Origin of the sequence: Paenibacillus cookii (assembly GCF_018333375.1) — a bacterium.
Lineage (GTDB): Bacteria > Bacillota > Bacilli > Paenibacillales > Paenibacillaceae > Paenibacillus_AQ > Paenibacillus_AQ cookii.
Genome location: NZ_BORW01000008.1, coordinates 1 through 57,671, shown reverse-complemented (window position 1 = coordinate 57,671; position 57,671 = coordinate 1). Strand labels below are relative to the sequence as shown.

The 57,671-nt window shown below is 54.0% G+C and carries 48 protein-coding genes and 1 pseudogene (1 of these 49 running past the window's edge); 23 read left to right on the top strand and 26 right to left on the bottom strand.

What is annotated here, in order from left to right:
- Positions 1-1,487, bottom strand: the 5' portion of a protein-coding gene (gene zwf / locus KI367_RS10180) for a glucose-6-phosphate dehydrogenase (protein WP_212949399.1). Its footprint begins 16 nt before the window's first position; the window shows 1,487 of its 1,503 coding nt (coding positions 1-1,487); the start codon lies at positions 1,485-1,487; its stop codon lies beyond the left edge, outside the window.
- Between the two features lie 338 nt (positions 1,488-1,825).
- Between zwf and KI367_RS10175 the strand changes: the two genes are divergently transcribed.
- Positions 1,826-2,143 (top strand): winged helix-turn-helix transcriptional regulator, encoded by a 318-nt coding sequence (locus KI367_RS10175; protein WP_036713341.1) that lies wholly within the window; start codon positions 1,826-1,828, stop codon positions 2,141-2,143.
- Positions 2,144-2,276: 133 nt separating this feature from the next.
- Here KI367_RS10175 and KI367_RS10170 read toward each other — a convergent pair whose 3' ends face one another.
- Positions 2,277-2,615 (bottom strand): DsrE family protein, encoded by a 339-nt coding sequence (locus tag KI367_RS10170; RefSeq protein WP_212949397.1) that lies wholly within the window; start codon positions 2,613-2,615, stop codon positions 2,277-2,279.
- Between the two features lie 103 nt (positions 2,616-2,718).
- Complete coding sequence (locus tag KI367_RS10165) at positions 2,719-3,648, bottom strand: DMT family transporter (protein ID WP_212949395.1); 930 nt, start codon at positions 3,646-3,648, stop codon at positions 2,719-2,721.
- A gap of 161 nt (positions 3,649-3,809) precedes the next feature.
- On the opposite strand from KI367_RS10165, the gene KI367_RS10160 reads away from it, so the two are divergent.
- From KI367_RS10160 to KI367_RS10115, 10 genes are all read left to right on the top strand, one after another.
- Positions 3,810-4,697: a LysR family transcriptional regulator gene (locus KI367_RS10160; protein WP_212949393.1), complete on the top strand. Its 888-nt coding sequence runs from the start codon at positions 3,810-3,812 to the stop codon at positions 4,695-4,697.
- Positions 4,698-4,762: 65 nt separating this feature from the next.
- Positions 4,763-5,398 carry a uridine kinase gene (udk, locus tag KI367_RS10155; protein ID WP_212949391.1) on the top strand — a complete coding sequence of 212 codons (636 nt, stop codon included), beginning with the start codon at positions 4,763-4,765 and terminating at the stop codon, positions 5,396-5,398.
- Between the two features lie 347 nt (positions 5,399-5,745).
- Entirely contained in the window at positions 5,746-7,071 is a 1,326-nt protein-coding gene (locus KI367_RS10150) for an ABC transporter substrate-binding protein (RefSeq protein ID WP_212949389.1), read from the top strand.
- A 144-nt stretch (positions 7,072-7,215) separates the two neighbouring features.
- Positions 7,216-8,109, top strand: a complete 894-nt coding sequence (locus KI367_RS10145; protein ID WP_212949387.1) for a carbohydrate ABC transporter permease — start codon at positions 7,216-7,218, stop codon at positions 8,107-8,109.
- Positions 8,109-8,942 (top strand): carbohydrate ABC transporter permease, encoded by an 834-nt coding sequence (locus KI367_RS10140; protein WP_052147203.1) that lies wholly within the window; start codon positions 8,109-8,111, stop codon positions 8,940-8,942. Before KI367_RS10145 ends, KI367_RS10140 begins: the two co-directional genes overlap by 1 nt.
- 26 nt (positions 8,943-8,968) lie before the next feature.
- Positions 8,969-10,774, top strand: coding sequence for a cache domain-containing sensor histidine kinase (locus KI367_RS10135; protein WP_212949385.1), 1,806 nt, complete (start codon positions 8,969-8,971; stop codon positions 10,772-10,774).
- A 36-nt stretch (positions 10,775-10,810) separates the two neighbouring features.
- On the top strand, positions 10,811-12,328 hold the full coding sequence (locus KI367_RS10130) for a response regulator (protein WP_212949383.1): 1,518 nt from the start codon (positions 10,811-10,813) through the stop codon (positions 12,326-12,328).
- 305 nt (positions 12,329-12,633) lie between these two features.
- Positions 12,634-13,578, top strand: coding sequence for a glycoside hydrolase family 113 (locus tag KI367_RS10125; protein ID WP_373316223.1), 945 nt, complete (start codon positions 12,634-12,636; stop codon positions 13,576-13,578).
- A 4-nt stretch (positions 13,579-13,582) separates the two neighbouring features.
- Positions 13,583-14,818, top strand: coding sequence for an AGE family epimerase/isomerase (locus KI367_RS10120; protein WP_212949533.1), 1,236 nt, complete (start codon positions 13,583-13,585; stop codon positions 14,816-14,818).
- On the top strand, positions 14,815-16,002 hold the full coding sequence (locus tag KI367_RS10115) for a glycoside hydrolase family 130 protein (protein WP_281422501.1): 1,188 nt from the start codon (positions 14,815-14,817) through the stop codon (positions 16,000-16,002). Before KI367_RS10120 ends, KI367_RS10115 begins: the two co-directional genes overlap by 4 nt.
- Positions 16,003-16,274: 272 nt before the next feature.
- On the opposite strand, the gene KI367_RS10110 is transcribed toward KI367_RS10115, so the two are convergent.
- The 6 genes from KI367_RS10110 to KI367_RS10085 form a co-directional block, all read right to left on the bottom strand.
- Positions 16,275-17,336: a LacI family DNA-binding transcriptional regulator gene (locus KI367_RS10110; protein WP_246536826.1), complete on the bottom strand. Its 1,062-nt coding sequence runs from the start codon at positions 17,334-17,336 to the stop codon at positions 16,275-16,277.
- Between the two features lie 89 nt (positions 17,337-17,425).
- Entirely contained in the window at positions 17,426-18,448 is a 1,023-nt protein-coding gene (locus tag KI367_RS10105) for a Gfo/Idh/MocA family protein (protein ID WP_212949379.1), read from the bottom strand.
- Positions 18,449-18,798: 350 nt separating this feature from the next.
- Positions 18,799-19,110 carry a hypothetical protein gene (locus KI367_RS10100; protein ID WP_212949377.1) on the bottom strand — a complete coding sequence of 104 codons (312 nt, stop codon included), beginning with the start codon at positions 19,108-19,110 and terminating at the stop codon, positions 18,799-18,801.
- Positions 19,111-19,127: 17 nt separating this feature from the next.
- A complete protein-coding gene (locus KI367_RS10095; protein WP_036713352.1) occupies positions 19,128-19,457 on the bottom strand; it encodes a type II toxin-antitoxin system RelE/ParE family toxin in 330 nt (109 codons plus the stop codon).
- Positions 19,441-19,713 carry a type II toxin-antitoxin system Phd/YefM family antitoxin gene (locus KI367_RS10090; protein WP_036713353.1) on the bottom strand — a complete coding sequence of 91 codons (273 nt, stop codon included), beginning with the start codon at positions 19,711-19,713 and terminating at the stop codon, positions 19,441-19,443. The genes KI367_RS10095 and KI367_RS10090 overlap by 17 nt, the downstream gene beginning before the upstream one ends.
- 459 nt (positions 19,714-20,172) lie before the next feature.
- Positions 20,173-22,512: an AraC family transcriptional regulator gene (locus KI367_RS10085; RefSeq protein WP_246536823.1), complete on the bottom strand. Its 2,340-nt coding sequence runs from the start codon at positions 22,510-22,512 to the stop codon at positions 20,173-20,175.
- A 385-nt stretch (positions 22,513-22,897) separates the two neighbouring features.
- On the opposite strand from KI367_RS10085, the gene KI367_RS10080 reads away from it, so the two are divergent.
- From KI367_RS10080 to KI367_RS10070, 3 genes are read left to right on the top strand one after another with little or no spacing between them, the layout of a single operon-like run.
- Positions 22,898-23,848, top strand: coding sequence for an ABC transporter permease (locus tag KI367_RS10080; protein WP_212949376.1), 951 nt, complete (start codon positions 22,898-22,900; stop codon positions 23,846-23,848).
- Positions 23,849-23,882: 34 nt separating this feature from the next.
- Positions 23,883-24,773 (top strand): carbohydrate ABC transporter permease, encoded by an 891-nt coding sequence (locus KI367_RS10075; protein WP_373316222.1) that lies wholly within the window; start codon positions 23,883-23,885, stop codon positions 24,771-24,773.
- Between the two features lie 36 nt (positions 24,774-24,809).
- On the top strand, positions 24,810-26,339 hold the full coding sequence (locus KI367_RS10070) for an extracellular solute-binding protein (protein WP_212949374.1): 1,530 nt from the start codon (positions 24,810-24,812) through the stop codon (positions 26,337-26,339).
- Positions 26,340-26,453: 114 nt separating this feature from the next.
- Here the strand turns inward: KI367_RS10070 and KI367_RS10065 are convergent, their stop codons facing one another.
- A complete protein-coding gene (locus KI367_RS10065) occupies positions 26,454-27,638 on the bottom strand; it encodes a DUF4272 domain-containing protein (RefSeq protein WP_212949372.1) in 1,185 nt (394 codons plus the stop codon).
- Between the two features lie 574 nt (positions 27,639-28,212).
- On the opposite strand from KI367_RS10065, the gene KI367_RS10060 reads away from it, so the two are divergent.
- The gene (locus KI367_RS10060; protein WP_212949370.1) at positions 28,213-28,674 is read left to right on the top strand and encodes a KGG domain-containing protein; all 462 of its coding nucleotides are present in this window, start codon (positions 28,213-28,215) and stop codon (positions 28,672-28,674) included.
- A 220-nt stretch (positions 28,675-28,894) separates the two neighbouring features.
- Here the strand turns inward: KI367_RS10060 and KI367_RS10055 are convergent, their stop codons facing one another.
- Positions 28,895-29,746: an SPOR domain-containing protein gene (locus KI367_RS10055; RefSeq protein ID WP_212949368.1), complete on the bottom strand. Its 852-nt coding sequence runs from the start codon at positions 29,744-29,746 to the stop codon at positions 28,895-28,897.
- Positions 29,743-30,267, bottom strand: coding sequence for a sigma-70 family RNA polymerase sigma factor (locus KI367_RS10050; protein ID WP_373316221.1), 525 nt, complete (start codon positions 30,265-30,267; stop codon positions 29,743-29,745). Before KI367_RS10050 ends, KI367_RS10055 begins: the two co-directional genes overlap by 4 nt.
- A 260-nt stretch (positions 30,268-30,527) precedes the next feature.
- Between KI367_RS10050 and KI367_RS10045 the strand changes: the two genes are divergently transcribed.
- Both KI367_RS10045 and KI367_RS10040 read left to right on the top strand, forming a co-directional pair.
- The gene (locus tag KI367_RS10045) at positions 30,528-30,830 is read left to right on the top strand and encodes a hypothetical protein (RefSeq protein ID WP_212949366.1); all 303 of its coding nucleotides are present in this window, start codon (positions 30,528-30,530) and stop codon (positions 30,828-30,830) included.
- Between the two features lie 64 nt (positions 30,831-30,894).
- A complete protein-coding gene (locus KI367_RS10040; protein WP_281422500.1) occupies positions 30,895-31,581 on the top strand; it encodes a succinylglutamate desuccinylase/aspartoacylase family protein in 687 nt (228 codons plus the stop codon).
- A gap of 54 nt (positions 31,582-31,635) precedes the next feature.
- Here KI367_RS10040 and KI367_RS10035 read toward each other — a convergent pair whose 3' ends face one another.
- Positions 31,636-38,481, bottom strand: a complete 6,846-nt coding sequence (locus KI367_RS10035) for an alpha-amylase family glycosyl hydrolase (RefSeq protein ID WP_212949363.1) — start codon at positions 38,479-38,481, stop codon at positions 31,636-31,638.
- A gap of 249 nt (positions 38,482-38,730) precedes the next feature.
- Here KI367_RS10035 and KI367_RS10030 point away from each other — a divergent pair, with 249 nt between their 5' ends.
- Entirely contained in the window at positions 38,731-38,910 is a 180-nt protein-coding gene (locus tag KI367_RS10030; RefSeq protein ID WP_212949361.1) for a hypothetical protein, read from the top strand.
- Between the two features lie 14 nt (positions 38,911-38,924).
- Here KI367_RS10030 and KI367_RS10025 read toward each other — a convergent pair whose 3' ends face one another.
- Together KI367_RS10025 and KI367_RS10020 are read right to left on the bottom strand one after the other, a co-directional pair.
- Positions 38,925-39,539 (bottom strand): DUF2812 domain-containing protein, encoded by a 615-nt coding sequence (locus KI367_RS10025; protein WP_212949359.1) that lies wholly within the window; start codon positions 39,537-39,539, stop codon positions 38,925-38,927.
- 16 nt (positions 39,540-39,555) lie between these two features.
- Positions 39,556-39,870, bottom strand: coding sequence for a PadR family transcriptional regulator (locus tag KI367_RS10020; protein WP_036715499.1), 315 nt, complete (start codon positions 39,868-39,870; stop codon positions 39,556-39,558).
- 266 nt (positions 39,871-40,136) lie between these two features.
- Here KI367_RS10020 and KI367_RS10015 point away from each other — a divergent pair, with 266 nt between their 5' ends.
- Entirely contained in the window at positions 40,137-42,218 is a 2,082-nt protein-coding gene (locus KI367_RS10015; RefSeq protein WP_212949357.1) for an endo-beta-N-acetylglucosaminidase, read from the top strand.
- Positions 42,219-42,443: 225 nt separating this feature from the next.
- The gene (locus KI367_RS10010; protein ID WP_212949356.1) at positions 42,444-43,517 is read left to right on the top strand and encodes an LCP family protein; all 1,074 of its coding nucleotides are present in this window, start codon (positions 42,444-42,446) and stop codon (positions 43,515-43,517) included.
- 155 nt (positions 43,518-43,672) lie between these two features.
- Here the strand turns inward: KI367_RS10010 and KI367_RS10005 are convergent, their stop codons facing one another.
- The 6 genes from KI367_RS10005 to KI367_RS09980 all read right to left on the bottom strand — a co-directional run bounded on the left by KI367_RS10005 (position 43,673) and on the right by KI367_RS09980 (position 49,453).
- A complete protein-coding gene (locus KI367_RS10005; protein ID WP_212949354.1) occupies positions 43,673-43,927 on the bottom strand; it encodes a hypothetical protein in 255 nt (84 codons plus the stop codon).
- A gap of 155 nt (positions 43,928-44,082) precedes the next feature.
- Positions 44,083-44,904 carry a phosphonoacetaldehyde hydrolase gene (gene phnX / locus KI367_RS10000; protein WP_212949352.1) on the bottom strand — a complete coding sequence of 274 codons (822 nt, stop codon included), beginning with the start codon at positions 44,902-44,904 and terminating at the stop codon, positions 44,083-44,085.
- On the bottom strand, positions 44,901-45,995 hold the full coding sequence (gene phnW / locus KI367_RS09995; protein WP_212949350.1) for a 2-aminoethylphosphonate--pyruvate transaminase: 1,095 nt from the start codon (positions 45,993-45,995) through the stop codon (positions 44,901-44,903). Before phnW ends, phnX begins: the two co-directional genes overlap by 4 nt.
- Positions 45,996-46,043: 48 nt before the next feature.
- The gene (locus KI367_RS09990; RefSeq protein ID WP_212949348.1) at positions 46,044-47,036 is read right to left on the bottom strand and encodes an extracellular solute-binding protein; all 993 of its coding nucleotides are present in this window, start codon (positions 47,034-47,036) and stop codon (positions 46,044-46,046) included.
- Between the two features lie 55 nt (positions 47,037-47,091).
- Positions 47,092-48,708: an ABC transporter permease subunit gene (locus KI367_RS09985; RefSeq protein ID WP_036715506.1), complete on the bottom strand. Its 1,617-nt coding sequence runs from the start codon at positions 48,706-48,708 to the stop codon at positions 47,092-47,094.
- Positions 48,701-49,453 carry an ABC transporter ATP-binding protein gene (locus KI367_RS09980; RefSeq protein WP_212949347.1) on the bottom strand — a complete coding sequence of 251 codons (753 nt, stop codon included), beginning with the start codon at positions 49,451-49,453 and terminating at the stop codon, positions 48,701-48,703. The genes KI367_RS09985 and KI367_RS09980 overlap by 8 nt, the downstream gene beginning before the upstream one ends.
- 241 nt (positions 49,454-49,694) lie before the next feature.
- Here KI367_RS09980 and KI367_RS09975 point away from each other — a divergent pair, with 241 nt between their 5' ends.
- A complete protein-coding gene (locus tag KI367_RS09975; protein WP_212949345.1) occupies positions 49,695-50,453 on the top strand; it encodes a DeoR/GlpR family DNA-binding transcription regulator in 759 nt (252 codons plus the stop codon).
- 200 nt (positions 50,454-50,653) lie between these two features.
- Here KI367_RS09975 and KI367_RS09970 read toward each other — a convergent pair whose 3' ends face one another.
- On the bottom strand, positions 50,654-51,418 hold the full coding sequence (locus KI367_RS09970) for an SDR family oxidoreductase (protein ID WP_212949343.1): 765 nt from the start codon (positions 51,416-51,418) through the stop codon (positions 50,654-50,656).
- A gap of 124 nt (positions 51,419-51,542) precedes the next feature.
- On the bottom strand, positions 51,543-52,355 hold the full coding sequence (locus tag KI367_RS09965; RefSeq protein ID WP_281422503.1) for a MerR family transcriptional regulator: 813 nt from the start codon (positions 52,353-52,355) through the stop codon (positions 51,543-51,545).
- Positions 52,356-52,801: 446 nt separating this feature from the next.
- Here KI367_RS09965 and KI367_RS09960 point away from each other — a divergent pair, with 446 nt between their 5' ends.
- Both KI367_RS09960 and KI367_RS09955 read left to right on the top strand, forming a co-directional pair.
- Positions 52,802-53,884, top strand: a complete 1,083-nt coding sequence (locus KI367_RS09960) for a hypothetical protein (RefSeq protein WP_036711143.1) — start codon at positions 52,802-52,804, stop codon at positions 53,882-53,884.
- Between the two features lie 44 nt (positions 53,885-53,928).
- A pseudogene (locus KI367_RS09955) lies at positions 53,929-54,132 on the top strand (DapH/DapD/GlmU-related protein); the annotation flags it as partial.
- A gap of 141 nt (positions 54,133-54,273) precedes the next feature.
- Here the strand turns inward: KI367_RS09955 and vanT are convergent.
- From vanT to vanG, 3 genes are read right to left on the bottom strand one after another with little or no spacing between them, the layout of a single operon-like run.
- A complete protein-coding gene (vanT, locus tag KI367_RS09950; protein ID WP_246536819.1) occupies positions 54,274-55,470 on the bottom strand; it encodes a serine racemase VanT catalytic subunit in 1,197 nt (398 codons plus the stop codon).
- Positions 55,467-56,330: a D-alanyl-D-alanine carboxypeptidase family protein gene (locus KI367_RS09945; protein ID WP_212949340.1), complete on the bottom strand. Its 864-nt coding sequence runs from the start codon at positions 56,328-56,330 to the stop codon at positions 55,467-55,469. Before KI367_RS09945 ends, vanT begins: the two co-directional genes overlap by 4 nt.
- Entirely contained in the window at positions 56,327-57,400 is a 1,074-nt protein-coding gene (vanG, locus tag KI367_RS09940) for a D-alanine--D-serine ligase VanG (RefSeq protein WP_212949338.1), read from the bottom strand. Before vanG ends, KI367_RS09945 begins: the two co-directional genes overlap by 4 nt.
- Positions 57,401-57,671 lie beyond the last annotated feature (271 nt).

Here is a 57,671-nt window from a genome sequence, read left to right as displayed (position 1 = left end):
AGTTCTTTTTCTTCGGCTTTTTCGCCTTCGACGGGTTTATCCAGCCACCATTTGAATCCGTCCGCCGCAACCAACTGATCGGATGCTTCCGGTCCGTTGGAGCCCGCAGGATAATAAGACAGAGGAATCAGGTCTTGTTCGAACGCGTCCAAAATCGGCTGCACGTACTGCCAGGACAGCTCCACCTCGTCCCAATGCGCAAAGAACGTGGAATCCCCGCGAACCGCATCGTGGATCAAGTTTTCGTAAGCTTCCGGCAAATCGTTGCCGCATTCGTAGAAGTTGATCCGCATCGGTTCCAGCTTTTCGTTGTCCAGCGGATCTTTTTTGTTCAATTGAATAAAGATGCCTTCGTTCGGATTAATTTCGATTACCAGCAGATTAGGGTCATTGTTGGTATTCTGTCCTTTTAGCGGCTCTTTAAATTCAATGACGATGCGCGTAGATTTTTCCTTCATGCGTTTGCCCGTACGGATGTAGAATGGGACTTCGCTCCAGAAATAGTTGTCGATCCACAAGCGGAGCGCGATGAAGGTATCGTTTTTCGATCCGGCCGGAACGCCTGGTTCGTCGATGTAGGCCGGAACGGGTTTGCCGTTGATCTCCCCGGCCGCATACTGGCCGCGAACGACGTTTTGGGCGATGGTTTCCTTATTAAGCGGACGCAGCGATTCCATGACGTTTCTTTTCTTCATGCGGACTTCGCTTGCATCTCCTTTGCGCGGAAGGCGCATGCTAATCATCATCAGCAGCTGAAGCATATGGTTTTGCACCATGTCGCGGATCGCTCCGGAATGATCGTAATACCCTGCTCTTTCTTCAACGCCGACGGTTTCGCTGGCCGTAATTTGGACGTTGGCGATATGGTGATTGGACCAAAGCGCCTTGAGAATCGGGTTCGAAGATTCGAGGATTTCGAGATTTTGGACCATCGGTTTGCCGAGGTAGTGGTCGATGCGGTAAATTTCGCTTTCGTCGAAAGCTTTGCTGAGCTGCGCGTTCAGATGACGCGCCGATTGCAGATCCCGTCCGAACGGTTTTTCGATGACCAGTCGCTTCCAGCCGGTGGTGGAGCCCAGACCGCTGTCCTTGATGTTAAAGGCGATCGTTTCGAAAAACTCGGGCGCTACCGACAGATAGAACAACCGGTTGTCCGGAATGTTCAATTCTTGTTCGCGTTGTTCCACGAGGGTACGCAGCTTGTTGAAATCCTCCAGGTTGCCGGCATCCAGCGCCGCATAACGGACGGTTTCAAGAAAAGCCTTCAACTGCGCCTCGTCGCTTGCCGCTCTTCTCGAAAAAGTCTCCAGCGATTTCGCCACGACTTGTTGAAACTCGGCATGGGTCGTCTCTTTTCTGCCCAACGCGATGATCGAAAACGTTTCTGGCATTTTTTTATCTATATACAAATTAAATAAGGCCGGATAGATTTTACGCTTCGCTAAATCTCCCGTCCCGCCAAACAAGACAAATGTCATATTGTCCATTATTCGATTCCTCCATTCCACCCAAATACTTTGCTACCAGCAGCTCTCTCTTTTTTCTCCGTGCATAGTACAGTATGGTTACTTTTAATAACCCGTTTACTTTAACATCGCCCATATTAAACCTATTTTGTCGAACTGTCAAACTTTTTTTGTCGAAATTATGAACGGCACCCTTACCCCTTTAATGATAGCGCTTTCCGTGATATCATGGTGTTAATTGTCAAGTCGCCATCGTATTTGCAGCACGCTGTGATGTTTGTCATATCCCTGCAAAATGTGTAACCTGATAATATTTAGTAACCATGGTTGGATCTATGGGGCGAAGGAGCGAGCGGAGGATGAACGATGAAAAATACGAAACTTTATGCCAAAAAATCGAAATGGCGCACCAAATCACGGGGAAAAAGTGGGTTAATCTTATTGTTCATACGTTAATGGAAGAGCCCAAGCGTTTCAGCGAAATTCACGCCTATATTCCGGACCTCAGCAAACGCATGCTTAACGAACGGATCAAGGAACTGGAGGATAACGGGATCGTCATTCGCAACGTCATTTCGGACCGGCCCGTGCGGATTGAGTATTCCTTGACGAGAAAAGGAACCGAACTGGGGAGGGCGCTGCAGGCGGTAGAGAAATGGGCCGAAAAGTGGTTGTAGCGATCGGCATGTTTCTTGCAGCGGATTTGACAGCGGTTACAACATCGAACAAGCGCAAATTAACGATATAAACCGAACCTACGCGGTGAAAAAAAAGCTCTGCGCCAACGCCGGCACAGAGCTTTTCGTTTGCTTAAGCCAGGGTCATCACTTCGTAGGCTTCCGCCAGTTCCATAAAATGCCCCATGCTGGAAATCTCCCCGGCCATAAGCTGTTCACGCACGCCGTAATAGTCGACGCAGGTGGCGCAAGCCAGCACCGGAACCCCCCGATCCGTAAGCTCCTTCAAATGAACGGAGGCCAGCGATCGTTCGGTTAAGGCCAGCACGCCCCGGTTGGCGCAAAAAACGGCCGCAGGCAGCTGCTCCCGCTGCTTCAGAAGCGTGAAGAATGTCTCCAAAATTTGCGATCCCAGCTCGCGTTCCCCGTTGCCCAGGCTGTCGGTCGTCAGAAAAATCACTTTATTTTTCATCCAAAGTCCATCCCTTCGGTACTTGAAATCATTTCCTATTCCAACGATAGCCTACGGGCATGAAAAGAGCAACTTCCATGGGAACGGCACGGAAAAGGCGGTTTTACCCGGCAGGGCATTGCCGCTTTTCCGCCCCCGCTCCGCTGCCTTCTACCGCCGCTTGAACCGCTTTTGCGGGCCTTGGCTTGTTGACGAGAAAAATGCCGATCCCCGTGCAAACGGCTCCGGCCAGCACGTACGCATGAAGGGGTTCGCCGAGCAAGAGCCATCCGGAACATAAGCCAAACAGCGGAATCAGGAACAGATACACGTTCGCTTTCCCCGGGTCGCTATTCATCAGGACATAATACCAGGCCACGAATTGGGCGATGGAGCTCATCAGAATCATCCACCCAAGAACGAACAGCTCTTTGCCGAGATGATCCGGATCCCAGGTAAAATGCGGCTGCTCCAATAACGGACCGACAGCCAGCAAAAGCACTCCCCCGATCAGCATTTGATACGCGGCCATCACCCACGTGTCGTATGCCTTGCCCCAGCGGGAAGTAAGGAGCGTTGCCAGCCCCCAAGCCATGCCCGCCCCGATCGCATACCAGAAGCCGCTTTCCAGCTGCACGGTAAAACCCTGCGCGACGGCAACGCCGGCGAAACCGATGAGCACGCCCGCCCATTGCACGGCCCGGTAACGAACACGGTACAACAAGAAGCTGAAAATAATAAACCAGATCGGATTCGTGGAAGATAAAATCGAGGAGCTTCCCGAAGAGATCGTCTTCATGCTCAAATAGATGCCCGCCATCACCAGCGCGGACTGCAGAAGGCCGATGACGGCAATTTTAAGCCAGTCGGCCGCCCGGCGGGGATGCGGGCGCTTCGCAATAAACGGCAGCATCAGCAGGCCCGCGGCAATGAACCGGATCGCCAGCAGCACGAACGGGGAACCGAAAGCCAAAGCCATTTTGCCGACGGGAAAATTGAGGCCGGAAACCAGCATCGCAAACACGGTCAACAGCATGATGCGCAAGTTTCGCATTCGTACGCCACCTTCTTTTCTTTAAGGATTATGTACAGTGTATTTCAGGGCATGTTATCATGTAAAATGATTAAAACCGATGCATTTCATCACTGGAAATGATGATAAGATAAACAACCCTGCTTTGAATGTTGACACTGTGGAAGGAAGGTGGCTAACGCATGGAAAGCGCCGATTTGAAAATATTCCAAGCCGTAGCAAGGGAAGGCAGCATCACGAAAGCGGCGGCCCGGCTCGGATACGTGCAGTCCAACGTCACGGCCCGCATCAGGCATCTCGAGGCGGAGCTGAACACCTCGCTGCTGCACCGGCAAAGCCGCGGCGTATCGCTCACGCCGGCCGGCGAAAATTTGCTGAAATATGCCGACAAAATCGTGTATTTGCTGGATGAGGCGGTCAAGTCCACCCGGAACTCGGAGACGCCGAGCGGCACGCTGCGCATCGGATCGCTTGAAACGACCGCCGCGGTCCAGCTTCCCGTGATGATGCTGGAGTATCACCGGAGTTACCCCGACGTCCAGTTATCGCTGTCCACCGGGCATACCTCGGACCTGGTCAAAAGCGTGCTGGAGTATGAGCTTGACGCCGCATTCGTCAACGGGCCGCAACATCATCCCGATCTGGAGGAGCTGTATGCGTTCGAGGAAGAGATGGTCCTGATCGCGGAACCCGGCGAAACATCGCTGCAATCGGCGCTTGCCAAACCGCAGCTGTTTTTCGGCAAAGGCTGTTATCACCGCAAAACATTGGAACGATGGCTGCAGGAAGAGCATCAGCAGTCGCTGAACAGCATGGAGTTCGGGACGCTGGAGGCAATTTTGGGTGGCGTGTCGGCCGGTCTGGGCGTATCGCTGGTCACCCGTTCCTCCGTTAAAACCTGGGAAGAGGCAGGCAAAATCAGCGTCCTCCCCATTCCGGAAAAATACCGGCGCTCCGTGGTCAGCTTCGTGTTCCGGCGCGATTTGTTCCGCACCAGCGCGTTTAATGCATTCGTCGAATTGATGTCGCGATTTTCGGCGCAAGGCGCCGCAAATGTGATTTTGGGGTGAAAAAAGGGCCGGGCTATGCTACAATACTGGACGGCAAATCGATCAGGGAGGTTTATATTCAAGCCATGCTCATTATAGGTATCGCCGGCGGAACAGGGTCCGGCAAAACGACGGTAGCCCGCTCCGTCATCGACCGTCTAGGTACGGGCAAAGTGACGTTCATATCCCAGGATAATTATTATAAAGACCACAAGCATCTCACGCTCGAGGAACGGGCGCATATCAACTATGACCATCCGTTCGCTTTCGACAACGAGCTTTTGATAGAGCATCTTGCCCTTCTCCGCGACGGCCAACCGGCGTATGCTCCGGTATACGACTTTACCGTCCATGCCCGTTCGGAGACGGAAACGGTTGAGCTTAAGCCGAACAACATCGTCATCATCGAAGGCCTTCATGTATTGTCCGACGAAAAGCTTCGAGAAATGCTGGACATCAAGGTGTTCGTCGACACCGATCCGGACGTCCGCATTTTGCGCCGCGTCGTGCGCGACATCGAGGAGCGCGGCCGCTCCATCCAGTCGGTGCACCAGCAGTATTTGACGACGGTGAAGCCGATGCACGAAGCCTTTATCGAACCTTCCAAAAAATACGCCGACCTGATCATCCCCGAAGGCGGGCAAAACGAGGTCGGGATCCAGCTCCTGTCGATCCTGACGGAAAAATTCCTGTCGGGCGACCGGGACTGGTCCGATTATTAAGAACATACTTCAACAAGTTCCCCCGAACCGGCGAACTTACGACAGCCCCCGTGCGCTTCAGGCGTGCCGGGGGCTGTTTGCCGTTTGCGGCTTGCGGACGGCGCCGGTGCTCCCCCTTGCCAGGCTAGTCCCGCCCAACATATCATGGTTGAATGATCCTCTTTATGGTTATGATCCGCTTTTTTATCGTACTCTGTTATTATTTTGTTAGTTTATGTTGCTTGTCAACGATTTCAATTTGCACAAAAATAGACAATAAATAACAAACCAGTACATTTCAAATCCAGCGAACAAACGTTAAAATAAGCCTGTAAACGCTATCAAACAAAGAAATGGGGAGAACAAGGATGAAAAAAAGATCATATTACTTGTTAGCTTTTGTTATTATCCTGTCGACGATCCTATCCGCCTGCGGTTCCAGCGGCGATGGCAAAACCTCCGAAACCGGCAACGGATCCTCCACCCCGACAGAGGGAAACCAAACCGGAGGAGAAGCGAAAACCGGGGACGGAACCGATATCAGCGGAAAGATAACGTTTCTGACCAACCGTACCGACATGATCGGCAAAGAGTATGACGAATACTTGAAACGCTTCAACGAAAAATATCCGAACATCAAAGTCGAATTCGAAGCTTCCCAGACGGACTACAACCAGCAGGCGAAAGTCCGCATGGCCGGCGACGAACTGCCCGACGTGATGTTTATCCCTACCATTCCGAATTCCGATCTTCCGAAATACTTTTTGCCGCTCGACGATTTGGGCTTGAACGACAACATGACGTTCAAAGATTTCAAAGCCTTCGACGGAAAGGTGTACGGCCTCTCCAGCGGCAACTCCACTTCGGGCATCGTATACAACAAAAAAGCTTTTGCCGATGCGGGAATCACCGAAATCCCAAAAACCTGGGACGAATTCCTTGCCGCTTGCGAGAAGCTGAAGCAAAAAGGCATCGTGCCGCTCGCTTCGAACTTCAAAGACAAATGGCCGCTTAACAACTGGGTCTACGACCTGCCCCGGGTCATCGAAAACAATCCGGATTTCCCGAACGCCAAGCTGAACACCGATACGCCGTTTACGATGGATAACGGTTACGGCAAGGCGCTCAGCCTGATCCGCGAGCTGAATGAAAAAGGATATCTCGAAAAAGACATCAACTCCACCAACTGGGAGCAGTCCAAAAAGGACGTCGCTTCAGGCAAGTTCGCCATGTATTTCCTCGGAAACTGGGTCATCAACCAGGTGATCGGAGCCGGAACGACGGCCGACAACGTCGGATTTTTCCCTCTCCCTTACGATAATTCCGGAACGGTGAGAGCGGCCCTGAGCCCGGATTTCTTCTACGCGGTCTCGAAAAACAGCAAGTCCCCGGAAGCGGCCAAAGCCTTCGTAAAATGGATGCTGGAAGACTCCGGATACGCGGATTTCGCCGGATTCATTCCGCCGCTGAAGGATAAGGAATCCACGCTGGCCCAATTGAAAGAATTCAAGGCCACCGGCGTCGAGCTTCAGGAAGGCACTCCGGACAACATGGACGTCGCCAACATTTCCAACAAAGCCCAACTCGATTTGCCGGCCCTCGCCCAGGAATTCGTGCTTGCCAAAGATCCGCAAAGCGTGCTCGACAAATGGAACAAAGCCTGGGCCAAAGCCAAAAAGGACCTCGGCAAATAAGCATTCGCCAATATCAACCCTGCCCGCTTTAAATAACGGTTCGAAGCAAAATGGATTATCCGTCACGGCGATAATCCATTTTGTTTCCCGTCTTTTCGGCGCGGCCGGACAGCAAAAGCTTTTGGCAGAAAGAAGGTATGCAAGATGTTTTCATCGCTTTCGTACAACAAACAAAAAACGATCGTGATCGTCTCTTTCCTGTTGATTCCGTTGATCCTTCTGGCGACGTTCACGTATTATCCGGCAGTCAAGCTCATTTATTACAGCTTCACCAATTGGGACGGGTACAGCCCGGAAAAACCTTGGGTCGGACTGGACAATTATAAAGAGGTGTTTTCCAATCCGGACATTTTCAAGGTTTTTGAGCATAACTTCGCTTATTTTGTCATGGGGATCATTCAAAACATCATCGCCATTTATTTTGCCGTGGTCTTGAACAGCAAGCTTCGCGGCCGCAACCTGTTTCGGATCCTCCTGTTCCTGCCTTACATCATGAACGGCGTTGCGGTTGCCTTTATGTTCGGTTACGTGTTCGACACGACCAACGGTTCGCTGAACCTGTTCCTGAACAGCCTCGGATTGACCTCTCTCGGGGAGACGAGCTGGCTCGGTACCGATGGGCTAGTCAACTATTCGCTGGCTTCGACGGGATTATGGCGTTTTATGGGATATAACATGGTCATCTATATCGCTTCGCTGCAGGCGATCCCGCGGGATCTGTACGAGGCGGCGAAAATCGACGGGGCCAATTCGTGGCAGACGTTATGGAAAATCACGCTCCCGAACATGAAACCCGTGATCCAGCTGAATTTGTTCCTCACCGTCACGGGGGCGCTGGAAGTGTTCGATCTGCCGTTCGTGCTGACCAAAGGCGGCCCGGCAGGCGCCAGCGAAACCTACGTGCAGCGGGTCGTCGATACGGCCTTCGCCTACAACAATTACGGGCTTGCATCGGCCATGAGCGTCGTCCTGCTCGGGTTTGTGGTGATCGTGCTTGCCGTACAACAGTTCGTTCTCAGCAGAGGAGGCAATAAGTGATGAAACCATCCCGTTTTCGCGTGCAGGACCTGATTAAATACATCACGCTTCTGATCGGCGTTTTTGTCGTTTTTTTTCCGCCCTACGTCGTCATCGTCAACGCATTCAAATCGAAGGACGAGTTCAACGCCAGCAGCTCCATTTCGCTGCCGCACAGCTTTTTCAATTTCGAAAATTTCAACATCGTGTTTGAACGCGGCGGCCTGCTCAGCGGCTTCGGCAACATCCTCGTCATCATCGTCGTTTCCCTGGCCCTGAATATTTTGTTCGGCACCATGGTCGCCTACGCCCTCGGCCGCTTCTCCTTCAAGCTGAAGCCCGTCGTGTTCGGCGCGTACCTGATCGCCACCATCATTCCGAGCATTACGACCCAGGTCGCCACCTTCGGCATCATCAAAGGCATGGGACTGTACAACACGCTGGCCGCGCCCATTGTGCTGTACATCGGGGCGGACGTGATTCAAATCATCCTGTATCTGCAGTTCATCCGAAACATCCCGTACGACTTGGACGAAAGCGCCATGGTGGAAGGAGCCTCCTTGTTCAAAATTTACCGGTCCATCATTTTTCCGCTCCTGACGCCGGCAACCGCCACGCTGGTCATCTTGAAGACCATCAGCATCTATAACGACATGTACATTCCGTACCTCTACATGCCGAAGCAAAGCCTGGGCGTCGTCACGACGGTCCTCATGCGGTTCCAGGGTGTCAACACGGCCGACTGGAATTTGATCTGCGCCGCCATTTTGCTTATTTTGCTGCCGACGGTCATATTGTACATTTTCCTTCAGCGGTATATCTTTGAAGGAGTCACCAGCGGAGCGGTGAAATAAATCAAAGCATCAGGGGGAGAACTCGCATGATTCGTCGGATCGGCCGGATGATACGCAAGGGATGGGTGTTTCTTGCCAACCTTTCACTGGAGAAAAAGCTGATTCTTATTTTCGTTTTTCTGCTGTCGCTGCCCATCACCTACGTCAGCTATCTTTCGGCGCGCTCCACCTTCGATTCGGTTTTGCAAAACGCCACGAACAATGCGATCCAAATGGCCGTCAACGCGTCGAACACGACCGACAGGTACGTTGCCGACCTGAAGCGTTCGACCGCCCTTCCCCTTTACAATTCCGACGTCCAATATTATTTGGAGCAGGAGACGACCGACTGGGGAAAAAACGTTGCCATGGGGATGTTCCTCAGCTATTTGAGCCACACCAAAAAAGAGATCGCCGCCGTTTATCTGGTCGACCGTTACGAGCATATCTTTTTCGACAAAAGGCCGGATATTACGGAGCTGTCCACGAAAGATCAGCTGGGCACCTGGAAAAGGCTCGTTGACCAGCAGTCCGGGGCGCACCCCATTCTGATGGGAAGGCATTCGATCCGGGTGAACGGCAACAAGGAAAAGGCCGTTTTCAGCGTGCTGCGCACGGTGAAATCGGCGAGCACCCTTCAGGATATCGGGATTATCGTATTCGACATCGACATCGGGCTGTTCCAGGACATCGCGGAGCCGATGGACCGGGTCACCCAAGGCTCCTCCTTAATCCTGGATGAACAGGGCAAGCTGGTCTATGCCAGCGGGGATCCCGGGACCGTCAACGCGCGGCAGTCGGAACTGATGTCGATGAGGCAAAGCCGGCAAACCGGCTATTTCGAATCGGAAATCGACGGAAAAAGCTATTTGACCGTTTATGTGGTGTCGGAGCAGACGGGCTGGACCACGTCGGTTTCGATTCCGCTCGCCAAAATTTTGTATAAGGTCAAGCAAAACAGCACCACGCTGATCGTTACGACGCTGCTGCTGCTCAGCATTGCGCTGATTGCCGCCACCTTCTTCTCCCATGCGCTGACCAAGCCGCTGAAGTCGATGGTGCGTTATATGAGGCAGGTACAGCACGGGAACCTGAACGTTTGGATCACCACCCGGTACGAGGACGAAATCGGCATGCTCGGAAGCCATTTTAACCGGATGATTTTGCGGGTCAAAGAACTGCTGAACGAAATCAAGGCCACGGAAAAGCGGAAGCAATTGGCCGACATGCGGGCGCTGCAAAGCCAGATCAATCCTCATTTCATCTACAACACCCTGGAGTCGATCCGCATGCTGGCGGAAATCAACGATGACCCGCAGGTGGCCAAGCTGACTTACCTGCTCGGGACCCAGCTGCGGTACAGCATCGTCCGTGGCGAAGAAACGGTGACCATAGCCCAAGAGCTTGAGCACGTCCAACATTATTTCGATCTTCTGTCCATCCGGTTCCCGGGAAAATTCAAGCTGACGATCGATGTCCCCGAGGCGTTTCGCGGGCTTCCGGTATTGAAGCTGATTTTCCAGCCCATCGTCGAAAACGCCGTGTTTCACGGGCTGGAGCGCAAGCCGGGCACGGGCACGGTTTCGATTGCCGCCTGGAAGGAACGCGAGCACGTCATTTTCCGGGTTCAAGACGACGGCGTCGGAATGGACGGGCAAAAATTGCTTGCGCTGAACGCCAGCTTGAGAGAGACGGATGCCGGCGGATCGTTCGGCATCGGCATCCACAACGTCAACGAACGGATCCGTCTGCATTACGGCCACGGATGCGGCCTGCAGGTTCACAGCGAACCGGGGGCCGGGACGAGCGTTTTGATCAAAATCAAGGAAAAACTGCCCGATGACGGGGAATGATTCCGGCGTTTCGAGAAGAAAGGAGGGCGAAGCCGCTTGCTTAAAATCATCATCGTGGACGATGAAATGCTGATTCGCGAAGGACTGGCGAAGATCATCGGCAAGGAAAGTCCTTGCTTCCAGGTCGTCGGCCAATTTCCGGACGGGGAGGATGTGCTTCGGCATCTTCCGGGACTCGAAGTCGACGTGGTCATTACGGACATCCGGATGCCTGTCATCGACGGCCTTGAGCTGATCAAAAGCTTAAGGGCGACCCACCCCCATATCCGTTCCATCCTCATGAGCGGATTTACGGAATTCGAATATGCCAGGGAAGCCATCCGGGCATCCGCCGTCGATTACCTGCTCAAGCCGATCAACAAGGAACAGCTGTTTGAGCTGCTTTACCGGTTAAACGACGAACGCGAGTCCGCCAGGGAAAAAGAGGCGGTCCACCGCCAAAGGCTGATCCACACCTGCCTTCACAGCGAGGCCGTGGCCGACTTTGTTTGGGAGGAGCTGGCGCTTCCCCGGCCTTATTTCGTGGCGTTCGTCCAAAAAGCGGGCTTCGGGGAACCGGAGCAAGCGCAGGAATGCTGCCGGGGTTCGGAGGGGCTTGATCCCGAATGGTTATTCGATCGGTTCGCCCTTCGATGCCGGCTGACAGCCTATATTTATTATTTCGCCGAAGCTCCCGGAGCGGAAGACGTCAACCGGATCGGCAGGTTCCTGACGGGCGACGCGTTCCATGGCGGGGCCGACGGCCGGGTCCATGCCGGCTCCAGCCATGTCTACAATGATGTCAAAATGCTCAAGGCGTCCTACCTGGAGGCCAAGCTTGCCTGCGATACGGGAATTTATGCGCACGCCCCCCGCTATTACGTCCCCTGTGGCGCCGCCCGCGGCCGCCAAACGCCGCCGCAGGTGCAGGAGATAACCGCCGCGGAGTGGGAGTTTTTTACCGAGCAGCTCCATCTCCTCCACGCGGCATCCCTGCAGGAGTGGATTCAGCGGCGGTTCGAGCATCTCAGGTCGGCATCGGCCTCTCCCGAAGCCATCCTGGAGACGTGCTGCCAGATCGAAGAAACGGCGGCTGCGGAAATCCGGGAGCTGAAGGACGTTTTCGAGTCGCCGGCCCATGCCGGGTGGAAGGAGCAGCTGCTTGCCTCCCTGTCCTTTGCGGAAATGAAGCAGCTGTTTTTGTCCTTTTTCATGGGCGCGTTGGCGGAAGTGCAGGAAGCCCGCAAGGAAATGGGCAGCAAGGCCGTCGAGACGGTCAAACGCTGGATCGCCGAAAACTACAGCGGGCATGTCGAGCTGAATACGCTGGCCAATCTCGTCTTCCTGACCCCAAGTTATTTGAGCAAGCTCTTCAAACACGAAACGGGCCTCACGGTAACGGAGTACATTGCCGAGGTCAGGATGAAAAACGCCAAACGCCTCCTTCGGACCGAACCGGGCATGAAAGTACACCAAATCGGCGCCGAAGTGGGTTATCCGGACCCCGCCTATTTCAATAAATTGTTTAAAAAGATGGTCGGCGTAACGCCGAACGAATATAAAAAAAGATTGTGATCGCCTGCCCCGTTTCATCGCCAAACATCGATCGACGATAAAGATTGACACGAATGCCGCTTACCCAAGCGGCTTTTTGTTTTTCATCATAACCGCTTCGATTTTTCATGCCTCCGTTAGCACTCATTTGTTTTTTAGGTATTGATATCGTCCGAGGTTCCGGTATATATTTAGCATATGGTATTTATTTTGTTATTATTTATGATAACAAATCATAACAATTTGTTTGATTCTAACGAATAAGCCTGTTATTTAAACGACACGAGGTGAACGAATTGAAACTAACAGAACCATTTATCGCGGGCATGACATGGGGATTCATGGGAGTCAGAGGAACGTGGGCTACCGAAAAAGCCTCCGCTTCCATGGAAGCGATGCCCGAAACGACCGGCGTCAATTGGACCGCCATTGCCTTTTCGGCTTACCAAGCGACTCCCTTCTCCACGGAGATCCCTTACTGGGAAGAGCCGACCGTGACGGATGACGAGGTCAAATGGGCCGTTGCCAAAGCCAAATCGTTGGGGCTCAAGGTGTGCCTGAAGCCGATCGTCAACTGCGCCGACGGGACGTGGCGGGCCCACATCAACTTTTTCGACAAGGACGTGCCCTGCGAACCGAAGTGGAGCGATTGGTTTGCTTCCTATGACCGCTATATCCTTCATTTTGCGAAGATCGCCGAGGAAACCGGGTGCGAGATGCTGTGCATCGGCTGCGAAATGGTACAAACGGACCGCCGGGAACGGGAATGGCGCGAGCTGATATCTAAAGTCAGGGACGTTTACAGCGGAATCCTCACGTATAATTGCGATAAATATCAGGAGGATAACGTTGTTTGGTGGGACGACCTCGACGTGATCAGCTCCAGCGGATATTATCCGATTCAGGATTGGGACAACCAATTGGACCGGATTGAAGCCGTCGTCCGGAAGTTCAACAAGCCGTTCATTTTTATGGAGGCCGGATGCCCGAGCAGAACCGGTTCGGCTTCGATTCCCAACGACTGGACGTTTCAAGGCGCGGTGAACGAAACCGAGCAGGCCGATTTTTACCGCACCATGTTCGGCAAGTGCAGCGGGCGGGATTGGGTGCAAGGATTTATGTTGTGGGATTGGCCGGCCGAGCTGTACCGCCGGGATGAGGCGTCCGCGGATGACGGATATTGCGTATACGGCAAAGAGGCCGAAGCCGTCATTAGGGAACATTACGCCCTTCGTCTGAAACACGGGGCGCATGCCCAAGGAGGATGCTGACATGATGGACGCCTTGCCGTGGATGCAGGAGCTTGAGGACGAGCTGAAAAACAATATTTTGCGGTTTTGGATGGACAAAAGCGTGGACGACGCGCGCGGCGGCTTTTACGGCGAAATCGACCGGCAGCTCCGCGTGAATGAACGGGCCGACAAAGGGCTGGTGCTGAACGCCCGCATCTTATGGACGTTTTCGGCCGCTTACCGCCGCTACAAAGACGAGCAATACCTGAAGATCGCAAGCAGAGCTTATCATTACTTGATCGAGCATTTTTTGGATCGGAGCTTCGGAGGGTTGTATTGGATGGTGGATGCCGACGGCCATCCGTCCCAGGATAAGAAGCAGATCTACGGGCAATCCTTTGCGATTTACGCATTATCCGAATTCTATCTCGCCGATGGACACCAGGAGGCTTTGGATGCCTCCATCGAGCTGTATGAGCTGATTGAGCGGCACAGCCACGACCCGATCCATCAAGGTTACATCGAAGCTTTGGGACGCGACTGGACCCATACGAGCAGCTTCAGCCTCAGCAACAAGGACCTGAATGAGAAAAAATCGATGAACACCCATCTCCACGTCCTGGAGGCTTATACGAACCTGTACCGGGCATGGAAATCACCGGCGCTGGCTTCAAGCCTGGCGCGGTTAATCGAGGTGACGATTGAAAAGATCGTTGACCCTGCCACGGGGCATTTCCGGCTGTTTTTTGACGAGGAATGGAACGCAAAAGGCTCGCATATTTCCTACGGCCACGATATCGAAGGCAGCTGGCTGCTGCTGGAAGCCGCCGAAGTTCTTCAGGATCAGCCGCTGCTCGAACGCGTAAGAGCCGTTGCCGTCCGGATGGCGGAAGCCGTCATCGCAAACGGCGTCGACCGGGACGGCGGGATCTGGAACGAAGCCGACCCTGACGGAGTGACCGATGCCGACAAGGATTGGTGGCCGCAAGCCGAAGCCATGGTCGGCTTCTACAATGCCTATGAATTGACGGGGGATCCCAAATTCAGGGCTGCAGCCTTGGACTCCTGGAAATTCATTCAGCAATACATCGTTGACCGCGAGCACGGGGAATGGCATTGGGGCGTCGACCCGAACGGCGTGCCGCTGCCTGGCGGCCCGAAAATCAGCGCATGGAAATGCCCGTACCATAACGGCAGGGCCTGCCTTGAAATGCTGTCCCGCCTTCAAAAAGAAACGAACGGCCGGGAAGCCGATTCACGATTATCGGAGGGGATATGATGAGCTTGTTCGAGCAAAGAAAACGGCAGTTGACCGAAAACTATGAAACGTTAATCAACCGGAAAAACGAAAAAATGCCGCCGGGCAACGGCGTTTACGACCGCTACCGCTACCCGGTGCTCACGGCAAACCATGCGCCCCTGATCTGGAGATACGATTTTAATCCCGAAACGAATCCTTATTTTTCGGAACGGCTTGGCGTGAACGGCGTTTTTAATCCCGGAGCCATTCATTTGAACGGCAAATTTTATTTGGTCGCCCGCGTCGAAGGCGTGGACCGCAAGTCTTTTTTCGCGGTCGCCGAAAGCGACAACGGGATCGACGGCTTCCGCTTCTGGGATCATCCGATCGTCATGCCCGAAACCGACGTTCCGGATACGAACGTTTATGACATGCGGCTGGTGCAGCACGAAGACGGCTGGATTTACGGCTTGTTCTGCACCGAGAGGAAAGATCCGGACGCTCCCCGGGGCGATTTGTCGAGCGCGATCGCCCAGTGCGGAATCGCCCGCACGAAAGACCTCGTCACATGGGAGCGCCTGGACGATCTGAAGACGGGATCGCCGCAGCAGCGGAACGTCGTGCTGCATCCCGAATTCGTCGACGGGAAATATGCCTTCTACACCCGGCCGCAGGACGGGTTCATCGATGCCGGTTCCGGCGGAGGGATCGGCTGGGGATTATCCGATTCCATCGAACATGCCGTCATCGACCAGGAGATCGTCATCGACGAACGCCAATACCACACCATCAAGGAAGTCAAAAACGGGCAGGGACCCGCGCCGATCAAAACCGACCGCGGCTGGCTCCATATCGCGCACGGCGTCCGCAATACGGCTGCCGGCCTCAGATACGTTCTATACGCTTTCCTTTCCGATTTGGACCGTCCTTACCAGGTGACGCACCGCCCAGGCGGGCATTTCATCGCGCCGGAAGGCGAAGAACGGGTGGGCGACGTCTCCAATGTCGTCTTCTGCAACGGAGTGATCGCCACCGACGACGGAAACGTATACATTTATTACGCTTCCTCCGATACCCGGGTACATGTGGCCACCACCACGGTAGACCAGCTGCTGGATTACGTGCTGCGCACGCCGGAGGACGCCTTGCGCTCCTATGCATGCGTGGAACAACGCATCCAACTGATCGACCGTAATCTGGAATTGCTCAAGGCCCGCATTTAAATAAAGATTCGGCAAAAATCCGGAGAGCCGCTTTCAATCAGCAATTTATAGAGCGGAACGGTTTCGTTCACCTATATATGGGACCAGGGAGCGGCCGGAATCGGGGTTTGCAAAATCCTGAAATATCAAAAAGGGGATCCTCTGCCTGCCGTTTATCGGCTGATGGATTCCCTTTTTGATGACGGTGCGGTTTCGGCCCGGCCGGCGGAGCCGCAGCGATCCGCGGCCGGGCGCGGCCGTTTCCCCGATGCGTTTTTTGCCGCCGCGCCTTTTTACGGCTCCTTAGGCTCCGACGTGGAGTCCCGGTGCACGATGTCCGCGGATACCAGGATTTTCTCGACGGGAAGTTCCGGATACCGGATCCTTTCAAGCAGCTTTTTGACCGCCCGTTCGCCCATGGCCTCCTTCGGCACATGCACGGTCGTCAGTGCAGGCTGGGACCGGTCGGCGGCGTCGATGTTGTCAAAGCCGGTGACGGAAATATCCTCCGGTACCCGGATGCCGTGTTTCCGCAATGCGGATATCACCCCGAACGCGATCGAATCGTTGGCGCAAACCAATGCCGTCGGCAGCTGCCCCTTTTCTTTCATTTTGGTCAGCCATTTCTCGAATTCCCCGGCGAACTCGCCGCTGTCCACCCCATCCAGCGTCAGCATCGGATCAATGGGTTTGGGTGCCTCCAGGTCGTTCTGTTCGAGCACTTTGCGATATCCGATCCATCGGTCCTGAAAGCTGCGGGAAAAGCGAACGTCCCCGACAAATTGCAAACGCGTATGGCCAAGGCCGATCAAATGGTTGCAAAGCCGGGCAATCGCGTCCGTATTGTTGACGAAAACCGTATCCGTCGGAATCAGGTCGTCTTCATGATCGACGAGGACCATGGGAATGCCAAGGCGGTGCGTCTCCAGCAGCAGCTCGGAATCGATTTTGCCGACCCCGATCATGCCGAAAATCCCGCTTGGATTCAGCACATGGACGAACGAGTCGACCCGGGACTCCGTGACGATAACCATGCCGAGGCCCTTCCGTTCCAACTCCCGCGAAATGCCCTCCATAATTTTTCCCCAATATAGGGAATCCTTGGTCTGAAAGCGAATGTTAGGCATCAAAACGATGACAGACTGCTTGCCGGATGCCGAAATGACGTTGGGTTCCCCTTCTTTATTTTTCATGTAGGCATTTTTCTGGGCAAAATATCCGAGCTGGGAAGCGGCTTGAATGACCCGCGATTTCGTATGTTCATTGACGCCGCCTTTTCCCGAAAGCGCCTTGGAGACGACAAACTTCGAAACGCCCAGATGGTCGGCAATCTGCTGCATCGTAACCCTTTTCAACGTATAACTCCCCCCGCTAGCAACGACTGTTTGCATTTTTTATTCATTTTATTATAACAAAGGAACGCAAAGGGATAAACCGGATCGGGTTACGAACCTAAGATTCGATCCAGCGCGGTTTGATTCCGGTGCCCATCTTCGATCAGAGGCAAATCCGCATCGGGTTGGCCGAACTTGATATAACGATATACGTTGTCTATAAACGGATAAAATGCCGGGTAATAGGCTTGAGCTTCCGCCGAAATAACGGAAGGAGCTTCTTTTGGCGCCGGCAGGCCGATTTCGGTAAGCTGACCTCCCGCTTCCCCGAATCGAAGAACCCGATCATCCGTTAACGTGATCGAACCCTTGTTTCCGAATATTTTGAGCTGGGACCCGAAACCATGATGAACCCCGGACAATAATTGAATCGAAAACGTGAATCCGCTGCTCATCATGCCGTGAACGAAAAAAGCATCGTCTGCATCCCTTTTTTCTCCGGCCCCCTGAGGGACATGAGTATGCACGGTTCCGTGGACGATCTCGATTTCATCCTGCGCAAGCCACCGCAAGCAATCGATCATATGCGAGCCGACGGCACCGAGCATGCCTCCGAACTTGCTTTTTTCCCCCATCCAGCCCCTTGGGGCGGTCAGCAGCCTTGCATATTGCGGGCTCGATATGTGGTATTCGAAATGAAGGATCTGCCCGATGGCACCGTTGGTGATTAGCTCCTTTACCTTCTGCCGCACAGGCAGGTACCGCCATTCAAAATCAACGACGACCTTGGCCCGGCTTTTCGTTGCCATCTCCAGCAGCTTCCCCGATTCATGGCTGTTCATCGCAAAAGGTTTTTCGCAAATGACGGGCAACCCTTGTTCAATCGCTCGCTTCACCATTCGGAAGTGATCCGAAGGAAGGGAACTGACCACCAGAAGTTCGAGTTCCTCCCGATCCAGCATTTCTGTCCAGTCTTTATAATGTACCGGAGCTTGTTTCCATCCCGCCCATTCGTCCGGGAGCTCATGCCTCATCATGGTGCTGACGGCTGCGACCTCCATGTCCGGATGAAGCCGGATCAATGGTGCCTGAATCCTCAGGCCGAAACCTCCTCCGATGATGCCAACCCGCATACCGCACCTCCAAAAATGTTTTCTTCTGACCATTAAAAGCAGTTGGCGTCCGCAAAATCAAACACGATCGAGACGGTAAACCCGAGGTCAATATTTTTCGAATCCGGCGCACGAGGCTGCGCGACGTGACGATCCCGAAAGCGATGCCGACGATCGCCGCGCCGACGAAAAAGCCCACCAGGCTGATGCCGAAAAAGCCGAAAGCCTTCGGCAGAAATTGGCCGAGACAGCAAATTTATTAGCGGAGCCTAATAGGAATGGGGTTCCTTTGGATTCAAAATTGAATATTACTGAAGAGTCGTTAACGACTCCTTCTGATATTGATATTAACTTAACTCAAAAATTAAATTCTACAGAAGAGCTGACTGTATATCCATTTCAGACTTTTTCTTCGCCAACATCTCACCGATCGTTTTTAACGGCATATCACAAACATAACCAATCCGAGCTACTTGTTCATCAGCAGCTGCACTTATGTATGGAGCAATCGCTTTTTTCTTATCGCTTCGTTCCTTTCTCTGTTCTCCCGCCATATTTACCTCCACTTTTTTCAAGTTAATGCAGCGCTCTCTTTTTCTATAATTAAAACCAAAATCCCAGTCTTCGAATTCAAGAACCGAACCAACATAAAAAGAAGCCGAATGGGCGCATATCCTGCCCATGGCTTCTTTGGGTTGCTTTATTTTAATGAAGGACCAAATAACTCACGAAGATAATCCCGTCGCCCATGTAAAAGCCGATGAATAATCACCGTATCTTCAATTACCCGATAAAACACTAAATAAGGGTGCACGACAATGAACCGGTAACCTCGTTGCAGTAAGGGAAAATCATCTTCCGACAAGACGGACCCCATATAAGGGAACTCCGCAAGATTTAAAATTTGATCGTCTATTTTTTGCAACAAATTTTCTGCAGCTGAAACATTGTCCTGGGATATGAATGAAAAAATTTCATCCATATCATCAACCGCAGCCGGAGCATATTGCACCCTATTCCTTTGCTGCATCGATCTTCCTCCGGATTCTTGAAATAACCTGGTCGTGATCGAGTAATGCTTCCCCTTCGGTTACCTGTTTCTCAGCAATCAAAAGCTTTGATTGTAATTTAATCCGTGCTTCCATCCGGCGATAAGCCTCATGGCTCATAACAACAAGATCAGCTTCGCCATTTCGTGTTAAAATAACCGGTTCATCGAGTTCATGACAATATTTTGAGAAACCATTATAATCCTGCCGGATTGTGGTTGAGGGTTTAATGTTCATTTTGCACTTCCCTTCTCCAAATGACATTATTCTGACATTATTATATCATTAAAATCAACATCATACCCACCAAAAGGGAAAATGTGCTAAGTACGTTTGACCATCTCATTCAGCGCTTTTCTTTCCTGCTCAATAAGCTTCCGTAGCTCACTTTTTTCTCTCACAGGTTACTCCCCCACTCCTATGATCCAAAGATTTGACGGGCGACGATTGCAAACAAATCGTCGATAACCTTCCCATCCCTCTTTAGCTGCTTCTCTAAACCAGGCAAGACGGGCGCCGTTATCTCCAATAGGTAATATCTAAATTCCTGCTCCGGTTTTAATTTTGACGCTACTGACTTCTTGGGGCACGGCCAGATGGCCGGTTCCCTCCATTCATCCCTGAGGCATCCCTCAGCTTCAGTTTTTTCTCCCCGTCAACCGTCCGCCCATGAAAAAACGCGGGGCCGTCCATTTTTCACGCTTCCTTCTTTTCCTGCATCGCAGGACTGAACTGGTCCCGGTATTGTCCCGGCGTCATTCCCTCCAGCTTCTTGAACATCCGGTTGAAGTAAGGCGGCTGGTAGCCGACCGCCCGGGCGATATCGCTGATTTTCATGTCGGTCGAAACGAGCAGCTTTTTGCAGTGGTTCATTTTGAGGGAAGTCAAATAGTCGATGTAGTTCGATCCCGTCATTTGACGGAACGCCTTGCTGAGCTGGGACACGCTGACCCCTGCTTCCATGGCGAACGTTTCCAGCGAAAGCTCGGCCATGTAATTTTCATGGATCGTCGCGATGATTTGGTCCACGATGCCCTTCATGAACGGATGATAACTCCGGTTCAACACCTCGATGTAGGGCCGGATCATGTTTTCCCGGAACCACTGGATGCACGCATTGGCGTCCCGGAGCGCCTCCAGCTCCTCCTGCAGTTTGATCCCGTCACAGATGGCGTAAGGGTTATGGTTCGATTGCAGCATCGAACGGAACAGGCTGTTTTTCAGCCGCATCAGGCCTTGATGCACGACCCATTCCGGCGCCCCGTCCTTCTGCAGCGCTTCGACGAACCGGATCAAAATATCCTCCGCCTCTTTTTCCAGTCCCAGGTTCAGCGTATGCGTAAACTCCTGCTCCAGCTCGAAAGGAAATTCGACCTCCACGTTGGCTTTCTCCAGCACCGCCCCGGCTTCAAGCAGCTGGCTGTCGGACGTAAAGGTGCGGTAGCTCAGCGCCCTTCTGGCCTGTTCCAGCAAATAGGGCACGTCGCGCCAGGCCGCCGCAGGCCCGTTCACGACGATCGTGGCCGGCATGCTCAGCACGTCCCGAAGGGTATCCAGCATGTCGCTGCCGAGCTGCATCAGCGTCGGCTTCAGATCATTCCCCGGCCCGGCGGCCGGCACGCATGAAATGACCGCAAACGAGCCGTCCATAAAATCCAGGGTATGCACGTACGAGCCGGTCCGCTCGGACATTTCATGCAGCAGGTTGATGGCGGCGTAAGTCAGCAGCTGCACGTCCTTCCCCGTTAGCTGGCCGCGTCCCAGCGTCAGGGAATGAAGGCGGCATACCACGATAAAAAAGCGATGTTCCGTCAGATCCAGCTGCAGCGCCTGCAGCTTTTCGATGATTTCGGCTTCCGTCAGATGGGCCGCCTGGCCCGTCACAAACTGGTTGATGAGCGCTTCCCGCACCTTCGGAATGGACTGGTTCAGGTTGCTCTGCAGCGTCTCGTTGACGGACCGGTACTGCTTCCATTTTTCCTCGATGTATTTCAGCTCGTCGTTCGCCAAAGCCGGCTCCGGCTTGCCTTCCTTGAACAAATCGACGATTTTGCGGATGGGCCTGTAGATCCGGTTGGAGGCGAACCAGCTGAGGGCCAGCGCCACGAACAGGGAGCCGATCCAATACACGACCACGACATGCCGGTACGGTCCCGTAGGCGCCGTAACGGCCGACGACGGCGTACCCGAGACGAAGGTCCAAATGCCGCCCATTTTTTCAAAGGATAACACGCTCACAAGCAGCTTGTCGTTTTTTACCGGGAGCTGAAAATGCATCTGCGTGTCGTAGGTACGTTTGACGGTGCGCAACTTCTCCAGAATGCGCGGCATGACCTCCGGATACTGTTTGCTTGCGTCGGATTGCCCGACCAGCGTATCCTCCCCGTCGAGGACAAAAGCGACCTGCTCGGAATTGGCGTTCAGGTGCACTTTGGCCGGGTTGACGTACAACACAAGCGCCCCGTAGGATTGCTGGCTGTTGAAGGGCAGCTTCATGACGATGGCATGCGTCGGTTTCCCTTTATTGTACGGGCGGGGCAGCGCATTCGTCCAAAAAATGCTTTGGTCGGACGACATGATCCTTTTCCAGGCGGCCGCATCCGCCGGATCATCCAAAGGGCGCAAACCAAGCATAGGCTGCATGATCTTGTTCTGCTTGGCCACATACAGATAAGCTTGGTCAACCAGCGGATCGCCGTTTTCGATAAAATAAAGCGTATCGCTGAGCTCCTGCGTTTTTTCGAACTGGTCCACGAAGTTCGTGTCGGCCAGGGACGGTTTCAGTATAGGGTTCGACATCATGTGTACGGCATATTGGACAAGCTGGGAAAATTGCTCATCGATTTGCCGCGCCGTATCCTTCAGCAGCTGCTCGTTGTTCTGTTGGTGCTGCCGGATCAGGTACTGGTTGCCGACATGCCAGTTGATAAAACTTACGATCGAAATGGGAACGCAGGTGAGCATGATGGCCAGCGCAATGGTTTTCCAATACATGATTCCTTTTGAAGCCAATTTCCTTGTCCATTCCTTCCCCAAATCCCTCACTCCTGACGGTACTGTTCGAAATAAGCCATAACTCGCGAACGGCGTGTTGTATCATCCATCATAACGAAACGAGGCTCACATGAAAAGGCTTACAACGCGAAAAATCATGCCATTTCGCCGGATGCCGGGGCCAATCCCTTCGGGGCAAAAAAGTGCAACGCCATGAAACGGATAACGGGGAGTGCCTCGCCTTCAGGCTCGAACCGAAGCCACGAAAGCCCGGCCGCAAAGGCATAAAAAACCCCGCCGCCGTTGCCCGAAAATAAAATCAAATTGCCGGAAATGCCGCGAGCCTCTACATTGTGCTTATGGCATGCGCGATTTCCAAGCCCGATCGGACCAAATTTCCACAGACAAAAGAAAGCGAGGTAAGCAGATGCGGAAGCGATCATCCAAGCCCGAAGCCAAGCTGCGGGAACCCAAGCGGCCGTTATGGCCCGACCTGAAACGGGACCGGTATTTGTACGTGCTGGCTCTGCCGGGCATTTTGTTTTTCGTTATTTTCAAATATATTCCGATCACCAACCTGGTCATCGGTTTTCAGGACTACTCCCCTTACCTGGGGATCGCCGGAAGTCCATGGGTCGGATTCGAGCATTTTACCCGGTTTTTCTCGAACCCGGACTTCTGGATGCTGCTGCGCAACACGCTCGGGATCAGCTTGATGAATCTGGTCTTCTTTTTCCCGGCGCCGATCATCCTCGCCCTGATGCTGAACGAGGTTCGCCATCAGCTGATGAAACGGACCGTGCAGTCGCTCATCTATATCCCGCACTTTCTGTCGTGGGTGCTGATTTACGGCCTGACCTATCTGATGTTCTCCCAGTCCGAAGGGCTGTTCAACAAGCTGCTGACGGCGCTGGACAAAGATACGGTCGATATTTTATCGAATCCGAAGCTGTTTTGGGGCATGCTGACGGCGCAGTCCATCTGGAAAGAGGTCGGCTGGGGCACGATCATTTTCCTCGCCGCCATTGCCGGCGTCGATCCGCAACAATATGAAGCGGCCGTCATCGACGGAGCCGGGCGTTTCCGGCGGATGTGGCATATTACGCTGCCCGCGATGCGGAACGTCATCATGATTCTGCTTATTTTACGGCTCGGAACGATCATGGACACGGGCTTCGAGCAGGTCTACCTGATGATGAACGCCGCCGTCACAGAGGTCGCCGAAGTATTCGATACGTACGTATACCGCGTCGGCATCCGGCAAGGGGAATTCAGCTACAGCACCGCCATCGGCCTCTTCAAATCGATCGTGGGCGTCATCTTGGTCGTCGGCGCGAACAGGGCCGCCAAACGTTTCGGCCAGGAAAGCCTGTATTAACGCAATAGCCCCCACCGAAAGGAGAGTATAGCCGATGATCATGGAAGTCAATTCATCCTGGAAAGACCGGCTGTTTGCCTGCGCTAACGGCGGACTCCTGATTTTGTTCAGCCTGGCCATGGTTTTCCCGATCTATTACACCATCGTGCTTTCGTTTACCGATTCGACGGAGTATTACACCCGGGACTTGATCCTGTGGCCGCATCAATGGTCGCTGGATGCCTATAAATATTTGCTTGGCAACGGCTTGTTCGTCAATTCGTTGATGGTCAGCGTGTTTCTGGCCACGGTCGGCACCGCTCTCAGCCTGCTTGTGACGGGAGGGCTCGCTTACGCCATCTCCTGCCGGCGCCTGCGCTTCCGCAAAACGATGATGTTCATGATCCTGCTGACCTTTTTATTCACGCCCGGGCTTGTCCCGGTCTACTTGATCGTGCGGAATCTGGGCCTGATCGACAGCGTCTGGTCCCTGATTTTGCCTTCGCTTACCAGCGGCTGGTACGTGCTGCTCATGAAAGGTTTTTTCGACGGCATCCCGGACAGCCTGGACGAAGCCGCACGCATCGACGGCTGCACCGAAATCAGCGTCTTCTGGCGGATCATCATCCCGCTGTCGCTGCCCGCCATCGTCGCCTTCGGCCTGTTTTTTGCGGTCGGCTATTGGAACACGTATTTTAACGGCATCATGTTCATCAACCAGCAGTCGAAATGGCCGCTGCAGGTGCTGCTGCAAAACATGCTCGTCGATCCGACCACCATGGGCGGCGGCGAACAAAACGTGTCCCTGCAAATGAACCGGCAGCTGCCGACGGAAACGCTCAAAATGGCCGCGGTCGTCATCGCCACCATTCCCATCATGCTCGTGTATCCGTTCCTTCAGAAGCATTTTGCGACAGGCGCCATGGTCGGCTCCGTGAAGGAATGAGGCATACAGGTTTGCCAAATCAAAGGAGGTTATGAAATGAGTCCATCCGGAACAAAGGTACAGAAAAAGATGCTGCTCAAATCCATGCTGGTCGCGCTCGGCGCGAGCGTGCTGCTGACGGCATGCGGCGGCTCCAAAGGGGCATCGAAAGAGGGGGACGGGCCGACGCCGATCCAGATGCAGACGCTGAATTACGCCACCGAATTTATCGACAATACCAACCCGATCTGGAAGGAATTCGAGAAGCGCACCAGCACCAAGCTCGACATCACCTGGCTGTCCCCGTCCACGTCGGAGGAAAAAATCAACGTCATGCTCGCCTCCGGCGACCTGCCCGAGGTGACGTTCGTAGAGTCGCTGATCAACCCGCAGCTGCAGAAAATGATCAAGCAAGGGGTCTTCTGGGATTTGACGCCTTACATCAAGGATTATCCGAATCTGAGCGCTTCCAACCTAGCCGAGATGTGGACCGCATCCAAGGTGGACGGCAAAAACTACGTCATTCCGCGCTACTACCCGAGCTATGGCGGGGGTGCCTTCCCGATTCTTCGCAAGGACTGGATGGATAAGCTCGGGCTGCAAACGCCGACGAACATGGACCAGTTGTTCGAGGTGCTGAAGGCATTCAAGGAAAAGGATCCGAACGGCAACGGACAGGCGGACGAAGTGCCGTATGCGGCGAACCCGGACACGATGGGCTTCGTGTACGGCGTGTTCAACGGAACGCAAGGGCAATGGAAGCTGAAAGACGACAAACTCGTTCCCGTCATCACGGAAGACGCCTCCCGCGATGCGGTATTGTGGCTGAAAAAAACGTTTGACGCGGGGCTGTTCCCGAAAGATTTTGCCATCATGAAATATTCCCAGACGGTGGACCTGATCCGCGGCGGCAATGCGGGCGGCACCTCCCAATCGATGAACCATGCGTGGGTGACGGGCTCCAAAATCCGCGAGGTCGTGCCGACGGCCGACTATATGCCGATCACGTACCTGGAAAACGCCGGCGGGGAAAAATACACGCCGTCCGGCACGCCGTATTACGGGGTGTACCTGATTCCGAAAAAGGTGCCTGAAGCGAAAGTGAAAAAAATTCTCGGGTTTTTCGACTATGCTTACGGCAAAGAAGGCAACGAGCTGGCGACCTACGGCATCGAAGGCGTGCATTACACGGTGCAGAACGGCCGGAAAATTCCGACGCCGCAAAGCGAAAAAGACCATCTGGGCGACGGCAACATGAACAACCTGATCCACCTGATCAGCGACGACATGTCCATCGGCGCGGTCGGCATGCCGGACGATGTGTACAACCGGAACGTCGAAATCGTGAATGAACGCAAAAAAATCAAAACGCCGAACCCCGGCAGCGAGCTGTACTCCGAGGCTTACAACAAATACTATCCGGAAATTTCGAAAAAAGTGAGCGACATGCGCACCAAGGTCATCATCGGCAAGGACACCATCGAAAACTACGACAAATTCATCGAGCAGCTGCGCAACGACCCGACCTTGAAGCAGGTGGCGGATGAAATGACGGAAGCGTATCATAAAAAGATGAGCAGCCAGTAAGGCGGGAAAGCGCTGGGTTATCCCGCCGGACCCCCGGGACTGTGCACAACAAAACAAAGGGATGTCTCCAAGGTTCGCACCTTGAGGACATCCCTTTTGCGTTCCGGGCTTCCATTATGTATCCATGCTGATATCGTCCCATGCCTCGTCCCGGAAGCCGATCATCCAAAACAACGCCCGGCGCCGCTCCATCACGACGCTTTCGTTCAGGCCGGCCGCAGGCTCCCTGCCATGAATCCGGTCATTGACGCAGGCCCAATGCAAGCGATAGATTTTGTCCGCTTCGTCCAATATGTCTTCCGCGCGCCGAAGCGCCGTCCGCTCCAAAAACTCGTCGAAACCGCCGCAGCTCGATACCGCCTCAATCGCGGCATGGGAGTCGCAAGCATGATCCGGAAAATCAAGCGAATCCACCACCCCAAGCGCCCAGAGCAGCGCCCAATAAGCCTCGTACTGCCAGACCAGATTAACGGCGTCCTGATACCCGGGCTCCGCCTCCTCCAGCAAATCCTTTTCGGCTTCGGTTAATGCATCCTTGACCCCGAATTGCTCCAGCAGGCGGTTCACGAAAGCCTTCGACTCGGCCAAGTCCCCCTCTTGGGCGACGTCGCACGCGTATTGGATGACGATCAGCAGCGCCGCGGCCCGGCGGGCGATCTCCTCCCTGGATCTGACCTTCAGCTCGCTAAGCGGAGGCAGTTCAGGCAAATGCTCCACGAACGGGACTTGCTTTTCCGTCAGATACGCCAGACTTCTTTGCTTCCGCTCCGCGCCCTCCGGCGTCGTATGGTCCTCGCCCCGGATTTTTCTCGTGCATGCCCGCGGACTGAAATCGGCGGCATCGGAGCTGCCGTCGGGATACACGATGACCCGCCCATCCCGGTCGAGCAGCGTCCCGTCGGGGATAAACCCGATGCCGTCCACCTTGGCGGCAAGCCTGACGAAGCGGTCCAGGTCGTCTTGGCCGTATTCTTTTTCCGTTTCGATCGCCAGCATCGTGTTAATCACGGAGATTTGGATCAGCACGCGGCGTTTCAAATCCTCGTCCTGGAACGGGATGCGGTCGTAAAATCCCATCATTCCCGGCATATTGTTCGCGAAATAATCCGGATCGGTATCCTCCGAGGCCACGCGAATCGTGATTCTGTTGTTTTTGAACCAGCCCTTCGGCTGAACCGTCATCTCCTTTTCCCCCGGAGCCCCGCCCGTTACTTTAAAGCCGTCCGCAAAAACCTCATGAACCAGCCCGCCGATATCCTCGATATCGTTTCGGGATGCGAATATCGTAAAATAAGGCAAAAAACATTCCCCTTCCTGTCAGCGACGGTTCATTCATCCCTTTAACCGTTAACGCCATAAAATAGGTCCCAAACTTGTTGCCGGCCGCCGATTGCACGATCCGTTCGAGTTCCGCGTGTGCAAGCAGCCCGTGATCTACACCGGCATAAGCCCCAAAACGTTTCCCAGTCGAGCCCCCTTGCGTTCATCGATTTGCGGATCGGCCACAGCAGCGTGGCCGGTACACCCATTGTGTTCAATCCGCCTCCTCCCGACCGGCGCAAATGATCAAGCTTCCCGCGCGTTTCCTCATGTCGCTTGCCACTTGGTTCCCGTTATGATGGGTTCAATTCTATTTTACACGACGCCGTTTCGATCAGGGGGAACAAACTATGCACAAAAATATGACGGTCATCGCCGGCCATCCCGATCCCGAAAGCTACTGCCACGCTTTACCGAGATCGGCAAGTTAGAAGCTGGCATAGCATGAATCCGCTCACCCTGCTCCAGCATCATCGGATGTTTCAGATTCCGATGCACGGGTAAGTAAAGAGTGCGCAAGCAAAACTCAATACCCTAGAAGGAGTGATTCGAAATGGCAAACAATAAGGATGACCGTAAGATGACACTCGAAGAAGCTGGACGCAAGGGTGGCGAGACGACCGCCAAAACGCATGACCGTGAATTTTATCAGGAAATCGGCCGTAAAGGCGGAGAGGCAACATCGGAATCCCATGGCCGCGATTTCTATGAGGAAATCGGCCGCAAAGGCGGCGAAGCGACAGCGGATTCCCATGACCGCGAGTTTTATCAGGAAATCGGCCGCAAGGGCGGCGAAGCAACGTCGGATTCCCACGACCGTGACTTCTATCAGGAAATCGGCCGCAAGGGCGGCGAAGCGACGTCGGATTCCCATGACCGTGACTTCTATCAGGAAATCGGCCGCAAGGGCGGCGAAGCGAGAAGCGACAGCGATGGGAAAGATGGCAAAATGAGCCGCGAGGAAGCCGGCCGTAAGGGCGGCGAAGCCCGGGCCCGTCAAAGGGACGACTCTTAATGTAGCGAAATAGATGAATAAAAGAAAGCCGGCAAAGGAAGCTCTGCAAAAAAGGGCCTTCCTGCCGACAGCCTTCGAAACTTGAAAAGGACAGCGCGCAGCTGTCCTTTTCGCTATTTCGGGAACGGGCCGTCATCGGGAGAACAGGTCCGTTCGTGTCCGGGACGGCCCTTATCCGAAAGAAGGTCCTCCACTGCGGGTTGCCGTCCCGTTCCATGCCTCACTCCGGATTTTCGTTGCTCATCCAACCGTCGACTTGGAGCGGCTCGAAATAGTCCTCTCTGGCGGATAATTTGCGCAGCAGCTCCTCAGCCTCGCCGCGGGAAGCAAAACCGCCCATGACAACGACAAATTTGCCGTTTTTGGTTTTGATGACGCTGCTGCCGTCCCCGGCATACTGCTCCTCAAGGATCGCCAGCGTTTCTCCCTGCTCCATTTCCTGGCTGCGGACAACATAGACCTCATGCGCTTTTTCCTGTTTCGCTGCGCCAAACAGCTTCAGCTGGATATAGCCCGGCTGCCGGTATTCCGATACGGAATAATCGATGTTGTCCCCCAGCTCAACGACAAACCGGACCGCGGAATCGTCCAAAATCACGTTGCTGTAAACGTCTTTCACATTGGAGAGCCCGCGAATGTCCCGCTTCAGCTTTTCCATATTCAGGTTCCGGACGCCGTTAAAGGTAAAGATCAAGCGGTTTGGCGCTTCCTTGCGTTCGACCGTATACGCCGGCGCGCTCTCCGTCCGTTCGCCGTCGATCGTGAAATGGATGTTCAGCGAATTTTCCTCCGCCGTCGTGGTCACGGACACCCCGTCGGTGCGCTCGCCCCCGCTTCCCACCTGCAGCACTTTGACGATCGACCCGATGACCGGCACATCCGACAATGCCATGGCCACGCCAGGCACGTTCGCCGTAATGATGAAAGCGGCGCAGGCCGCCACGAGAGCGGACGAGCCCCGGAGCCATGCCATGTTTCGTTTATGGGCGCGCCCCCTTTTCATGGCGTCCTGAATGACCCCGGAAAGGCGGGATGGGATCTCGATGTCGTCATAGCGTTCTTTCCCCGTCATTGTACATCCACCTCTTCCTTGACCAAATGTTTTTTGAGTTTGCCCAAAATCCGGTACAGCTTCGTTTTTACGGTGTTTTCGGGCAGGGACAGCACTTCCGCCATATCCTTGAACCGTTTATCCTCAAAATATTTCAATATGATAAAAGCCTTGTCTTCCGGCTTCAGCCGATCCAGCGCGTCATATAGATCCCATTTCTCCTCCAAAGAAACCGGGTCTTCTTTCGCCGCAAATTCCGCCGCGCCGTCTTCCGTATACGTATATTTTTTATTTCTTTTCATATGGTCGAGCGCGCAGTGAATGACGATCCGGCTGATCCAGGTTTCAAAATATTCCGGGTTTTTCAATTTCCCGAAGGATAGATATGCTTTGTACGTTGCTTCGGAGACGATTTCCAAAGCCTCCTGTTCATTTTTCACGTAGCAGTATGCAAAGCGGTAGAGCTTTTCCTTGCAGGCTTCGATCCGCTCGCTGAATTGCCGCTCCGTCATTGTTTTTGTTTTGCTGTTCAGTTGATTCACCCCCTGACGGCTTCAAAGGCGCGTTTCGCCCCGCGGTTCTCATCCCGGGCCCTAGGTCTTTGAGTGCCGCTTATGCCCGTTTGACTGGGGAAACACCAAAAAAGTTTCAAATACATCATTGCGAATAAAAGGAAACCATCGTAAACGGATCGGAATCAGGCTGCAGCTCCGTCGATTTCGGTCGTAACTTTGGAGACCTATTTTATGTTATATACAATAAACGAATCCCTGAGCCAAGAGGGGAAAGGACGGGGTGACTCATGACGGAGGAAGTTAAGGAAAACAAGCGGCTGGAGGATCTGCGGAAAAAGCATTCGGAGCTCTGGGAAGCGCTGTCGGCGCTCCGGGAGGATCAAGCGGAACGTTTGCTGGACAGCTTCTCGAAGCAGATACGAAAAGCCGAAGCCGACGGCAACCGGCAGGTCCGGAACGAAGCGGATGGCGAACCCGGCATCGGGCATACGCTGCGCTCCCCGTGGTTTTACGTATCGCTGTTCATTGGACTGAGCCTGCCGGTCGCTGCCTATATTGCATTCATTTATATGTCATTGTCGCTGGAGTAACTTATGATTTGACAAATGCCTGTACCTTCGGCCTTCTGGACGCATACCTTAATCCAGAAGGGAGATGAAGGCCATGACCGTCCAGAACCATACGTTGGCCGCGGGCACTTCCCATGCCGCACCTTATTACATCGTTCCGGGAGGGCGAAGCGGTCCCGTCATGATGATTGTTGCGGGAATCCACGGCAATGAAACGGCAAGCATCCATTCCGCGCGCCAGCTGGTGGAACAGCTTCGGAATCGGCGGCTCCGCATTGCCCGGGGCAAGCTGATCATCGTGCCCGTCGCCAATCCCCAAGCCTACCGCAAACGAATCCGCGGCGTTCCCGATCTGAACCGGACTTTTCCGAAAGGGCCGAAACGTCCTGCCACCCATCCGATGTCCCAAGCGATCGTTCAGCTGATGAAAACCTACAAACCTTCCTGGTATTTGGATCTCCATGAAGCCAACGGGCTGTCGAAGCACGACGCCAAGGTGCTTGGGCAGACGCTCGTCACCGACGCCGCCAATCCGGTCGTCCCGGCCGCCCGGCGCGTCATCCAACGGGTGAACTCCGCCCTGCAATCCCCTTCCCATCAATTCCACCTGCGCCTGCATCCGCTGTTGGGCTCGTCCCGAACGGCGGCGGCCCGCCTGATTCATGCCAAAACCGTTACCGTCGAAACGTGCTGGAGCCTTCCTTTTCATGTCCGCAAATCTTATCAGAATCGGATAATCAAACATTTTCTCAGGGAGGCTGGAATGGTTTGATCCCGAATCGAAACCCAAAAAGCCCCCTGACAAGTCAGGGGGCTTTAGACAGGCCTATTTTCCTGTTAACAAACGGTAAATGACCTGGGCGCTTTCCGCGCGGGTCGTCTGGCCTTGCGGAAGGAGCAGACCGTTTCCGCTGCCCGTCAGCAATCCCAGCTTGGCTGCCGTTTGCACGGCATCGCGCGCCCATGGGCTGATCCGGCCGGCGTCCGTAAATACGGTATCTACGCCGGAAACGCCGGAATTTGCCGGATGCTTCGCATGGTATGCTCTGACAAGCATCACGGCCATTTCCTCGCGGGTAATCACCGCGTTTGGTTCAAAGACGGCTTCGGAACGCCCTTGCACGATGCCCGCTTCATGCACGGCGGCTACGGACGCCGCATACCAAGCATCGCCAGGCACGTCGGCAAATGCCGCCGCCTGCTTCGCTTCAAGCCCCATAGCGCGCGCGATCAGGGCGGCGAATTCCGCACGCGTCACGCTGCGCTGCGGCTCGAACCGGTCTGAGCTTGTTCCGGTTGCGATTTGGCGCGCAGCGAGGTAGGAAACGGCGTCAGACGCCCAGTGGCCTGCAGGCAGATCGGCAAATCCCTTCCGCCATTCCAAAGCCGCATACGTGCCGGGCTTCCGAATGTCTGCCGTTAGGGTTCCCCCGGCATTCGAGGCGTCGCCGATCCATTCCAAGGCGCCGTCGTCCGATACCCGATACAACGCCGTCAAGTTCCGTTTTGCCTGGTCTTGGGTTTTGAGGCTCAGACGCAAAGCCGGATGAAACGACGACAGCTCCTTCATCGTTTTTCCGCTTCCATCGATCAGCAGCAGCTTCAGATCGTACCACTCCGATTGCTTCGCGAGCTGCGCCCCGGACTTCGCGCCCGCCTTCGACAGAAGCTGCTGCACCGCCGAAGCGTCGACGGCTGCAAGCTGCAGGCAAATTTGCCGGCCTGGCGCTGCACCGTCGGCAGCGGCCTTCAGCTGCTCCAAAACGGCGGCCGGAACGGTTACCGTATCGGCACCGCGCTTCACTTGGAGCGCCGCGCCTTGCAGCAGGCTTCCCGTTTGAACCGGAAGCAGCACGCGGTCGGCGCTTCCCGCATCAATTTCGGCAGTGCTGCCGTTGCCGCGATGGTTCACTGCCGTTGTGATCTGTTCGACGGTGAACACGGCGGTTTTGGCATCCTTTTCGCTAGGGCTGCCGCCCGGGCTTGACGGGGTGCCGGAAGAGCTGCCCGGCGCACTGCCGCCTGCTCCGCCCGAACCTCCGCCTTCTTGGCCGCCATTGCCGCCGTCCCCGCCTTTATGGGACACGGTGACGGTGCTTTGTGCCTGATAACCGCCGTCGTGGGTCGTGACGGTTATCGTTGCGGTACCTGCTTTCAGCGGCGTTACGGTGCCGTTGGCATCGACTTTCGCGACAGTTTCGTCGCTCGAAGCGAACGACACCGCCTTGTCGGCTGCATCCTCCGGTTGAACGCGGGCGGTCAACGTTCCGACAGAGCCGCCTTCCGTCAAATGCAGCTCGTTCGGAGCAAGCGTCACGCCGGTGACGCGAACGGGATTCGGTTCGCCTTCCTTGTCCTTGCGCGTAATGGCGAGCTCAATCGTTTTGGTTGCCTTGGCGGCCCGCCCCTTATCCTCATACCACGGCAAGTTTAACGTCTCCGCGCTTGGCTCGGTATGGACGGAGAAGCGGTTCATGCCCGGAAGCAACGGAATGTCCCGGACCTCCACGTTCCCTTTGGCATCCAGCGCATCCGCCGGAATCGGCTGCCCGTTGATGGTCACGGCCGAACCGTATGGAACGTTGGCTTTTAACGTAAAGCGGTCCTCGGTCGTTTCGTAGGCGATCGCCTCACCGTAGGAAGTCCGCGGAAGCATAACGATCATCGGCATATCCACCCAGCGCAGAACGTAATCGTTGACGGTCATCTTGTTGCCGCCCTCGTTTTTGACGGTCAGCTTCATGTTCGTATTTTCGGAGGAATACGCATAGTTGCTCATGTCTGAAGGATCGTCGGCCACGCGGGAATGGGAGGTCAGCGCTTCGGTATCCCAGGTTCCCCGCGTATATTTGTATTCGATCTGTTTTCCGGCCATCATTTTGAAATCGTATTCCACGATGTCCCGGGTGGTCGCCCCGCTTGGCACGTTCAGCTTCCCTCCGGCCTGGTTCCAGCCGTTGATCGTCCCCGCGATGTAAATATCGTCCTCTACCGGCGTGTAGCTCGGCAAATGCAAACGGAGCTTGACGTCGACCATGACGAGCTTCGGCGTCACCGTCTGCTCATCCGAGAAAGCCCGATTATAAAACGCATCGATCGCTGCGACCCGGTACGTGTACGTCGTGTCGTTGGTTACGGTAAAATCCGTGTAACCCTGCGCCGAAGCATCGAGAACGGCCAGCTTTTTGAAATTCCCCCCGTCCTGCTTGCGGTAGACCTCGAATTTGAACGCGCCGCCCGCGTGGGTCCATGCCAACTGGGCGCGGCTCGATTCGGTGCCGATCGAAGCCAGGACCGGTGCTTCCGGCGGCGTCGTATTCACCGGGTCGGCATAAACATCGACATTTGCGGAGGCAGATTCCGTATATGTCTGTCCGTTGTCGGTGGACACCTTGGCGAAATAATGGAAGGTCCCGGCTTCCGTCGGTTCAAACGCAGCCCAGTACACCTTCCGCCCGTCCGGCGTATCTTCCGAATAACGCAGCTTGGTTTCGCCCGCATCCTCCTTGTTATCGCCTTCCTTGTAAAAAGCCAGCTTGGCTGCAACCCCCGGCATTTCTTTTCCGGCGTAAGCAGGATGATCCGATAATCCCGGTACGTGGATCGTGACTTGGATTGGCGAAGTCTTATGCCCCGCCCCCAAGGTCACGGGCGTCGAGGTGCCTGTGATTTCCACCGATTGCACCGGATAAAAAGGCGTAGCGGATGCGTAATCGCTCAAACCGCTCTCCCCATCCGGCGTGACCGCCGTCACGGCATAATAATATTTCGTTCCGTTCTGTACGTTCGTATCCGTCCAGTCCGTTCCGTTCACCGTTGCTGCTTGCTCGAGCGTCCCGCCTTCGATCGGTGCGCGGTAAATGCGGTAAGACGCCGCTTCCGGAACGGCCTTCCACGACAGCGCGACGGAGCCGTTGCCTCCGATGGCCTGCAGTTCGCTCACTTTAGGCACGGCCTTCAGGCTCGCATCCGAAGTCATCATCATGCCGCTCATCGCCTTGACCGTCAAACTGGCCTTTCCGTCCTTGAATTGAACCGTCGTTCCTCTTCCCAGCCGGTCGGTGAGGCTGATATCGGATGGCAGAAAACCGGCGGTGTCGAGGCTGATCGTCGCGTCGCTGCCGCCGCGGTTGACGATGACGAGACCCGCCTGGGCATCGGTTTTGCGCGCATAAGCGATGACGTCGCCTTCGTCATAGGCCACCTTTAGATCGCCCGTACGGAATACCTCGTTGTCGTTTCGGATTTCAGCCGCCTTTTGGTAGGTGGCCAGCAGATCCGCGTATTTCCCCGTTCCCGCATAACCTCCCCCGGTTTCGCTTACCCGTTCCCACGGGAATGTCCGGCGGGAGTCCGGATCTTTTGTGCCTTCCAAGCCTACTTCATCCCCATAGTAGATCGTGGGCGCTCCCGGGTAGCCCATCTGGAAAATGGCCGTCAGCGCCTGCATGCCAAGCGCCCGGTCCGACGGGCTTGGAGCGATCTGCAAATGCTCTTCTTCCCAGGACGGTTTGTCGTATTTGGTGATCGAGCGGATGGTGTCGTGCGAATCCACCAAATTCAGCATGACTTCCCACGCCTCTTGCGGATAATCCTCGCGGATCGATTCCAGCGATTCATGGAACTGGGCGGCGTTCCCGTTCAGGACAAACGTTTGCAAAGCGCTGCGGAAGCGGTAATTCATCACCGAATCGAACTGGTCGCCAAGCAAAAACCTGGTCGCCACGCCCCACTCTTCGCCCAAAATGATCGGGTCGTCGATGGGCTCGCCGTTGGCGTCGGTCCGTCCCTCCGTCGATTTGACGGCTTTGCGGAACTGCTCCCACGTGCCCGAGGACACGTCAGGCGCAACATCCAGCCGCCAGCCCCGGGCGCCGAGCCATTCCCAGCGCTGGGAGTTGGCCTCCTGCATCCGCTGTGCCGCCTGGTCATCCGATAGGCCCGTCAAGTCATGGCCGATCACCTGATCCCGGTATCCTTGAACGTTCCATTCGTGGTTGCCGGACAGACCATCCGCATCGCCGGCAGCCGGTTCGGGCGCATCAATGACGGGCAGGGAGTCGAACCCCCACCAGCCTTCGTATTTGTAATGGCCGTCGACCTTTTCGTTCGATACCTTGAACCATGTCGTAAAGTCAAAGTCTTCAGGGTAAGCATAATGCTTGCCCGTCGCCGGATTGATTTGGGACGTAAACGAATCAACCACCTGCTGCTTGGCCTTCTCCAACGTCAGGCTTGAATCCGCATTCATTTTGTCGTAAACCTTCGACCAAAATTCGTAAGCCCCGATCTCCGGATATTTCTCATAACGGTCAAAATAAATGGAGTCGTCGCCGACATGGTTAAACACGCCGTCCACGATCAGCCGGATGCCTTTGGCGCGCGCCTGTTTGGCAAACTCGGCAAAGACGCGGTCGGATGCGGTTCTTGTCGCTTCGTAGTTCAAACCCGAGGTCGGGTCGCCCGGCTTGTTATACACCGGCTCGCCGAACATCGGATCCAGATGCTTGTAGTCGGTGGCGTCGTACTTATGGTTGGAAGCCGCCCAAGCGACCGGGTTGAAATAAATGACGGTAACGCCAAGCGATTTTAAATAATCCAGCTTTTTCGCCACGCCTTGGATATCCCCGCCGTAGAATTCGTTCGTCCACACGCCGTCGGACTTGGCATCCGGGAAATAAGGCTTGTTTTGCGGGAGCACGCGGTCCGGGTTTTCCGGCACGTCGCTCCACGAGCCTGCAACATCCTCCGGCACGGGGTCGCCCGGGACGCCGCCATCGAAAAATTGGAGCTTATGCCCGTTTTTCGACGTCATCGTTTCGCCCGGCATGGCGCCGCCGCGGTAACCGTCCACGATTTTCGCCCGGTTGTTGTCCGGGTTGCCGTCGAGGAACCGGTCCGGGAAAATCTGATACACGACCGCGTTTTTCATCCAGTCCGGCGTTTTAAAATCCTTCTTGTACACGGTCAGCTCGTACGGGAGCACCCCGTCGTCAGCCGTGGTGCCTGTTCCGCCGCGGTTGTTGTCGTCCCCGTACTCCACCTTGGACATCCCGTCGACGAGAATGAATTTATAATTCCATACGCCGATGCCTTGAAAAGCCGTTTTCGGAATCGTGGCCTCCCAATAGTCCAGCCCTCCAAAGGAAGTCGCCACATGCATATCGTAAGCGGAAGACATCCCCTCGGGATTCGTCAGCTCCACGCGCGCGACCTGGACGTCCCCCGCCTCGGCCGCGATCCGCAGCGTGACGTCTTCCGTTTGCTCCTTGACGGCTCCGAAAGGCTTTTTATAAGTCATCTGACGCGAATCGAAATACAGCTTGCCCTTGTTGATTTTGCCGTCGTAAGCGGCGTCGGAAGGCATGTAGTTGGTCGTCAGCACCGGTTTCGGCTGGCTGAGATCAATGGAAAATATGACGTCGGACGGATCCAGAACGTTCAAAAGAAAATTGTTTCCGTTTTCGTCCCCGTAATTCGGGGTTCCATCCCACCGGTCCCCCAGCACCACCTTCATCTCGTATTTGCCTGCAGGCACCGGGCGCTGCAGCTCATACACCGAACCGTCAAACCGGGTATCGACGAACATCTGCTTCGCTTCGCCCGGAGCCCACTCGTTTTCGCCGAACAGCTTTTGGATATTGCCTACCAGCCTCGGCCATTCGGCTTCGGTCAGCTTGGGCGCATATTGCGGCAGGCCCTGCACGTTCGGCAGATTGATGCGCGCCTCACCAAGCTTTTCGTTGACGTAAATATTCACCTTTGCGGGGGCATCCAAATCGAACGCAAAATTGTTGCCGTTGTTCGAAAACCCGTCCCAGGTGCCGCTTTTAACGATTTTGAACTCATGATGGCCCGCATCCAGCACCGCGGAATATTGATAAAAATCTCCCGTCAGATGCTTCATTCGCGTCTCTTCGGAGCTGTTGTTCCAGCCCTGGAAGCTGCCGGCGACCACCCATTTGGACGCGCCTCCCGGCTGATCAACCAGCGGGTCGGGCGCCAGCCCGGAGAGTCCGGCCTTCGCCGCAGGTTCTGCAGGCGGCTGTTCCGAGGCTGCGGCCTCCACCGTGATTTTGCTGTCGGGGCCGTCCGCCGGAGGGTTGCCCGGGTCGGAAAAGCGGATGTCTCCCGTCCCTTCGGAGGAAGCGACAAACGCATACGTATACTCCCCGGCCGGAAGCGTCTCCGTCGCGTATTGATACGTGCCGCTTTCGAGCGCAAGCGGGTGTTGGTCCGCTCCCCCGGAAGCGTCAAAGCTTCCCGTCACCTTGAACACAGGGGTATAGGACAGGCGCAAAACGCCTTGATCATCGGCGGAAGCCGTCAGGGGCGACCCGCTTTGCTGCACGCCGTTGACGGCAATCGCGTAGGCATATTCCTCTCCGGCTTGCAGCCCGGGGACTTCAGCCGTGTATGTACCGTCGTTGTCCGGATCGGTGAGTTCCGCCGTCTCATTCCATCCTGCGGATGCTCCTGAAGCCGTGACCTGAATCAGCGTTTGCGGCAGCCGGAAATAAATCTTGCCTTCCTCCGCGAACGTGCTTTTCGGCCCGGCCTCCGCCGCTTCGGCCAAAACCGGGCGGAAAACGCCGGCCATCAGTTCGATTGTCATCATGACCGCCAATAGCAAAGACAACACGCGGATTGGTTTTTTTCTGCGATAGCTCATATAAGGCCTCCTTGATAAAAGTGATGATCAAAACCTGGTTCATTCATTGGGCAAACGTTTGCACAAACGCAAATAAACCTCCTTTATTGTTTTTGTATGTCAAACCCTGATGCTTGAAATCAAAACTGATTTCATCTTATTATGAAAACGCTTACCCGTCAATCGGCGCCAAGTTTTTTCTTCCGGCATTTTACCGTCCTATTTTGCATCTTTGGGGCAATTGGTATTTTCGGGGAGCTTTACCCCTTCATGCTGATCATCGTCGCCTTTTCGTTCGATGACCCCGCCGCGGCCCACAACGGGTTTGTCTACACTTATGTTGCGATCCTGTTGAGTTATCCGCTGGGCCCTCTGCATTCGTTTAAGATCAAAAAAAGCTTCCGAAAAGAACCGGCCGCCGCCGACTTTCTGGAAGCTTTTGATCTATAAATAACCTATTCTTTCTACTCTTGCTGCGATTTCATATACTCCTTTTTCGCTTTATACGCAAAAGCGGCATACACGAGAATCATGATCGGAATGACCGCCCAGCTAAACCCTCTCATAACGGCGAACGGCGTTTCAAACAGGAAGGATCTCCAAAATTGCGATCCGCTCATCTCCCATAATCCCGGTGTATAGTAGAGCAGCTTGGGCTTCACAAAAGCCGTGATATGAATCGCGCCCGTCGAAATCAAAACCGCAAAAAGCGGAATGAAGCTGCAAGCCAGCGACAGCCACATATCCGAGATGCGTTTGTACCGGGCCGCCTTCGAATTGACGTCGGAAAAAATGTCGTCGTCTCCCCAGTCGCCCGTTTGCTTAAAATATTGGGCTCCGGAGCTTTTTGTCCCCGCGACGTGGGTCCAGCCGCAGTCCTCGAACAATGCCTTGTAGTCCTCGAAGTCCTGGCGGGTTTTAAAGAACCGGTAATCGATGCGGTAATTGGCCTCTTCCGGTTTTGCAGGCGCAAATTCATAAGCCACCGATTTGTTGATCAATTGGTATCCCTGACGGGCCATCTCGTTTAACCACTGTTCCTCACGATCGAAATTCGTGAAAAATTTCATCTTTTTCATGGCGATTCCTCCTTTCTTACGATCCCATGATCGCTGTTGTCACTTCAATCATATGTTTCATTCGTTCAAAGTCCTGGCGCAAAATGGCAAGCCCCTGGTCGGTAATGACGTATACCTTGCGGCGGCTGTCCTCGCTTTGGACCGGCTGGATCCATTTCTGCTTCAGCAGGTTTTCCACGGCCCCGTAAAGCGTCCCGGCAGCCATCTTTACCTGGCCGGCGCTCATCTCCTCCACCTTTTGCATGATCAAATATCCATGGGCGGGTTCCCGCAAAGCAAGCAATATATAATAAACCGTTTCCGTCAGCGGCAAATGTCTGTCCCGGCTCAAGATGATACCCCCTTTATTCAGCTCTGCTGTATATCGTCGAACTGTATAGTTACACTATATATAGTCAGACTGTATATTGCAACTGTTTTTTTATTTTGCCAAGCCATCTTCGATCTTGAGGTCATACTTTGCTCCGGCAGGCTTATGAATAAAGAGTGCAGCTACATTCGCATTCGCCGTAAATGCGATCCACAAACATACTCACTCGAAAGAAACGAGGTGTTCTGTTGTTTCATTTTCGAAAAAAAGGAGGCCGTCTTCCCAAAATGTTAGCAGCCCTACTTGCGGCCGGGGTCGCAGCCATGGCTCTTCAAACCGCGGCCGCTGCGGCCGAAACGCCAAAAGCCGATCACCAGCCTTACATGCACGGGTACAACGTCGACCAGATCAAAAGCTGGAGCCCGGAAACCGACCGCTTCGCCAAATATTTCAGGTCCCGCGTCCCGCTGGCCGAGCGCATTCCCGCCTTTGCCCCGACCCAGGCCAACCCGGCGTTAAGCACGGAACCGCAGGTCATGAACTTATCCGCGGATTACGATAAGGAGGCTTTTTTCGAGGCCTACCGCTACAACGACTCCTTCTCCCGGAATTTGCTGAACTTTTGGCAGTACACCGACCTTTACGGGTCATGGCACGGGCTCCCGGTAGACGGCTCTTCGGTGACGAATCCCGAGTTTGGCGTGATCAACCTGCCGAATCCGGCGTATACGGATGCCGCGCACCGAAACGGCGTGCTCAGTTTGGGCGGATGGTTCTGGCCCAGAGCGGGGCAAACCTTCTCCGACTGGGTCGAAAAAAAGCCGGACGGATCGTTCCCGGTAGCGGATAAAATGATCGAAATGGCGCAGTATTTCGGATTTGACGGCTATTTTATCAATCAGGAAGCAAGCATTTCCAAAGAAAACGCCCAGAAGTTGATGGAGATGATCAAATATTTGCGCGCGAAAGCGCCGGAAGGTTTCCATCTGCAGTGGTACGATTCCTTGTCGGTGGACGGCAGGGTCAGCTACGTGAACGGCTTCAGCAGCAGCAACGCGCCTTGGATCGTGGATAACGGGGTGCCGGTCAACAACAGCATCTTCATGAACTATGCCTGGAACGAAACGAGGTTGGCGAATGCGCATGCTTATGCGCAAAGCCTGGGCTTGGACCCGTACAAGGTGCTGTTTGCAGGTACGGAAAACGATAAATACGGCTACAATCCGCCGTACGACCCCCGGTGGATTTTTCCGGCAGGCAAGGCGCCAAAAAGCGGATGGGCGTTGTTCGGAACCGATATGGTATGGAACAAAGCCCCGAACAAATTCGACCCGAATGCGCAGGAGGAGGTATTCCGGCGGGAACGGGTCTACTGGTCGGGGCCGAATCAGGACCCTACCCGCACGGGCCGCACGCTGACGACGGGCTGCAGCCCATACCCGGACCAAGGGGTTCCGAACAACCCGACGGAATACCGCTGCTGGGACGGGGTGGCGCATTATATCCCGGAGCGGTCGGTGATCGGCTCCTATCCGTTCCAGAGTTCCTTCAATACGGGGCACGGCACCGCCTTTTTCCTGGATGGGGAAATATCCAGCGCGAAGGAATGGAACAACGCCGGCATCCAGGACATTTTGCCGAGCTGGCAGTGGTGGGCGAAAAGCGCCGGGACCGGCGCGCCGCTGGCTGCATCCTTCGATTACGGGACGGCCTACGACGGCGGTTCGTCGCTTAAGGTGTCCGGTAAGCTGGGTGCCGCCAACCCGACCGATCTCCGTTTGTTTAAAACAAAGCTTGCGATCTCGAATGACGTGAACCTGTCCATCATGTATAAGTCGGATGCCGCCGGCACGCCGACGCATATGAAGGCTGCGCTCCTGTTCGAGGATCAGCCGGACCGGTTCGAATATATCGATATCGGCAGCAGCGATACGGCAGGTTGGAATACCAAAACATTAAGCCTCGGAGCTTACAGCGGGCGTACCCTGGCGACGATCGGGCTGCATTTCGCGTCTGCCGGAACGGTCGACTACCGCATGAATATCGGACGGATGGCCGTAACGAAAGGCGCTTCCGAACAGCCTGCCGCTCCTGCAGGCTTGAAGATCGATGAGGCTTACGTAAGAGGCAATCAGGCGGAGCTGTTTGTATCCTGGACATGGAATCCGGACCATGTGGCGTATTACGATCTTTACCGGATCAAGCCGGACGGCAATAAGGAAGCGATCGGGCGGATCATGGACGAAGTTTATTATGTCAAATCGCTGGAGAGGATCGGCAGCGAAGCGGAAACGACGATCGAACTGGTCGCCGTCGGCCCGGACGGAACCCGCAGTTCTGCCGTGCAAACGAAGCTGAAGTGGGACTGAGCAGAAAACTTGACGATGGCCGTCTTCCCTAGGAAGGCGGCTGCTTGATTTAGGGGCGTTATCCTTCGAGGCAATATACATTGGCTGGAGATTTGGTCCTAAATTTGATCGATTGTATATTTTGTAGTATACATATGACAAGCGAACATTTTTCGAAAGGAGTGAATTACGCGCTGCCATGGAGGCGATGGGGCGTTCATGCCACAACTATATTCTGGAGGATTTATGACCCGTTCCAAGAAAAAAAGAAGCATTTATCGTACTGTCATACTTAGCTGTATCAGCGTTATCGGACTGTTGATTGTGATCGCCGGAGCTTATGCGGGGGTATTGCACCATAAAGCCATGTCAGCCTTACATAAAATTTCCGCCGCCGAATACCAGGCTCCGCAGCAGCAGGAAGTTGCGCATCAGGTACCCAAAGCGGACGCCGAAATCGAAAGCATCGGCGAAGAAGACATGAAGCCGGTGACGTTTCTGCTTGCGGGCGTCGACAACCGCGAGGGCAGCGGCGGAACGATGAACACCGACGTCATGATGATCGCGACGCTGAACCCGAAGACCAAATCGGCCAGCCTGCTCTCGATCCCGCGCGACTTAAAAATCACGCCTGCCGGACAAACAAGCCATAAAGCAAACTACTTTTACGCCCACCACTACATCCAGGACAAAACGACCGCGATGGCCGAAACCAAGCAATTATTCGGGGAGCTGCTGCAGATCCCGATCGATTATATGGTGCTCATCAATTTTGACGGGTTCCGTCAGGCGGTGGACGCCGTTGGCGGACTCGAGATCGACGTCGACATGGATATGCGGTATATCGATAACGCGGACGGGACGCATATCAACCTGACCAAAGGGCTGCAGCATCTCGACGGACAACAAACGCTCGACTTCGTCCGATACCGCAAATCCAATGACGGCACCGGGTCTTCTTCCGATTTTGACCGCAACAGACGCCAGCAGCAGGTCCTGAACCAAATGCTGGACAAACTGACTTCCCTGAACGGCATCGGCCAGTGGGGAGACATGTTGGATATTATCGGCGATAACGTCAAAACGGATATTCCGGAGGAAAAGCTGAAGCGGTGGCTCTTCAATTTCAAACAAATGAAACCCGACACGACCCGCATGCTGAACGTGGAAGGCGACTGGAAAAGCCCGTTCGTGTATTGGAACAAAGAGGATTTAACGCAGGCGATGGAAGCCTTATACTCCAATCTCGGCCTGAACAAGAAAGCGAAAACCAATTACGGAAAACATATCGGGCTGTATACGAAACCTAATTCGCAATAACCAATGAGACGGCATGATCGATCTATATTTTCCGGCTTACACATTCTAATGCTCGAATAGATGAAACTAGACAAACCACAACCCACCGCGCCGGGCACCGGCGTACGGCGGGTTGTTCACTGTATTTTCGCGGGGCTGCGAGCTTCGGAAGGATCCTACTTGATAAAACTGATGATAATCAGGATGACGAATAAAACAGGCACGATAAAAACGAAAAAGTATCCCAAATACCTTACAGGCGCAGGCATGCTGTCGAAATGCACCCTTTTCGGCCCGCCCCCGCCTTCGATCCGCTGCATGGGCAGCAATGGATCGTCAACGTATCTCGTCTCTTCCGCTGCCTGATGAGCAAATACAGGATCCCCCGTTGCCTGACCTTCGTGAATCCGGTTCTTTCCTTTATCATTCATTTCGTGTTCAGCTCCTTAAATGAATGCAATCAAAAAATGATGCGCTCTATTATAAGAACAATAAGTATAAGGAGAAGTTTGATAAATGAATGCGATCTGAAAAAATAAAGGACAAAGCCCTGACCGTCATTAGGAGGCCAGGGCTTTGCCGTTATTTATGGTATCATGCAGCCCGGTCTTTTCCCTTCCGCGAGCAAACCATTGATGCGTTCAATCAATGCCGGCAGCTCAGCCAACGTACGGATCGTAAAATCCGCCCCATGCCGCATGAATACCTTTTGCGTTTTTTCGATCGCCGCTTCTTTTTCCGAGTCCGTCAACCCGTGGTACGCCTCTTCGCCCAGTCCCATTTCGGAGCTGCCGACCGCAACCCCGACCGACCATACGCCGGCCTGCACGCCTTCCTTGATATCGGAAGTGGTGTCGCCCACCTTGACGACCTTCCAAGCCGCGGACAATTGGAGATGCTCCATATTGCGGTAGATCATGTAAGGGTACGGCCTTCCGTACGACCCCGTATCGTCCGGCGTCACGACGTGATCCGGCCCGTATCCTTTTTCGCGGGCGCCCGAGACGACCACCTCCATCATGGAGCTCGTGTAGCCGGTCGTCGAACCGATCTTCAGCCCTTGGGCGCGCAGTACGTCCACCGTGTCAATGACGCCCGGAATCGGATTCGTATACTCGGATAAGGACACCATCAATGCAGGTTCGAATTCGGCGTACAGCCGGTTGACGTCTTCTTCGTTAAAAGCCCTGCCGTAAGCCTCTTCCCACAGCGCCGACACCCTCGGCATGGACAGCATGGCGCGGATATGATCGATTTTCAGCATTCCCATCGGGCCGCGCGCTTCTTCCATCGTCACTTCGATGCCCGCCTTCTTGAAAATATCCACAAATACGTTCACCGGCGCGAAACAACCGAAATCCACCGCCGTTCCGGCCCAGTCCAAAATAACGCCTTCGATGTTGTTCATCGTCCCGTTCCTCCCATATATTCGCTGATGATGCCGCATAACCGTTCGATGTCTTCCGGATAAATCTCGCCGATATTGCCGATCCGGAACGTATCGGCGTCCGTCAGTTTGCCCGGGTAAATCACGTATCCCCGTTCCTTTACATAGGCATAAAAGTCTTCGAAGTTAAAGCCCTCGTCCGGGAATAAAAAGGTCGTGATGATCGGCGACTGCTTCTCTTCCGAAATATAGGCCGGAATGCCGATCTCCGCAAGCTTTTGGCGAAGCAAACGGTTATTTTCGCGATAACGCGCCTCCCGCGCCGAAACCCCGCCTTCTTCCACAAGCTCATCCAGCGCTTTCGAAAAAGCCGCCACGACGTGGGTAGGGGAAGTAAACCGCCATTTGCCGTCCTTGTCCATCCCTTTCCATTGATCGTATAAATCCAGGGACAAACTCCGCGCGACGCCTTGGCAGCCTTTCAGTTTATCCAGCTTGGCGATGACGAATCCGAAGCCCGGCACGCCTTGGATGCATTTGTTGGCGCTGCTGATCAGATAGTCGATGCCCAGCCCCGCCACGTCGATGCCGATGCCGCCGAAGCTGCTCATCGCGTCGATAATAAGGGTTTTTCCGTATTCTTTGGACAGCTTCGCCACCGTCTCCAGCGGGTTCAAAATGCCCGTCGTCGTTTCGCAGTGGACCATCGCGATATGCGTGATGTCCGGATCCGCCGCCAGCACAGCCCGAAGCTCCGCTTCCTCCGGCTGCGCATCATAACGGACCCGGTACGGCGTGTAGTTCAGGCCGATATATTCGGCCATCTGGACGATCCGCTCGCCATACGCCCCGTTGGTCACGATCAGCACCTTGTCGTCGTCGGACACGGCCGAGGTCATCACGGACTCTACCGCAAACGTGCCGCTGCCCTGCATCAGCACGGCGGTATATTCGTCCGGGCCTGCTCCCGCAAGCGACAGCAGCTGCGACCGGATTTTTTGCGTAATCGATTTATAGTCGTCGTCCCACGTGCAGCGGTCAAACAGCATCTCTTCCTTCACCGCGGCGGTCGTGGTGAGCGGTCCCGGGGTTAACAGCTTGTAATTGTTCATTTTGTTTGGCTCCCTTGTTCGGTTTGAATTTCAGGCATCGGTTGCAGCCTATTGGGCTGCCTCAAAAAATTGCTGATGTTTCTTGAGCAGCTCGACGGTCAGCGGTTCGACGAATTTCATCGGATGCGCAGGCTGGTTGACGTTTTCCACCGTCTCGCCTTTGTACAGCGCCACCGGATAATTGGTGATCAGATCCTTCCGGGCGTCTTTGATGATCGTTTCCGCCATTTTCATCGCCAGGTCCGTCACGGCATTTTTCTTGTCCACGACCGCCACGGATTCGGTGAGCGAAAAGTTGCCCTCAGCAGGGTCCACATAGTCGATCGGAGCGCCGGAAGCTTTCGCTTTGACCGCCTGGTGGCGCAAGCCGAAGCCTGCAGCGACCTCTCCCGCCTGCACCTTTTTGATCGGACCGGAGCCGGAGCTTTCCAGGTGCGGGCCAACGTTCGCGATCAGGTCATGGAGCACGGTTTTGCCTTCTTCCTGGCCGTATTGGCTAATGACCGCTTGAACGAGCAGCCAGCCGGTCGAGGAGTCCATAATGTTCGGGATCGAGACAAGGCCTTTGAATTCGGGCTTCGTCAGGTCTTTGATCGACGCCGGCATCGGCAAACCTTTTTGCTTCAGCACTTCGGTATTGACGAAAATCGAACCGGTGTTGGCCAAAATCGGCGTAGAATAGGACGGGTAGGATTCCAGCGCATCCGTTGTAAACGACAGGTCCTTGTACATGGCATACTGGCTTTGCGAGCTTTCGATAAAATAGGAGCTCATCGTGATCAGATCGGCTTCGATTTTTCCGCCTTCGGCCATCAGTTTGCCGCCGAGCTCCGAGGTGCCGAGCGATTGCAGCACGTATTTGCCGTCATACCCGGCGTTTTTCAGCGCGGTTTCCATGGAGGCGACGGCCTCTTCGTCCGCGTTCGTGTAAATGACGACCTTTTTCGCTTCCTCCGCTTTGCCGCTGCCGCAGCCCGCCATGGCAAGCACGAAGCCGATGGCGAATAACGTAAGCAGCAAACTTTTGAATGTTTTGGACATGTCGTAAATCCCTCGCTTTTTATTTTTAATGGTGAGTATATGGTGCTGAAACGTACTAGCGCACCGCCCTCCTCCGCTGCATCCAATCGCACGCCGCTTTGATCAACAGGTTGGTGAAAAAGATCAGCAGCGACAGCACGAAAATCTCGTTGAACTTGGCGAAATGCTGCAGCTCCTTGATTTTGCTCGCCACGACCGAGGTTTGCGCCGACACCAGGAAGATGATCCCGCTGATCGTCACCATCGAATTGACGAAATAATAAGCGAACATTTCGATGATCGCGGACGCCGAATTCGGCAGCACCACCCGGTACACCGTCTTGAACCAGCTGTCCCCGAGCAGCTCGCCCGTCGTTTCCCAAGACGGATTCATCTTGGACAGGGCGTTTTTGGCCATTAAATACGGCGTCGTAAACAGATGCACGATGTTGCACAGCACGAGGATGGCGAACGTCCCCTTCAGGCTGCTCCCGTTAAACAAAAGCAGGTACGCGATCCCGAGCACCATTCCCGGCACCGTATTGGTGATCATCGACACGACATCGGTCGCGCCTTTCGCCTTAAGCTTGGTGCGTACATTCAGCAGCGCGGCTCCGTATGCGGCCAGCGTCCCCAGCAGCGACGTCAGCAGCGCGACCCAAAGCGAATTTTTGTACACGCCCGTCAAATCGCCGGACGCGAATACGCCGTTGACATGCTTAAGCGTAAAAGCCGTATCGTAAGGAAAGCCGTTCATGAACGGCGCCGCGAACATGACCGCAAAAACGGAAAGCATGCCGGTCACGATCACGGACGACAGAACGCCCAGTCCCGTATCCCGGACCCGGTGCTTCGGCAGCTCGATGGCCGAGATTTTGTCGTAATGGAAATTGAACTTGTCCAGATACCGCAGCAGCCAGATCCCGAACGCGGCCGGAACCAGCATCACGACGGCGATGACCGCCCCCTGGTTGAAATCCGGGATGGAGCCGAGCATCACCTGGTACAGCTGCGCCGCGATGACCGGATACGTTCCGCCCACCGAAGCAGGAATGCCGAAATCCGTGAAGCTGAGGATAAAAGCGAGCACGAACGCCCCGCCCAGCGCGCCCGCGAGCGGCCGCAGCACCGCATGAAAAAAGCTTCTTGCCGTCCCGTCGCCCATCAGCTTGGACACGATGATGAACTTTTTGTCGATATAACCGAAAGCGTTATGGATCAGCAGAAAAGCCGGCGGCAGCGTGTAGATGACATATCCCGTCAGCAGGCCGTTAAAGCCGTATATTTCAAACAGATTGCGCCCGATCAGCTTCGTGATCAGCCCTTGGTTGCCCAACGAATACATAATGGCGAACCCGTAGGTGATCGTCGGCAGCAGCATCGGCACGAGGACCGCCGTTTTCAGAACGCCTTTGACCGGGCGAAAGATCCGGGTGCAATGAATGGAGTACGCCAAAACGAATCCGAGCACCGTGGCGATGACGGCCGCAGCCGCCGACACCTTGACGCTGTTCGAGACCGCCTCGATCAGATCCCTCCCTTCCCAGACCGCCGCGTAGTTCGCAAACGAAAACCCTTCGCCCGTTTCCAGGGAACGAATCAGCAAAACGAGCAGCGGCAGGAACAAAAACCCGGCGAAAAAGAGCATAAGCAGCGTAAAAACGACGCGCAATTCCGGTTTGACTTTATGCATACATCTCACCGAACAGGTTCAAAATGTTTTGCCGTTTGATGCTCAGCTGCTTAATGATGAACTGCTCGACGAATTCGTCGGCCGGCCGGTCGATGATGTCCTGGGGCGTGCCGAACTGGGCGATTCGGCCCTGGTTGATGATCAGGATCTTGTCGGACATCGTTAAGGCTTCCTCAGGATCATGGGTCACGATTACCGTCGTCAGCCGGAACTCCCTCGCGATCGATTGGAGCCGCTGCTTGATCGATTCCTTGATCACCCCGTCCAGCGCGCTCAGCGGCTCGTCGAGCAGCAGCAGCCTCGGTTTCGTGACAAGCGTTCTCGCCAGCGCCACCCGCTGTTTTTGCCCGCCGGACAGCTCGCCGATGTTTTTGTTCAAATGCGGGGCCAGCTCCAAAAAATCGATATATTCCTGAACCTCCGCAGCGTTCACGCGTCCTTTTTTATTGCGCAATCCGTATAGGATGTTGTCGTAGGCATTCAGGTTCGGAAACAGGGCGTAATCCTGAAACACGATGTTGAAGCCGCGCTTTTTCATCGGGACGCGGGTCAAGTCCTCGTCGCCGAAACGAATGCTGCCGCGGTCCGCCCCGGTCAGGCCTAGAATCAGGTGAAGCAGCGTCGTTTTCCCGCTTCCGCTCGGGCCGAGGAGCGACATGATTTCCCCCGTGCCGATCTCGAAGCTGATGTCGTCCAAAACGGTTTTACCGTCGAATTGTTTGCCAATATGCTGCAGCTTCAGCAAGCCGCCCACCTCCTTAAACACAACCCCAGTATAAAAACCGTATGTCAACCGAGATGCGCGAGCTTGTAAATTTTGCGTAAATTATGCATAACTATTTCATAACTCTTGACTAACTCTATCCCTACTCTAACGATAAAACATGGTGATCTATGTAAAATCTATTGAATCCCAGGGAGGCTGAACGTACACTGGAATTGTTTCGGTTCGAAACGCCAACGTCATAGATGAGCGGGTGAAAGCGATGCTGCCATTGGAGAGGCAAAAGAAAATTCTCGACCTATTAACCGTCAAAAAAGTGCTTAAAATAACGGAGCTGACCGAGGAGCTGGGCATTTCCGTCGATACGCTCCGAAGGGATATCAACCTGCTTGCCGGCCGGGGGAAAATCGAAAAAATCTACGGGGGCATCAAACTTGCGGACCGGTTCGGGGAATCGTCGATGGACGAGCGGATGGTCAACCATTTGGAAGAAAAAGAGCACATCGCCCGCAAATGCAGCGAGTGGATTCAGGACGGCGACTGCATTTATATCGACAGCGGGTCGACGACCTATCAAATTGCCAAATACATCAAGGATAAAAAGAACCTGACGGTCATTACCTGCTCCATACCGGTCATCCAGGAGCTGATGGACACCGATGCCGAGCTGATCATCATCGGGGGCAAAATCCGGAAGGAAGAGCAGTCCGTCGTCGCATTCGATTATATTTTCAATTTTCACGAGCTTAACGTGCGGAAAGCTTTTATCTGCTGCAGCGGGATCACGATCGAAAGGGGCATTTCGGATTATAATCTGGAGGAGGCCGTCACGCGCAAAAAGATGATCGAGCTGTCCAAAGAGGTCATCGTCGCGGCCGACAGCACCAAATTCGGCAAAGACGTCACGGTTGCCATCGCGCCCCTGGAGCGGATCGACACGATCGTGACGGATGCCCATGTAGACCGCAGCTTCCTGACCAAATTCAAAAAAACGGGGACGAATCTTGTCATCGCGGACTGAACATAAAGCCTGCTGTTCGAGGTATGGAACTCATATAGCGGGGCCTTCACTGCCCGTTCATGCCGACATCAAGCGATGCAAAGCTGCCTTCCAAAGAAGCGTCCAACGAAAAAGCAAAATCCGATTCCGCGTTAAGTCAACGAAGGAATCGGATTTTTGTTTTACTTATAGGGATTATGGGCTCCGGAAAAAACGCTGGATCATAAATGGGATCCGCCCGTAGCATCGATCATCTGCCCCGTAACCCATCGCCCGTCGACGGATGCAAGGAACGCAACGATGTCGGCAATGTCCGATGGCTCCCCAATGCGCCCCAGTGCAGATATTTCCGTTGCATACCGTTGCCCTTCCGGAGTATACAGCCAGGATGCGTTCACATCCGTATCGACGATACCGGGAAGAACCGCATTGACTGTGATGCCTCGTGGTCCAAGCTGCTTTGCCAGTTGAAAGGTGAACGTATTGATTGCTCCTTTCGTCAGGTTATAAGCCATCAATTCCGGCATAGCAATTTTAGTCACTCCAGAGGATATGTTAATGATCCGTCCTTGATCACGCAGACGAGACAACGATTTCTGTACGAGAAAAAACGGGGCTTTGACGTTAACGGCAAATACTTCGTCAAAAGATTCTTCCGTTGTTTCTTCAAGATTTTTTGAAGTACCGATGCCGGCATTGTTGACCAAAATATCAAAATGATGACTGCCTGTTCGCTCTACAAGCTGCCCATCTAGCGATTGAAGCAATGCTTCAATACCCGCAACGGAGTTCAGGTTTGCGCCCACAGCAAATGCTTGCCCCCCGTTTGCTTCGATGGTACTGACCACTTCCTCCGCTGCAGCAAAACGATTGCCGTAATGGACCGCAACCAGAGCCCCTTCTTCTGCCAGCCGCAGCGCGATGCCCCGGCCAATGCCCCGGCTTCCCCCGGTTACTAATGCCGCTTTTCCTTCCAAACGTTTCATTTGTACCACTCCTTATTGTTTGATTAATGACACTCTACACCCTCCACCATAGGGGAGAGTCAACACGTCCAAAAAAAAATCTTTCATCATTCCTTTTGCACGGAACAATGAAAGATTCGGCTTTTTATATTTTTTCAATCGGAATGAGCAATTCAGCCCTCCGGAGTTTCCCATACAGATCTTGATCTGCCGTCAAATAAATTTCCCGGATCGGTTTGGCATCGCTTGGCCGATATCCGTTGGACGATATCCATGTCGCAAGCTCAGCCAATGCCGAACAGGAGGAATGATACGGGTCGCACCAATGAACCAGCGAGGCAGCTTGTTTTAATTCCGGCCAAAAGTGAACGTTCACCCTGTCACTGCCCGGAATAGGCTTTGCAACGGGTAAAGCGACTTCTACATCGATCAAATCCTCTTCGTCGTCGTTGTTATGCCATTGAACGTTTAAAGAGCGGTTGTCATCCTCCTGATGCTCACGCACATATTGTTTAATTTCATCCAAAAGGAGACATAAGTGCGAGCGCGGGATCGTATCGCGAATGGATGCGACAAGCTGGGATTTTACGTTTCGAATGACGATCGGGACGGCCGGTGAAGGGTCGTCTAAATCCCGAATACGCTCCAGCCCCGAGCTGATCTCCTCCAATCGGCTTTGTGCCTCCTCGATGAATTGCTGCAGTTCCAGCTGCTTGGCCGTCAAAGATTTTTTCACTTCCGCCGGAGAGACATCTTCAGCCAATAGGGACTTGATCTCTTCCAGCGTAAACCCCCGGTTCTTTAAATCGATGATTCGTTGCACGACTAACAGTTGTTCCGCTGAATAATATCGATAACCGGAAGACGGATCGATCGTGTCCGGCTGCAACAATCCCCGCTGATCGTAATAACGCAATGTTTTGACAGATACCCGGCTTAGTTTAGAAAATGTACCGATCTTAAAAATCTTAAGCCCTCTCCTTTCTTTAGGTCGATTAAACCACTAATCATTTCATTCCAAAAAACCGATTTATATGACCCCTTGTATTCAAGCGATTGCTAATTACTTCGATCTTTCATTCAGCAAAACCTCTAACCGATCTTTCGTCTCCTTTCATAGGGCAACGTTTAGGCCGAACTTTATGGAATTAAAGGTAGACAAAAAGGTTCCATGGCAAGAGCGATCAAAAACATCGACGTATAGGATGCGGATTTTCTAGCCCTTCGTGAATAGGCGAAATATGCACACATACAACAAAACGGACCTTTCCCCTGCCGGATGCGACAAGGAAAGATCCGTTTTTGTTCTCATATCGAACCCTAAAAAGAAAATAAATCAGCAACTATTGTCATTGTTTTTGTGTTTATAGTATAAAACAACTTATAAGAAGTGGAGGATACTAAATGTTCATGATGTTCACAAAAAAAATGGCTATTTTAATTTCTATGATATTGGGAATTGTTTTATTTTCGAATCAATCTTTCGCTAACTCAAATGTCATGTTGCCACAAATTGATACGACTGATATTTTTGTACTCAACGAGAGTACAGTAGTTTTGTTGGACCGCGTTTCTAATAAAGTCGATCTAGTAGACGTTAAAACAAATAATTCGATCAATTTATCAAGTGACTCAAATCCCATTTTGGATTTAGGAGTTATTAAAAACCCGGAAAAATTTATTCTTTTAAAAAAAATTAGTCCTACAAAGATCACAAAAAGTGTGTTCTCCTTTAAGGGGAATTTACTTTCAAAAACTGAAATCCCCATGAAAGATACGGGTGATAAATTAAAATGGGTTGCTCCAACAGGAAAAGTGAATGAGAGAATTATGGTGCAGACCAAAAATGTTTTTAATTTGTATGAATACCCTTGGAAAAAGCCAACTGTCACCTATAATGCCCAAGTTGTAGATAAGGGATATGAAAGTGTGAGTGTCATGGATTGGGATTTTGAAAAATACCCAAATTTAGCTATTAAATATGTTGGACAAGGTATCGGTATCGATGATTATTTTCTTAAGACTATAAATCTATATACAAAGAAGGAATCTTTTTTCAAAGATTTCAACACAGATTTCCAATTCAAATTTTTGGGTAACAAACTTTCAATTTTCAATTCTTACACATATCAATCAGTCTTGGCTAGTGCTAATCGACCAAAACCAACAGATTCTCAAGTATTCTATAGGATCATCAATGTTAGTACAAATAATAAGATTAAATCATTGCAATCATTCTTTAATGAGGATAAAGATAAAGAATCGGGTTGGGTAACTGTTTTTAACAATAGTCAACTTTTTGTAGGTGATCTGGCCAAACAAACATGGTCATTGTATTCATCAACTGGAGAGTCAATACTGAAAAATCAGAAGTGGGCGATGGGAAGTAAATTTATTAGCTATAATTCAAATTTAAAAGTTGCCTACTTTTTAGAATACAAAGACGGTAAAACTATTATTTCTTCATATCCTGCTTCTGTGAAATGAGTTCACATAACACACGGAAAAAAACATCAAATATTATACGACAAGAAAAGGAAAAAGGGCCCGAGTACGGCAAACCGGTCACGATCGGCAACAACGTATGGATCGGTGGACGAGCCGTCATTAATCCGGGCGTCACGATCGGCAATAACGTCGTGGTGGCCTCCGAAGCCGTGGTCACGAAAGACGTTCCGGACAACACGATCGTCGGCGGCAATCCGGCAAGAGCGATCAAAAACATCGACGTATAGGATGCGGATTTTCTAGCCCTTCGTGAATAGGCGAAATATGCACACATACAACAAAACGGACCTTTCCCCTGCCGGATGCGACAAGGAAAGATCCGTTTTTGTTCTCATATCGAACCCTAAAAAGAAACTTATCAGTCCATCTTAATCGTATCGATAGACCCGCTCCAACCGGCTGCCCAAGCGGCTTAGAATCTCGTTCGCCACGGTGCCGCACCGCGCGGCGATTTGTCCGGCCGTGATCGTCTCCGCCCCGTCTTGTCCGATGAGCGTGACCGGATCGCCCTGCCGGACGCCGGCGATGGAGGTCACGTTGACGGTCAGCTGATCCATGCAGATGCTGCCGACGATGCGTGCCCGCTGCCCGCGAATGAGCACGTACCCGCCATGTTCGGAAAGCGACCTCGGAATCCCGTCGGCATAACCGATGGACACGGTCGCGATCCGAAGGTCGCAGGAAGGAATAAAGTTCCGTCCGTATCCCACCGGATCGCCGGCTTTTACCTCTTTCACTTGAGTCACAACCGACCTTAAGGAAAGGACGGGCCGCAAATCGGCCTTCGTCCGCACCTCGTCTTCCTCGCGGCTCAGCAGTCCGTACAGCGCGATGCCGGGACGGACCAGATCGCAGCTCACCTCCGGGTAATTCAGGATGCCGTAGCTGCTCTGGATATGCACAAGTCCGGGATCGATTCCCGCCTCCCTCAGCTGCCCGATCGCCAGTTCAAAACGGTCCAGCTGCTGCTGCGTAAAACGGGTCTCGGCTTGCCCCAAGCTGTCCGACATGGACAAATGGCTGAACGTCCCCGTTACGTTCAGGTGCGAAAACCGGTAACATGCCATGATCGAATGCGGGTCATGACACGGCACGCCCAAACGGTTCATGCCGGTATCGATTTTGACGTGCACGTTCAGCTTCACTCCATACGCATTCAGCGCCTCGCCGTATTCCCTGCTGACCATCGTTTGGGTCAGGCGGTAACGGGCAAGCTCGGGGGCTCGCTCCGGAGACGTGTAACCCAAAACGAGAATGTCGCCGCGTACGCCATGTTTGCGCAGGGCGATCCCTTCCCCGATCTCGGCGACGGCAAAGTGGGCAATGCCTTCCCGGCTCAGCTCCCGCGCGGCTTCAAGGCTTCCATGCCCGTAAGCATTCGCCTTGACGACGGCCATGATCCGGGATTGCGGCGGCAGCACCCGCTTCAGCTCCGCCGCGTTATGCCTCAGATGGGTCAGGTTGATCTCCGCCCAAGCGCGGTGGCCGCGGCTTGGGGCTTCTTTTTTTCCCGCCATCGGAATAAGCAGCATCAGCAGCCGGTCCATAAGAGCCCAGGTCTTCATCGGACGGCTTGCTCCTTCCCGAACCCCAGGCCTGTTCCATGTTCCGGACCGGACGCGCCTCCTGGCCCCTTGCATTCATGATAAATCGTGACGACGCATCCATTGACGTTGTTGCCTGAGATCTCCACTTTCGCACCCGGCTCCGTGCGGACGGCAATCTCGGCTCCTTCCTCTCCGACCTCCACGGTGAACATCTCGATCAAATGATCCTTGTACTTTTTGAAGAGATGCGGTCCGTCAGGCCTAAACTGCCGCATATATTCGGTATACTCCTCAAGGCACATCCCGTATTGGTCCATGATGATCGCATGAGGCACGCCGATGTAACGAAAATGCCACGGCTCGCAGGCGATATGGGTGAGATGCTCTTTCCCTTCCCGGTATCGCTGGATAAAACCAAACTCCGCGGCTCTGCGGCGGAATTCCGCGAATACGCCGTCCTCCGGAAACGACGGGCAGATGTAATCCACGCCCGCGTCCATTTCCCCGACGTCGACGGCGAGTCCGGTCTGGTGCTCGCTTTCGCCCGGCCGCGCGACATAGCTGGCCGTAAAAATCGGCCCGTTGGCTGCGTAAGACCGGTCGTAAATGCGCTGCTGCTCCATCCGCGTCCGGTAACCGCTGACGATACCGATGGCCTCTGCGCCGCCGCAGGCCGCAAGCAATGCCTTCAGCTGCCGCAGGCATGTCCGCTCGAGGCGCATGCAGGCTTCTTCCGTGCTGGCCCGGGCGACCCCCTCAACGGAAGCCAAATAACTGGAGTGGATCGCATGCTGCAGCGGATGTTCCCTGTTCACCAGCACTAGAGGTCCGCGATGGACCATTTTCGGTTGCAGACGTATCGCTCGCTTAACCATCATGCTCTTGCCTCCTTGGATAACGCAAGCTGGATCAGACGGTCCATCAGCTCCGGGTAGCCGATATGGCTTGCGCGCATCATGTTCGGGTACCGGCTGGCCGCCGTAAAGCCCGGCATGGTGTTGACTTCGTTAAACACGATGCGGCCGTCCGGGCAGACAAACATGTCCACCCGGGCCAGGCCCGTGCAGCCCAACGTGCGGTAAATAAGCTTGGCCGCCTCTTTGATGCTGGCCGCCGCATCCTCCGAAACTCGGGCAGGCAGATGGATCGTGGACGTCGCAAGGGAATATTTCTCCTCATAGTCGAAAAATTCGCCGTTCAGCTCGATTTCGTCGATTTCGGCAATCAAGGGATCGGCAGCATGCCCAAGCACGGCGCAGCCGACCTCGAAACCGGGAACGTTTTGCTCGATGACCACCTTATCGTCATGCAACAAGGCGGACCTTATGCCTTCCATCAGCTCCAGCTTGTCGTAAGCTTTGGCGATGCCGAAGGAGGAACCGGAACGGGCCGGCTTCACGTACAGCGGGAACCCCAGAGGCTCGGCCTTTTTGACCGCGCCGTATAGATCATCCCCGGCATGAACGACGATTGACTCCGCCGTATCCACGCCGGCCAGCTTCACCAGCTTGCTTGCGATGGACTTGTCCATGCATACCGCCGAAGACAACGTGTCGCAGCCGACAAACGGAATGCCCGACAGCTCCAGCAAGCCCTGCACCGTGCCGTCTTCGCCGTTTTTGCCATGCAGCACCGGAAACACGGCATCGACCGGCGTCACGCGGTATTCCGTGCCGACCAGCTCCACCAGCCCGGCCATGTCCCGGCTTGGCGGCAAAAATGCCGGAATGCAGCTGGAATGCTGCTGCCAGCGGTCCTCCCGGATGTCGTCCGTGCCGCCGCCGTACCGGAGCCACACGCCTTCTTGCGTAATCCCCACAAGCACCAAGTCGTACTTATCCCTGTCCAAATGATCGATCACCGAAGCCGCAGACTGCAGCGATACGCCATATTCCGTCGAACAGCCGCCGAATAATACCGCGACCGTCGTTTTCCGCGCTAATTTCATCAGGTTCTCCCCCGTTCATCGCTTCCGGACATCAGGCCTTGCGCCGTTCCGCCCGCTTAAGATGTTTTTATTATAGGGAGGGGAAATTAAGCGTTTCGAAACGAAAAATAAACGTTGATAAAGGAAAACTTAAGAAACCTAAAGAATCATAACCACCCGTCCAACGGGTGGTTTGCACTTGGGGTATAACCCCCTGTTGCCAAACTGCGCCTAAAGACGCTAGCCTGACAATAAATTGTTCAGGCTCAGTGTAATTTGTCTCTTTCACTTA

Coding starts and splice junctions, on each gene's coding strand:
- KI367_RS10055 (WP_212949368.1), bottom strand. CDS start 29,746: ATGACGGGGAAAGAACGCTATGACGACATCGAGATCCCATCCCGCCTT.
- KI367_RS10030 (WP_212949361.1), top strand. CDS start 38,731: ATGCTGATCATCGTCGCCTTTTCGTTCGATGACCCCGCCGCGGCCCAC.
- KI367_RS10075 (WP_373316222.1), top strand. CDS start 23,883: ATGATCATGGAAGTCAATTCATCCTGGAAAGACCGGCTGTTTGCCTGC.
- KI367_RS10070 (WP_212949374.1), top strand. CDS start 24,810: ATGAGTCCATCCGGAACAAAGGTACAGAAAAAGATGCTGCTCAAATCC.
- KI367_RS10060 (WP_212949370.1), top strand. CDS start 28,213: ATGGCAAACAATAAGGATGACCGTAAGATGACACTCGAAGAAGCTGGA.
- KI367_RS09970 (WP_212949343.1), bottom strand. CDS start 51,418: ATGAAACGTTTGGAAGGAAAAGCGGCATTAGTAACCGGGGGAAGCCGG.
- KI367_RS09960 (WP_036711143.1), top strand. CDS start 52,802: ATGTTCATGATGTTCACAAAAAAAATGGCTATTTTAATTTCTATGATA.
- KI367_RS10135 (WP_212949385.1), top strand. CDS start 8,969: ATGATTCGTCGGATCGGCCGGATGATACGCAAGGGATGGGTGTTTCTT.
- KI367_RS10035 (WP_212949363.1), bottom strand. CDS start 38,481: ATGAGCTATCGCAGAAAAAAACCAATCCGCGTGTTGTCTTTGCTATTG.
- KI367_RS10150 (WP_212949389.1), top strand. CDS start 5,746: ATGAAAAAAAGATCATATTACTTGTTAGCTTTTGTTATTATCCTGTCG.
- KI367_RS10090 (WP_036713353.1), bottom strand. CDS start 19,713: ATGAACATTAAACCCTCAACCACAATCCGGCAGGATTATAATGGTTTC.
- KI367_RS10105 (WP_212949379.1), bottom strand. CDS start 18,448: ATGCGGGTTGGCATCATCGGAGGAGGTTTCGGCCTGAGGATTCAGGCA.
- KI367_RS10170 (WP_212949397.1), bottom strand. CDS start 2,615: ATGAAAAATAAAGTGATTTTTCTGACGACCGACAGCCTGGGCAACGGG.
- phnX (WP_212949352.1), bottom strand. CDS start 44,904: ATGAACAACATCGAAGGCGTTATTTTGGACTGGGCCGGAACGGCGGTG.
- vanT (WP_246536819.1), bottom strand. CDS start 55,470: ATGAAGACCTGGGCTCTTATGGACCGGCTGCTGATGCTGCTTATTCCG.
- KI367_RS10140 (WP_052147203.1), top strand. CDS start 8,109: ATGAAACCATCCCGTTTTCGCGTGCAGGACCTGATTAAATACATCACG.
- KI367_RS09945 (WP_212949340.1), bottom strand. CDS start 56,330: ATGATGGTTAAGCGAGCGATACGTCTGCAACCGAAAATGGTCCATCGC.
- KI367_RS10115 (WP_281422501.1), top strand. CDS start 14,815: ATGATGAGCTTGTTCGAGCAAAGAAAACGGCAGTTGACCGAAAACTAT.
- KI367_RS10145 (WP_212949387.1), top strand. CDS start 7,216: ATGTTTTCATCGCTTTCGTACAACAAACAAAAAACGATCGTGATCGTC.
- KI367_RS10045 (WP_212949366.1), top strand. CDS start 30,528: ATGACGGAGGAAGTTAAGGAAAACAAGCGGCTGGAGGATCTGCGGAAA.
- KI367_RS10040 (WP_281422500.1), top strand. CDS start 30,895: ATGAAGGCCATGACCGTCCAGAACCATACGTTGGCCGCGGGCACTTCC.
- KI367_RS10160 (WP_212949393.1), top strand. CDS start 3,810: ATGGAAAGCGCCGATTTGAAAATATTCCAAGCCGTAGCAAGGGAAGGC.
- KI367_RS10100 (WP_212949377.1), bottom strand. CDS start 19,110: ATGGGCAGGATATGCGCCCATTCGGCTTCTTTTTATGTTGGTTCGGTT.
- KI367_RS10120 (WP_212949533.1), top strand. CDS start 13,583: ATGGACGCCTTGCCGTGGATGCAGGAGCTTGAGGACGAGCTGAAAAAC.
- KI367_RS10080 (WP_212949376.1), top strand. CDS start 22,898: ATGCGGAAGCGATCATCCAAGCCCGAAGCCAAGCTGCGGGAACCCAAG.
- phnW (WP_212949350.1), bottom strand. CDS start 45,995: ATGAACAATTACAAGCTGTTAACCCCGGGACCGCTCACCACGACCGCC.
- udk (WP_212949391.1), top strand. CDS start 4,763: ATGCTCATTATAGGTATCGCCGGCGGAACAGGGTCCGGCAAAACGACG.
- KI367_RS09985 (WP_036715506.1), bottom strand. CDS start 48,708: ATGCATAAAGTCAAACCGGAATTGCGCGTCGTTTTTACGCTGCTTATG.
- KI367_RS10025 (WP_212949359.1), bottom strand. CDS start 39,539: ATGAAAAAGATGAAATTTTTCACGAATTTCGATCGTGAGGAACAGTGG.
- KI367_RS10125 (WP_373316223.1), top strand. CDS start 12,634: ATGACATGGGGATTCATGGGAGTCAGAGGAACGTGGGCTACCGAAAAA.
- KI367_RS10175 (WP_036713341.1), top strand. CDS start 1,826: ATGAACGATGAAAAATACGAAACTTTATGCCAAAAAATCGAAATGGCG.
- KI367_RS10005 (WP_212949354.1), bottom strand. CDS start 43,927: ATGAATGATAAAGGAAAGAACCGGATTCACGAAGGTCAGGCAACGGGG.
- vanG (WP_212949338.1), bottom strand. CDS start 57,400: ATGAAATTAGCGCGGAAAACGACGGTCGCGGTATTATTCGGCGGCTGT.
- KI367_RS10015 (WP_212949357.1), top strand. CDS start 40,137: ATGTTAGCAGCCCTACTTGCGGCCGGGGTCGCAGCCATGGCTCTTCAA.
- KI367_RS10165 (WP_212949395.1), bottom strand. CDS start 3,648: ATGCGAAACTTGCGCATCATGCTGTTGACCGTGTTTGCGATGCTGGTT.
- KI367_RS10010 (WP_212949356.1), top strand. CDS start 42,444: ATGACCCGTTCCAAGAAAAAAAGAAGCATTTATCGTACTGTCATACTT.
- KI367_RS10095 (WP_036713352.1), bottom strand. CDS start 19,457: ATGCAGCAAAGGAATAGGGTGCAATATGCTCCGGCTGCGGTTGATGAT.
- KI367_RS09975 (WP_212949345.1), top strand. CDS start 49,695: ATGCTGCCATTGGAGAGGCAAAAGAAAATTCTCGACCTATTAACCGTC.
- KI367_RS09990 (WP_212949348.1), bottom strand. CDS start 47,036: ATGTCCAAAACATTCAAAAGTTTGCTGCTTACGTTATTCGCCATCGGC.